Origin of the sequence: Streptomyces hokutonensis (assembly GCF_042751305.1) — a bacterium.
GTDB lineage: Bacteria > Actinomycetota > Actinomycetes > Streptomycetales > Streptomycetaceae > Streptomyces > Streptomyces hokutonensis_A.
Genome location: NZ_JBHYWD010000018.1, coordinates 1 through 54,188 on the forward strand (window position 1 = coordinate 1; position 54,188 = coordinate 54,188).

Consider the following 54,188-nt stretch of genomic DNA (forward strand, 5'->3'; position numbering starts at 1 on the left):
CGCAACCCGCTCCAGACCGTGCCGTTGACGGAGAAGATCCAGAGCGAGCGTTTCGACGCCGTGTTCGGTGGCGGTCGCAGGGACGAGGAGAAGGCGCGGGCGAAGGAGCGGGTGTTCTCGCTGCGTGACGAGTTCTCGCAGTGGGACCCGCGCAGGCAGCGGCCCGAGCTGTGGAACCTCTACAACGGACGGCACGCACCCGGCGAGCATGTCCGGGTATTTCCTTTGAGCAACTGGACCGAGCTGGACGTCTGGCAGTACATCGCCCGCGAGGGCATCGAGTTGCCCGACATCTACTTCGCGCACTACCGCGAGGTCTTCAACCGGGGCGGCATGTGGCTGACCGCCGGTGAGTGGGGCGGGCCGAAGGCGGACGAGACCGTGGAGAAGCGGCAGGTCCGGTACCGGACCGTCGGCGACATGTCGTGCACGGGTGCCGTCGACTCCGAAGCCGCCACGCTCGACGAGGTGATCGCCGAGATCGCGGCGTCCCGGCTGACCGAGCGGGGCGCCACGCGTGCCGACGACAAGATGTCCGAGGCCGCGATGGAAGACCGCAAGCGCGAGGGGTATTTCTAACCATGAGCACGACCACCATCGACACGCTGCGGTTCGCGACGGCCGGTTCGGTCGACGACGGCAAGTCCACGCTCGTAGGACGGCTGTTGCACGACTCCAAGTCGGTCCTCACCGACCAACTGGAGGCCGTACAGCGGGTGTCGGCCGACCGTGGGCAGGACGCGCCCGATCTCGCGCTGCTCACCGACGGTCTGCGCGCCGAGCGCGAACAGGGCATCACCATCGACGTGGCGTACCGCTACTTCGCCACCCCCCGGCGCCGTTTCATCCTCGCCGACACGCCAGGTCATGTGCAGTACACCCGCAACATGGTGACGGGTGCCTCCACGGCCGAGTTGGCGATCGTCCTGATCGACGCGCGCAACGGAGTCTTGGAACAGACGCTGCGGCACGCCGCCGTGGCCGCGCTGTTGCGGGTGCCCCATGTGGTGCTGGCCGTCAACAAGATGGATCTCGTCGGATACGAGCAGGCGGTGTTCGAGCGGATCGTCGAGGAATTCGCGGGCCACGCGGCCGAGTTGGGGCTGCCGTCCTTCACGCCGATCCCGGTCTCGGCGCTGGTCGGCGACAACGTGGTGGACCGTTCGGCGCACATGGACTGGTACGAGGGCCCGGCGCTGCTGGAGTTCCTGGAGAACGTCCCGGTGGGCGCCGATCCGTCCGACGCGCCGGCCCGCTTCCCCGTGCAGTATGTGATCCGGGACGGTGAAGTCCGTTGGTACGCGGGGCAGTTGGTGTCCGGTTCGCTGCGGGTCGGGGACCGGGTGACGGTGCATCCCTCCGGTGAGCCCTCCGAGATCGCCGGGATCTCCGTGCTCGGTACCGAGGCGGACGCGGCGTACGCGCCCCAGTCGGTGAGTCTGCGTCTCGCCGACCAGCGGGACGTGTCGCGCGGCGACATGATCACCGCCGGGGCCGACGCGCCCGTGCTCACCCAGGACGTCCGGGCCGCCGTTTGCCATCTGGCCGACCGGCCGCTGCGGGTCGGCGACCGGGTGCTGCTGCGGCACACGACGCGGACGGTGAAGGCCGTCGTACGCGATCTCGGCGGTGCCGCCGAGCTGACCGCGAACGACCTGGGCCGGATCACCCTGCGTACCGCCGAGCCGCTCGCCCTCGACGACTACGCGGTGTCCCGCCGCACGGGCGCGTTCCTGGTGATCGACCCGGCGGACGGCGCGACGCTCACCGCGGGGATGGCCGATCCGGGCTGATCCCGCCTCGCTCAGAACGCCCTCGGGCCCCGTTTCGGACGGGGCCCGAGGGCGTTCTTGTCACGAGATGTCAATAGCGCGGTAACAAGGGGACCTGTCGTGCGAGAGAGGGCGTTGAACCGGGTATGCCGCTCGGTACCGGGACGAAGGTCCCGTACGGTGCCCGCCGAGAGACCCTGACAAAGGGCGCCGTACCATTCATATAGTTGAAAGCAGGACAGCCTGCTCCATGAACGGACCCGCCTTGCAAGAACGCCCCTCCGCCTCCGCCTCCTGGCGCATCGCACTGCCGCACACCGCCGCGGCCGTGCCGGTGGCCCGCGCACTGGTCCGTACGGCTCTCTCCGAGGTGAAGCACACGGCCGACAGTGACACCGCGGAGCTGCTGACGGCGGAGCTGGTCGCGAACGCGGTGGAGCACACCGCCGGTGACGCCCCCATAGAGCTCGTGGTCGAGCTGCTGCCCTCCGGCTGCCGGGTCGAGGTGCACGACCCCGACCCGGAGCCGCCCGTGAGTCTGACCAAGCCCGCCGACGAGGAGCCCGACCCCTGGCAGGAGCACGGGCGCGGCCTGCTGCTGATCCGCGCGCTCAGCTCGTCGTGCGGCCACCGCCCCACCGAGTCCGGCAAGGCGGTGTGGTTCCGGCTCCCCGTCGTACCGGCGCAGTGGCGTCCGGCGGGATAGCCGACGGGCGTTTCAGGACCTGATCAGGCCAGGGTCGCGACCAGCACGGCCTTGATCGTGTGCAGCCGGTTCTCCGCCTGGTCGAAGACGACCGAGTGGGCCGACTCGAAGACCTCGTCGGTGACCTCCAGCGAGTCGAGGCCGTGGGTCTCGTATATCTCGCGGCCGACCTTGGTGCCGAGGTCGTGGAAGGCCGGCAGGCAGTGCAGGAACCTGACGTCCGGGTTGCCGGTGGCCCGCAGGACGTCCATGGTCACGGCGTACGGCGCGAGGGCCGCGATCCGCTCGTCCCAGACCTGCTTGGGCTCCCCCATGGAGACCCAGACGTCGGTGACGACGAAATCCGCGCCCGCGACCCCGTCCTCGATCCCCTCGGTGAGCGTGATCCGCGCGCCGCTCCGCTCGGCGAGCGCGCGGGCGGCGGTGACGATCTCCTCGGCGGGCCAGTACGACTTCGGGGCGACGATCCGTACGTCCATGCCGAGCAGCGCGCCGGTGACCAGGTAGGAGTTGCCCATGTTGAAGCGCGCGTCGCCGAGGTAGGCGAAGGCGATCTCCCTGAGTGGCCTGTCGCTGTGCTCGGTCATGGTGAGGACGTCGGCGAGCATCTGGGTGGGGTGCCAGTCGTCGGTGAGCCCGTTGTAGACCGGGACGCCCGCGTACGCCCCCAGCTCTTCCACGGCGGCCTGGCTGTCCCCGCGGTACTCGATACCGTCGAACATACGGCCGAGCACCCGCGCGGTGTCCTTCACGGACTCCTTGTGCCCGATCTGCGAGCCCGACGGGTCGAGGTAGGTCGTCGAGGCGCCCTGGTCGGCCGCGGCGACCTCGAACGCGCAGCGGGTGCGCGTCGAGGTCTTCTCGAAGATCAGCGCGATGTTCTTGCCCGACAGGTACCGCGTCTCGCCCCCGGCCTTCTTGGCGGCCTTCAGCTCGGCGGCCAGCTCGATCAGGCCGCGGAACTCCTCCTCGGAGAAGTCCAGCTCCTTGAGGAAGTGGCGGCCGGCGAGGGCGGTCGGGACTGTCGCCATGGGGGCGCTCCAGAGATGCAGGTACAGGTACGGGGAACAGGTGCTCAGGTTTGGAATTCTATACGATACATAGAATTTCTATACGGCGTCCCGCTCGACCGGGCAGCTCATGCAGCGCGGCCCGCCCCGGCCCCGGCCCAGTTCGCTGCCCGGGATCTCGATCACCTCGATGCCCTGCTTGCGCAGAAACGTGTTGGTGGTGGCGTTGCGCTCATAGGCGACGACGACACCCGGCTCGACGGCGAGGACGTTGCAGCCGTCGTCCCACTGCTCGCGCGCGGCGGCGTGCACGTCCTGGGTGGCGGTCAGGACCCGGATCCCGTCCAGCCCGAGGGCGGCGGCGATCGCGCGGTGCATGTGCTCCGGCGGATGGTCGGTGACCTTCAACTCCTTGTCGCCGACGCCCGGTTCGATGGTGTACGACCGCAGCATGCCGAGCCCCGCGTACTGGGTGAAGGTGTCGCCGTCGACCATCGTCATCACCGTGTCGAGATGCATGAAGGCGCGCTGCTTGGGGATGTCGAGCGCCACGATCGTGCGCGCGGAGCCCTCAGCGAACAGCTTGTGCGCGAGCATCTCGACGGCCTGCGGGGTGGTCCGCTCGCTCATGCCGATGAGCACCGCGCCGTTGCCGATGACGAGGACGTCCCCGCCCTCGATGGTGGACGGGTAGTCGGCCTGCCCCTCGGACCAGACGTGGAACTTCTCGGTGCGGAAGAGCGGGTGGTGCCGGTAGATCGCCTCGAAGTGGACGGTCTCGCGCTGCCGGGCCGGCCAGCGCATGGCGTTGACGGAGACGCCGTCGTAGATCCAGGCGGAGGTGTCGCGGGTGAAGAGGTGGTTGGGGAGGGGGGCGAGGAGGAAGTCGTCGAGGTCCATGACGTGGAAGCGGACGGAGGTCGGCTCCGCGTGGGCTTCCAGGAACTCGCGCTTGGTCATGCCGCCGACCAGCGCCTCGGCCAGTTCGGGCGCGGGCAGCGCCTCGAAGGCGGCGCGGAGGTGGTCGGTGGCGAGCGGACCGTACTCCTTCTCGTCGAAGACCCGGTCCAGGACGAGTGAGCGGGCCGCCGGGATCGCCAGGGCCTCGGCGAGCAGGTCGCCGAACAGGTGGACCGCGACGCCGCGGTCGCGCAGCACGTCCGCGAAGCCGTCGTGCTCGGCGCGCGCCCGGCGCACCCAGAGCACGTCGTCGAAGAGGAGGGCGTCCTTGTTGCTGGGGGTGAGCCTTTTGAGCTCGAGATCCGGCCGGTGCAGGATGACGCGGCGCAGCCGCCCGGTCTCGGAGTCGACATGGAGTGCCATGTCTCCATCCTGACCATCTCGGACCGAGTTCACCCCCTACTTGTCGTACTGCCATTTGTTCTCGTCCTCTTGACGACAAGTATGCCGGGCGATTATCGTCTTACTGACGAGATCGATGCGGGATCTCACGGGATCTTCCGACCGGATCTGAGGGACTCTGATGGCCGACATCACCCGGCGCCTGGGCTGGCGCCACCTGCGCGGGGCTCCGACGGCGCACATCCGCCACCACCGCTCGGGCAGGTTGCTGCACGACGGGCCCGGACTCAGCTTCTGGTTCCGCGCGTTGACCGCCGCGCTCTCCGAAGTGCCGGTCGACGACCGGGAGCTGGCCATGACCTTCCATGCCCGGACGTCCGACTTCCAGGACGTGGCGGTCCAGGCGACCGTCACCTACCGGATCAGCGACCCGGCCCTCGCCTCCGCACGGCTCGACTTCTCCGTAGACCCGGACACGGGCGTATGGCGAGGCGCACCCCTTGAGCAACTCGGCACCCTGCTGACCGAGACGGCCCAGCAGCACGCGCTGGCCGTGTTGGCCCGTACGCCGTTGGCGTCCGCACTGGTCGACGGGGTGACGGCGGTCCGGGAGCGCATCGCGGCCGGCCTGGACACCGAACCGCGCCTTCCGGCCACCGGCATCGAGGTGGTCGCCGTCCGCGTGATGGCGCTGCGGCCCGAGCCCGAGGTGGAGCGGGCGCTGCGCACTCCGGCCCGCGAACAGATCCAGCAGGAGGCGGACAAGGCCACCTACGAACGCCGGGCGGTGGCCGTAGAGCGCGAACGGGCGATCGCCGAGAACGAACTCGACAGCCAGATCGAACTCGCCCGCCGCGAGGAGCAGTTGGTCGACCAGCGCGGTACCAACGCCCGCCGCGAGGCCGAGGAGCACGCGGCGGCCGACGGGGTCCGCGCGGAGGCGGAGGCGACCCGTACGGTACGGCTCGCCGACGCCGAGGCTGCGCGTTCCGTACGGCTGGCCCGTGCCGAGGCCGAGGGCTCGCGCGAGGTGGGCGACGCGCGGGCGCACGCCCAGGCGGCCTGGCTGCGGGTGCACGCCGATGTCGACGTCGCCACCCTGAACGCGCTCACCGGGACGCGGCTCGCGGAGAACCTGCCGAACATCGACAGCGTCACGATCTCGCCGGACGTGCTGACGGGGCTGCTCGCCAGGCTCGGTGGCGGCGAGGCCGGCGCGTGAGTCTCGCACCGCGGGTCGTCCTCGTCCACCGGACCACGGAATACGAGGAGTTGGTGGCCCGGCACGGGACGCACGGCCAGGCCGCGTACTTCCTGCGCTCGCGCGGCCGGGACATCGAGGAGGTCGCCGAACGGCACCGCCGGACGCGCCGGGCACTCGCCGAGGTGTCGTCCTCGGTACCGCTGACCTGGCGTCAAACCCAGGTCGAGCGGGCCGACTTGGACCGGTTCCTGTTCGCGCCGGAGGACGTGGTGGCCGTGGTCGGGCAGGACGGTCTGGTCGCGAACGTCGCCAAGTACCTCTCCGGACAACCGGTGTTGGGCTTCGACACGGACCCCGGGCGCAACCCGGGTGTCCTGGTGCGCCACCGGCCGTCGGACGCGGCCGTCCTGCTGCCCGCCGCCCTCGCGGCCGGCACCGGTGCGGACGAACTCACCATGGTCGAGGCCGTCGCCGACGACACGCAGCGGCTGGTCGCGCTCAACGAGATCTATCTGGGAGCCGTCGGTCATCAGACGGCCCGATACCGCCTGGGCCTGGAGGGCGACGGGGGTGTCGTCGAGGCCCAGGCGTCCTCCGGGGTGCTCGTGGGAACGGGCACCGGGGCCTCCGGCTGGCTCCGGTCGGTGTGGCAGGAGCGGGGCAGTGCCCTCACCCTGCCACACCCCTCGGAGGACAGGCTGGTGTGGTTCGTACGAGAGGCGTGGCCTTCGCCGGTCACCGGGACGTCGTTGGTGGCGGGTGAGCTGGAGGGGTCGGCGACTCTTCAACTCACCGTGGAGTCGGAGCAGTTGATCGTGTTCGGGGACGGGATGGAGGGGGATGCGGTGGAGTTGACGTGGGGGCAGGTGGTGGGGGTGGGGGTTTGTGGGGAGCGGTTGCGGTTGGTGGGCTGAAAAACCTTTCCCGCTCACCCACCCGTCTCGGACGCTTTAAAGGTTCACCTTTTAAGAGACGGCGAACGGGTGGGTGAGTGGGAAACGGCGGTCTGGGGGCGGAGCCCCCAGCGGCGCCTACAACCTCGGGTCCACCGGCTCCGACTCCAGCGCCAGCACCCCGAACACCGCCTCGTGCACCCGCCACAGCGGCTCGCCCTCCGCCAGCCGGTCAAGCGCCTCAAGGCCCAGCGCGTACTCCCGGATCGCGAGGGACCGCTTGTGGTTCAGGAAGCGGCCGCGGAGGCGGGTGAGGTTGTCGGGGCGGGTGTACTCCGGGCCGTAGATGATGCGCAGGTATTCGCGGCCACGGCACTTGATGCCGGGCTGGACCAGTCGGCCCGACTCGCCGCGCACCACCGCGCCCACCGGCTTGACGACCATTCCCTCGCCGCCCCGGCCGGTCATCTCCAGCCACCAGTCGACGCCAGCCTGGATCGACTCGGGGTCACCCGTGTCGACGTAGAGGCGGCGGGTGGTCTGCAGCAGACCTGTGCTGTCGTGTTCCACGAGCCGGTCCAGCAGGGCGAGTTGTTCGTCGTGCGGGAGTGCGGCGAGGCTGCGGCCCTGGACCGCGAGGAGCTGGAACGGGGCCAGGCGGACTCCGTCGAGGCCGTCCGTGGTCCAGCAGTAGCGGCGGTACGCGTCGGTGAACGCCGAGGCGTCGGCTGCCCGTTCGCGCTGCCGGGAGAGGAGGTCCGTCACGTCCACGCCCCGTCCGGCAGCGCCTTCCAGCGCGGCCAGCGCACCCGGGAACACCGACCCGGCCGCCGCGCCGACCGCCGCGTACTGACCGCGCAGCAGCCCGGACGCCTTCAGCGACCACGGCATCAACTCCGCGTCCAGCAGCAGCCAGTCGGTGTCGAGAGCAGCCCAAAGGTCTGCCGCGTCCAGTGCCGCCCGCAGTCGGCCGAGGATCTCCTCCGTTACCGTCGGGTCGTCGAAGAAGGGGCGGCCCGTGCGTGTGTACAGCGAGCCCGTCGGGCCGTCGACCCCGAACCGCTTCCGTGCCGTCTCAGCGTCCCGGCACACCAGCACCACCGCCCGCGAGCCCATGTGCTTCTCCTCGCACACGACCCGCGCGACCCCGTCCTCGGCGTACTGCGCGAACGCCTCCGCCGGGTGCTCCAGGTAGCCGTCGACGCGCGAGGTCGCCGTCGGGGCCATCGTCGGCGGGAGGTACGGCAGCAGGCGCGGGTCGACCGCGAAGCGGCTCATGACCTCCAGGGCCGCCGCCGCGTTCTCCTCACGGACCGACACCCGGCCCGCGTGCCGGGTCTCCACCACCCGGCGGCCGTGCACGTCCGCCAGGTCGAGCGGGCGACCGTCGTGGCCGCCGGGTGCCTCCGAGCGCAGCGGGCGGGTCGGCTCGTACCAGACCTGCTCGGCCGGTACGTCGACCAGTTCCCGCTCCGGCCAGCGCAGCGCGGTGAGTTTGCCGCCGAAGACGGCGCCCGTGTCGAGGCAGATGGTGTTGTTGAGCCAGGTGGCCTCGGGGACCGGGGTGTGGCCGTAGACGACGGCCGCGCGACCCCGGTAGTCCTCGGCCCACGGGTAGCGCACCGGCAGGCCGAACTCGTCGGTCTCGCCGGTCGTGTCGCCGTACAGCGCGTGCGAGCGGACCCGGCCGGAGGTGCGGCCGTGGTACTTCTCGGGCAGGCCGGCGTGGCAGACGACCAGTCGGCCGCCGTCGAGGACGTAGTGGCTGACGAGTCCGTCGATGAACTCCCTTACCTGGGAACGGAATTCGTCGGTCTCCTCCTCCATCTGCTCGATCGTCTCGGCCAGGCCGTGGGTGTGCTGGACCTTGCGGCCCTTGAGGTAACGGCCGTACTTGTTCTCGTGGTTGCCCGGTACGCACAGCGCGTTGCCCGACCCGACCATGGACATCACGCGGCGCAGTACGCCCGGCGAGTCGGGGCCGCGGTCGACGAGGTCGCCGACGAAGACGGCCGTGCGGCCCGCCGGGTGGACACCGTCGTCGTAGCCCAACTTGCCGAGCAGGGTCTCCAGTTCGGCGGCGCAGCCGTGGATGTCGCCGATGATGTCGAAGGGGCCGGTGAGGTGGGTCAGGTCGTTGAAGCGCTTCTCGGTGACGACCGTCGCGTTCTCGATGTCCTCGACTCCGCGCAGGATGTGCACCTTGCGGAAGCCCTCGCGCTCCAAGCCCCGCAGGGAGCGGCGGAGTTCGCGGGTGTGTCGGGTGATCACACGGCGCGGCATGTCTGCGCGGTCGGAGCGCGAGGCGTTGCGCTCGACGCACACCTCTTCCGGTACGTCGAGCACGATGGCGATGGGCAGGACGTCGTACTGCCGTGCCAGGTCGATGAGTTGGCGTCGGCTGTCCTGCTGCACGCTGGTCGCGTCGACGACCGTGCGGCGGCCGGCGGCGAGGCGCTTGCCCGCGATGTAGTGCAGGACGTCGAAGGCGTCCCGGGTGGCGCTCTGGTCGTTCTCGTCGTCGGAGACCAGGCCGCGGCAGAAGTCGGAGGAGATGACCTCGGTCGGCTTGAAGTGGCGGTGTGCGAAGGTGGACTTGCCGGAGCCGGAGGCGCCGATCAGAACCACGAGGGAGAGGTCGGTCACGGGCAGGGTGCGGACCTTCGCGGGGGTCTCGTTCGTCATGCGGCCTTCTCCTCCTTCACGGTGCTTACGCTGAACACAGCCATCTGCGTGGGCGGGCCCACCTCGGGGTCGTCGGGTCCGACCGGTACGAACTCGACCTCGTAGCCGTGTCGTTGGGCTACGTTCGCCGCCCACTCCCCGAACTCCGCGCGCGTCCACTCGAAGCGGTGGTCGCCGTGCCGGACGTGTCCGGCCGGGAGGGTCTCCCAGCGGACGTTGTACTCGACGTTCGGGGTGGTGACGACGACCGTCCTGGGGTGGGCGGCGCCGAACACCGCGTACTCCAGCGCCGGCAGCCGGGGCAGGTCGAGGTGCTCGATGACCTCGCTGAGCACGGCGGCGTCGTATCCCTTTAGGCGGTTGTCGGTGTAGGCGAGCGAGCTCTGGAAGAGCCGGACGCGCGAGGACTGCCGCTCCCCCATGCGGTCGAGCTTGAGGCGGCGGGCGGCGATGTTGAGCGCGCGCATCGACACGTCGGTGCCGACGATCTCCGTGAACCGGGTGTCCTTGAGCAGCGCCTGCACCAACTGCCCCTGCCCGCACCCGAGATCGAGCACGCGGCCGGCGCCGGACGCCTTGAGCGCCTCGACGATCGCGTCCCGGCGCTGCACGGCGAGCGGTGTCGGCTTCTCCTCGGTCTCGGTCTCCGGTGCGACGGCGTTGTCGATCTCCTCGACCTCGCTGTCGTCGGCCTCGGCGAGCCGTACCAGTTCCAGTCGCTCCATGGCCTCCCGGGTGAGGGACCAACGGCGGGACAGATAACGGCTGGTGATGAGTCTCTGCTCCGGGTGCGCGGGCAGCCAGCCCTCACCTGCGCGCAGCAGTTTGTCGACCTCGTCGGGGGCCACCCAGTAGTGCTTGGCGTCGTCGAGGACCGGAAGCAGGACGTACAGGTGGCGCAGCGCCTCGGCGAGGGTCAGCGTCTCCGACTCCAGTACGAGGCTCACGTACCGCGAGTCGCCCCACTCGGGGAACTCGGCGTCCAGCGCGACCGGTTGGGCGGTGACCGTCCAGCCGAGGGGCGCGAAGAGCTTCCGTACGAGGTCGGTTCCGCCCCTGGCGGGCAGTGCGGGCACCTCGATCCGCAGCGGCAGCGGCTGGGCCGCGCGCTCCGGGCGGGCGTTGCACACGCCGCGCATGGCGCTGGAGAAGACCGCGCTGAGTGCGACGGCGAGGAGCGAAGAGGCCGCGTACGGACGGTCGTTGACGTACTGCGCGAGCGCCGCGTCGGGCGCGCCGCCGCGTCCCTTGCCCTTGCCGCGCCGGACCAGTGCCACCGCGTCGACCTCCAGCAACAGCGCCGCCGTGCAGCGCCCGGCATCCGCCTCGGGGTAGAGGACGTACGCCTGGCCGTAGGACGTGGAGAACGCCTGCGCCTTCTCGGGATGCTTGTGCAGCAGGAAACCGAGGTCGGTGGCGGGGAGTTCGGGGGTGCCGGTGGTACTGATCGTCAGGAACATGCGGAGGACCTCTCCGACGGGTGGATGAGTGTGCGCTGCCGTGCGTGCGAGAGCCCCCGGGGTCGGTGACACCGGGGGCTCGGCAGGACGACCGTCCCACCTTCGCACAGGGCGGGCGAGCTGCGCCTTCGGTTATCGCGAGGGCTCCGCGGCCAGCCGCTCCACCGTCGTGACCGTCTGCTCCAGGATCGTGTCGAAGAGGCGGGCGTGGGCGGCGGGGAGGTCGGCGAGGAGGGGGCGGAGGAGGTCCGTCCTGGGGTCGGGGGCGGGGGTGTCGTCGAGGAGGGCGGTCATCTCGTCGTCGGGTCTGCGGTAGCCCTCGTAGACGGCGTTGCCGAGCAGCGTCGAGGAGATGAGGGTGACGGCGAGGGCCAGGTCCTCGGCGGAGAGGCCGGCCGGGAGGAGGATCTCGCGCAGCCGGGTCAGGCCGGGGGTCCAGGCGGGGTGCCGGGTCGTCGTCATGTACGGCATGAGCTGGGGGTAGGGGCGGAGGTTGGCCTGCCCGGCGCGCATCCAGGCGCGGAGCCGGTCGGGCCAGGGACCCTCGGGGATGGGGTCGCGGCGCATGGCCTCCAGGACGTGGTCGGCGGCGGCCTGGAGGAGGGCGTCGCGGTCCGGGAAGTAGCGGTAGAGGGCCATGGGGGCGGCGCCGACGACGTCGGCGACCCGCTTGATGGTGAGGGAGACGGCCGGTTCGGCGAGCAGGACCTCGACCGCGCCCTCGACGATCCGCTCCCGTGACAGCCGGGGCGGGCGTCCCCTGCCCCGGCGGCCGGAACCCGTCGCCACCTGCGTCATCCGTTGCGCCTCTCCGTCCGTGACAGCCGTGCCCGGACAGGGGAAGGCTACCGCTCCGGCACTTCGCGGGCCCGGCTCCCCTTATTTTGCGTATGACGTACGAAAAACATGCCAGACTCGTTCCGTTCGGCCCCCTGTCGCACGCATGAGCCGGAGGCTTCGCCATGTCCGCGTCCGCCATCCCCACCCCGACCGCCGAGGGGGCCGGGCGCTCCGGCGCCGTCGTCCGGGTCCTGGCCCTCGGCGGGATCACCGTCTCGCTGATGCAGACGCTGATCATCCCGATCGTGCCCGAGCTGCCCAAGCTGCTGAACTCCTCGCCGTCCGACGCCACTTGGGCGATCACCGCGACCCTGCTGGCCGGGGCCGTCGCCAACCCGGTGGTGGGACGGCTCGGGGACATGTACGGCAAGCGGCGGATGCTGCTGCTCAACCTCGTGCTGCTGATAGCGGGTTCGGTGGTCGGCGCGCTCAGCGACTCGCTCGCGCCGATGATCGTCGGACGGGCGCTCCAGGGCTTCTCGACGGCGGTCATCCCGCTCGGCATCAGCATCATGCGCGACGAACTCCCGCCGGAGCGGCTGGGATCGGCGACCGCGCTGATGAGCGCTTCGCTCGGGGTGGGCGGTGCGCTGGGGCTGCCGACGGCCGCGTTCATCGCCGAAAAGGCCGACTGGCATGCGCTGTTCTGGACGGCGGCGGCGCTCGGTGCCGTGGTGACCGCGCTCGTCGTGGTGTTCGTACCGGAGTCGGCGGTGCGCAGCGGAGGCCGGTTCGACGTGGTGGGCGGCGTCGGGATGTCGATCGGTCTGGTGTGTCTGCTGCTCGCCGTCTCCAAGGGGGCGGACTGGGGTTGGGGCAGCGGGACGACGACCGGGCTGTTCGTGGTGGCCGTCGCCGTGCTGCTGGTGTGGGGCTGGTGGGAGTTGCGCACCGAGCGGCCGCTGGTGGATCTGCGTACCAGCGCGCGGCGCCAGGTGCTGCTGACGAACCTCGCGTCCGTGGTGTTCGGCTTCGCCATGTTCGCCATGTCGCTGGCCGTGCCGCAGTTGCTCCAACTGCCCACGCTCACCGGCTACGGCCTCGGCCAGTCCGTGCTCGCGGCGGGCCTCACGCTCGGCCCCTCCGGCCTGGTGATGATGGCCACGGCGCCGCTGTCCGCCCGGATCTCGGCGGCGGCCGGGCCCCGGGTCACCCTTATGCTGGGCGCGCTCGTCGTGGCCGCCGGTTACGGCCTCGGCGTCGTGATGCTGGCCGCTGTCTGGCAGGTCGTCGTGGTGTGCTGTGTGATCTCGGCCGGGGTCGGTTTCGCCTACGGCGCGATGCCCGCGCTCATCATGGGGGCCGTGCCGCTGTCCGAGACGGCCGCCGCGAACAGCCTCAACAGCCTGATGCGCTCCATCGGTACGTCCGCCTCCAGCGCCGTCGCCGGAGTCGTACTGGCGCACATGACGACGACGTTCGGCTCGCTGACGGTCCCCTCCCACAACGGTTTCCGCGTGATCATGGGCATCGGTTCGGCGGCGGCCCTGGCGGCCCTGGCCCTGGCCGCGTTCCTCCCGGGCCGACGGCCGGCCGTCGGCGCGGAGGTGCCGGCGGCGGCCTCCGCCGGGGCGGGGGCCAGGTAGGGGTTCCAAAAAAGTGTGTCACTTCGCCCTGAAAGTGACACACTTTTTTGGAGGGGGTCCCCCACCCCGCCCTCGCGGTGCTACGACAGCTGCGACTGCACCTGGGACGAGATCAGCTCCAGGTGGTCCAGGTCGTCGAGGTCGAGGACCTGGAGGTAGATCCGCCGGGAGCCGGTCTCGGCGTAGCGGCCGATCTTGTCGACGACCTCGGACGGGGAGCCCGCGAGACCGTTGGCCTTGAGTTCGTCTACCTCGCGGCCGATCACGGCGGCGCGGCGGGCGACCTCCTGGTCGTCCTTGCCGACGCAGACGACGAGGGCGTTGGAGTAGATCAGGTCGTCCGCCTTGCGGCCGGCGGCCTCGGCGGCGGCGCGGACCCGGCCGAACTGCCGCTCGCTGTCCTCGATCGAGGCGAACGGCATGTTGAACTCGTCGGCGTACTGCGCGGCCAGCTTCGGGGTACGGCTCGCGCCGTGGCCGCCGATCAGCACGGGGATCCTGGACTGCGCGGGCTTGGGCAGCGCGGGCGAGTCGGTCAGGTCGTAGTACGTGCCGTGGAAGTCGAAGGTGTCGCCGGGCTTGGTCTCCCACAGGCCGGTGACGATGGCGAGCTGCTCCTCCAGGCGGGCGAACTTCTCCTTGGGGAAGGGGATGCCGTACGCCTTGTGCTCCTGCTCGAACCAGCCCGCGCCCAGGCCGAGTTCGACCCGGCCGCCCGACATCTGGTCGACCTGCGCGACCTGGATGGCGAGGACGCCGGGGAGGCGGAAGGTGCCGGCCGTCATCAGGGTGCCCAGGCGGATGCGCTTGGTCTCGCGGGCGAGGCCGGCGAGGGTGAGCCAGGCGTCGGTGGGGCCGGGGAGGCCGTCGCCGGAGCCCATGCTCAGGAAGTGGTCGGAACGGAAGAAGGCGTCGAAGCCGAGATCCTCGGTCGCCTTGGCCACGGCGAGCAAGGTGTCGTAGGTGGCCCCCTGCTGGGGCTCGGTGAAGATGCGAAGATCCATGCCTCCATCCTGCACGCCGGGGTGCCGGTCAACCCCACCGGTCCCTCCGGCCCCACTCCTGCCCGGTCGGGTGAAATTGCGTCAACCGTGCGCACGGGGACTGCCCGTGCCAGTGACCCGCCCCGGTGATGATCGTTGGCTCGGGCGGAACCGGACCGCCCGGATTCCCGCACCGGCAAGGCGACGTCGGGGCGTCACCCGCATCGGCCTCCGCTCTCGGAGGCCACGGGCCGAGGAGGCCGTCATGTCCGAAGAAGCCGTGCCGCAGCAGGGCGGGCCTGCGCAACCGAAGGGGTTGTTGCAGCAGATGGAGGAGCTGATGGCGTCACTGAACGCGGACCTGTCCGCCCTCGACGCCGACCTCCAGTCGGCCGGAAGCACGGGGTCGGTGTCCGCCGAGGGGGGCGGCGCGACCGCCTGACGCCGCTGCGGCGCCGGAGGCGGACGTCTCTCTCACCCCGCCTCCCGCTCCGGTATCTCCGCCCGCTCCCGGTCCGCCAGTCTTCGCAGCATCTCAAGGACCCGGTCCCGCGACTCGTCGGCCGCGTCGATCGCCTCCATGCACTGCCAGTACGTGCCCTCGTCGTCCGCCGCGCAGGCGATGCCGACCAGGGCGATACCGACCTCGCCGAGCAGGCCGCCCAGGCAGAGGAGAGCGAGCCGGGCGTCGCCCAGCTCCGTGAGCTGCGCCGCCCGTAAGTCCTCCATCGCCAGCACCGGGGTGTCCAGGACGCCGCAGCCCCGGCCCGCCAGCTCGGTCAACCCCAGTGCCTCACCGCGCAGTTCGGGCGGACCGAAGACCGCGAGGCGGCTGCCGATCGCCTGCGCGAGGGCCTGCGCCTGCCACACCTCGGTCATGGTCCCCGGCACGTCCCCGCTTCCGGCCAGGGCACGCCTGCTCGTCACGATGAGCCGCATCGCGTCCATGCACTGCCCCCGTCATATCCCGCCGTGCTGTTCGCACGTCCGCCCGAACTCACTTGTCCACTACCCAGAGTGAGAGTCCCTGAGACGAAAAGCCAGAGGAAGGCGGAAATCTGTGGACAACAAATCGGTTGCGGACAGATGAATGACTCCGGAGAGTGAAAATGGACGCGCCGACTCCCCCAACTTGTCCACTACGGCCGTCACGGCCGGGGGAACCGGTCCTCGTTCCGGTCGATCTTCGCCTCCAGCGCGGCGAGCGGGTCGATGCCGAGCACCTCGCACAGCTGCAGCAAGTAGGCGAGCACATCGGCGACTTCGTCCCGCACCCGGTGCGCGCTGTCCGGGTCGTCCATGACCCGCGCGGACTCCTCGGGGGTCAACCACTGGAAGATCTCGACCAGTTCGGAGGCCTCCACACTGAGCGCGGCGACGAGGTTCTTGGGGGTGTGGTAGGGCTGCCAGTTCCGTGCAGCGGCGAACTCGGCCAGTCTGCGCTGCAGTTTCGCCACGTCGAGATGTTCTGTCACGGCACCAGGTGTACCACCGTGACCCCCTCGACCCCGTCGGCCCAGGACGCGTCGCTCACCGCGCCGACCAGCCGGATGTGCCCGCGCTCGCACATCCGGGCGGCGAGCCGCAGCAGTTCGGCCCGTTGCCGTACGTCCAGTGCGCGGTCGAGGCCGTCGGCGAGGACGGTGAGGGTCTGCATCGCGGCCGGGACCTCGCCGGGCGGGTCCACCTCCAGGACGCCGGGGCCGGTGAGGAGCACCAACGCGAGTGCCGCATAACGGAGTTCACCGTCACCGAGCCGTCCGAAGCCGGTGCGCCCGCGGTCGCCCCGGTCGAGCACGGCCCCGACCAGACCGTCGCGCAGCGGTTCCGCGAGCACGTCCGCGACGGCTCCGGCGCATCCGGCGCGGACGGCCGCGACGAGTTGGCCGTGGCGCCGCCCGCACTCGCTCCGAGTGCGCCACAGCACGTCGGCGAGGTTTGCGCAGTCCCGCAGCAGCCGCCCGTCGCCGATCGGCACGGGTGCGCGCATCCGCTCGGGCACCGGGTCACAGGCGAAGACGGAACGCAGGGCGACCACCATCTGCTCGGCGGCGGCGAGGACTTGGCGCTGTCCGTCCGTCTTCCCCGCGACCCGCAGCGGCAGCAGGGCGGTGCCGAGCCGGTCGTCGGGCAGCGGGGCGCGGGTGACCGGTGACGAACCCGCCGTGTGCCAGGCGGCCTGTACCGAGCGGCGGGTGGGGTCGCGCAGGGCGGTCTCCAGGAGGACCAGCCCGCCGGACGTCAACCGCTCGCCCACGATGCGGAGTTCGGGCTCGGCCTGGACGGCGACGTCGAGCCGTACCGGGCCCTCGGGTCCGTCCGCCGTACAGCCGATGCGGAAGCCGCGCCTGCGCTGGGCGTCGGGCCGGGCCCGGTCGGGGACGCAGGCGACCGGGTCCGGGAACACCTCCCTCACCTCGCCTCCGCCGCCGAGCCGCGCGAGTGCCTCGTACGCCCGCAGCGCGCTCGTCTTGCCGCCGCCGCTGGGCCCGGCGAAGAGGGTGAGCGGCCCGAGCGGGAACCCGGCGCCCCGGTGCGTGGCGAACGCCGACAGCCTCAGCTCGGTGAGGTGTGGCCGGTCGGGGGAGGACTCGGGGCCCACCGGTGACGGCCGGGGTGCGGCGGCCTGCGGTGGTACGCGGGGCTCGCACGGCGGAGCGGACTGCGGGGACTGCGGGGACACGGCCATATCCGGACCGTAGGCCTCCGCTGTCAGGCGAACCGTTCCGTCCCGGCGACCTTCCTACGATCGGGGGACCGCCCGCCACCGCTCTCCGGTCGGACTCACACGCCCGGAACCCCCGCCCCCTCCATCAGCCCCCGCACTTCAGTCCCCGGCGGCGTGAGCAGGAACACATTCCGGTCGACCCGGGTCATCCCGCTCGACAGGCCGAAGACGACGCCGGTGCTGAAGTCGAGCACCCGCTTGGCGACCTCGGCCTCCGCGCCGGTCAGGTCCAGGAGCACCGGTATGCCCGCCATCAGGGTCTCCGCGACCTCGCGGGCGTCCCCGAACACGTTCACCCGCAGGACGACGAAGCGGCGGCGCGGCTCGGTCTCGGCCTCGGGTATGGATCGGTGGCTCACGGCGGACGGCCAGGCGTCCCGGCCTCGCAGCGGCACTACCTGCGCGAGCCCCTCCCACTGTTCGTCGGTGACATCGTGGCTGTTCACCGGCATGCTCCGTCCTGGGTCGCGCTGGCAGTCTGCATCCGGCAATTGTTGCGCACTGTCACCCGTTCGGCCCAACAGCGACACACTCCGCGACAAGATCCGGCACATCTCACACCGGCCCCGAGCCGGTTGTGCAGCGGGCGTAACCCCTCATGATCGAGCCGCGTGACATCGGCGTAACGGGCAATTCGTAGCGTCTACGGCATGACGACGAGCCTCCGGACCCAGCAGGTGCGAACGGTCTGCTCGTACTGCGGTGTGGGCTGCGGCATGCTGCTCGACGTCGGGGCGGGTCCCGACGGCAGGCGTACGGTCCTCAGGGCGTCCGGCGACAAGGCGCACCCGGCGAACGCGGGGCGGCTCTGCACCAAGGGCGCGACCACGGCCGAGATGCTCGCCGCGCCGGGCCGGCTGACGAGCGCGCTGGTCCGGGACGACCGGGGCGCGGAGCCGGCGCCGACGCCCGTCGCGGATGCCGTCGCCGAGACCGCGCGCCGGCTGCGGAGAATCGTCGACGAGCACGGGCCGGACGCGGTCGCCTTCTATGTCTCCGGTCAAATGAGCCTGGAGGCCCAGTACTTGGCGAACAAGCTGGCCAAGGGGTTCGTCCGGACGAACCAGATCGAGTCCAACTCCCGGCTGTGCATGGCGAGTGCGGGTGCCGGCTACAAGTCGTCGCTGGGCGCGGACGGGCCGCCGGGCTCGTACGAGGACTTCGAGCGGGCGGACGTGTTCCTGGTCATCGGCTCGAACATGGCCGACTGCCATCCGATCCTCTTCCTGCGGATGATGGAACGGGTCAAGGCGGGCGCCAAGCTGATCGTCGTCGATCCGCGCCGGACCGCCACGGCGGCGAAGGCGGACCTGTTCCTGCAGATCGCGCCGGGCACCGATCTCGCCCTGCTCAACGGCCTGTTGCACCTGCTGCACGAGAACGGGCACACCGACCCGGAGTTCATCGCCGCGCACACCGAGGGCTGGGAGGCGCTGCCCGAGTTCCTCGCGGACTACGCGCCGGACGCCGTCGCCGCGATCACCGGACTCGCCGAGGACGACATCCGTACGGCGGCCCGGCTGATCGGCGGGGCGGGCGAGTGGATGAGCTGCTGGACGATGGGGCTCAACCAGTCCACGCACGGCACCTGGAACACCAACGCCCTCGTCAACCTGCATCTCGCGACCGGCGCCATCTGCCGCCCCGGCAGCGGCCCCTTCTCCCTCACCGGCCAGCCGAACGCGATGGGCGGCCGTGAAATGGGCTACATGGGACCGGGGTTGCCGGGCCAGCGGTCCGTACTGGTCGACGCGGAACGGGAGTTCACCGAGGAGGTGTGGGGCCTGCCGCCGGAGACCATCCGCGCGGACGGGGTCGGCCGGGGCACCGTCGAGATGTTCCAGAAGATGGCCGACGGCGACATCAAGGCCTGCTGGATCATCTGCACCAACCCGGTGGCCTCCGTCGCCAACCGACGCACCGTCATCGAGGGCCTGGAGAACGCCGAGTTCGTCGTCACCCAGGACGTCTTCACCGACACCGAGACCAACGCGTACGCCGACATCGTCCTCCCCGGCGCGCTGTGGACCGAGTCCGAGGGCGTCCTCGTCAACAGCGAGCGCACCCTCACCCTCGCCCGCCCCGTCGTCGACCCGCCCGGCGAGGCCACGTCCGACTGGCGGCTCATCGCGGCCGTGGCGTGCGCGATGGGCTACGAGAAGGGCTTCACCTACGACAGTGCCGAGCAGGTCTTCGAGGAGATACGGCAGTTCTGGAACCCGGTGACCGGGTGGGATCTGCGCGGGGTGACCTACGAGCGGCTGCGGTCCACACCGGTGCAGTGGCCGGCGGCGGAGGAGGACGGGCCGGACCGCAATCCCATCCGGTACGTGGGCGGCGGTGAGCTGCGGTTCCCGACCGCCAGCGGGCGGGCGGTGTTCCACGCTCGTCCGCACATGCCGGCCGCCGAACTGCCCGACGACGACTACCCGTTCGTGCTCAACACCGGGCGCCTTCAGCACCAGTGGCACACGCTCACGAAGACGGGCAAGGTCGCCAAGCTCAACAAGCTGAACCCCGGGCCCTTCGTCGAACTGCATCCGCAGGACGCGCGGGAGTTGGGGATCGCGGAGGGCGACTCGGTGGAGGTGGCGTCGCGCCGGGGGCGGGCGGTGCTGCCGGCCGTGGTGACCGACCGGGTGCGGCCCGGAGGCTGTTTCGCGCCGTTCCACTGGAACGATCTCTTCGGCGAGTATCTGAGCGTCAACGCGGTGACCAGCGACGCGGTGGATCCGGTGTCGTTCCAGCCGGAGTTCAAGGTGTGCGCGGTGTCGCTGGCGAAGGTGGCGAGCGCGCCACCGGCACAGCCGGAGGTCGTCGTGCCGACCTCCGTGACCCCGGGCGCCAATCCCTTCGGTCTCGACCCCGCCCCGCCGCCCGTCCTCACCGCGCAGGAACGCCTCTATCTGACCGGCTTCCTCGCGGGTATCGAGTCCGGCGCCCCGGGTGTGCCGACGCTTCCGCCGGACGCGCCCTTCAGCACCGAACACGCCTTGTGGGTCAACGGTGTTCTCGCCGGGATGTATTCGAGGTCGACGGTCGCGCCCGTACAACAGCCGCAAGAAGGGCGGCAGATCGTCGTCCTGTGGGCCTCGCAGACAGGCAACGCCGAGGAGTTGGCGACGGCCACCGCCGAGCGGCTCGGCTCGGCCGGACACCGGGCGAGTCTGCTCGGCATGGACCAGGCCGACGTCGGCACACTTCCGGCCGACGCCGATCTCCTCTTCATCACCAGCACGTTCGGCGACGGTGATGCCCCCGACAACGGCTCCGGCTTCTGGGACGCGCTCGCCGGCGAGCAGGCGCCCCGGCTGGACGGAGTGCGGTTCGCGGTGCTGGCCCTGGGCGACTCGTCGTACGACGACTTCTGCGGGCACGGGCGCCGACTGGACGCGCGGCTCGACGAGTTGGGCGGGGTGCGGCTGACCCCGCGCGCGGACTGTGAGCCGGACTTCGAGCCGTCGGCGGACGCGTGGCTGGGCCAGGTGATGACGGCGCTGGGCGCCGAGCCCGGAGTCCCGGAAGCACCGCGCCGCGCCCCCAAACCCGCCCCCGTGCTCGCCCGGCTCGTCGGCAACCGGCTGCTCAGCCGGCCCGGCGCGGGAAAGGAGGTGCGGCGGTTCACCTTCGACACCAGCGGGATCGACCTCACGTACGAGGCCGGCGACGCGCTCGGCGTGCGGCCGGTCAACTCGCCGGACCTGGTGGCGGAGTGGCTGACCGTCACCGGTGCCGATGCCTCGACGGTCGTAGAGGTGGCGGGTGTTGGCGAGTTCCCTTTCGCCGAGGCACTTCACCGTCAGCTGGACATCACCCGCATCACCCCGGACCTGCTCCGCTTCGTGGCCGAACGGGCCCGGGACGACCGGGAGTTGCGCAGGCTGCTGCGGCCCGACAACAAGGACCGGCTCGCGCAGTGGAGTTGGGGGCGGCAGGCGGTGGACGTGCTCGCCGAGTATCCGGTGAAGGCGGGTGCGGAGGAGTGGGCCGGGGTGCTCAAGAAGCTTCAACCGCGCCTGTACTCGATCTCCTCCAGCCCCCTCGTCGACCCGCACAGTGTCTCTCTGACGGTGTCGGTGGTGCGCTACGAGAATCTCAACGGCCGTCCGCGCGGCGGGGTTTGCTCCCCGTTCCTCGCCGATGCCGATGCCGGGGCGGGCACGGAGGTGCCCGTGTTCGTGCAGCGGTCGCCGCACTTCCGGCCCCCCGCCGACGCGGGGACTCCGATGGTGATGGTCGGGCCGGGTACCGGGGTCGCGCCGTTCGTCGGGTTCCTCCAGGAGCGGCGCGCGCTCGGGCACGCGGCGCCGAACTGGCTGTTCTTCGGCGAGCAGCACCGCGCGACGGACTTCTACTACGAGGAGGAACTCAGGGAGTTGCTCGACGAGGGCGCGCTCGCCCGGCTCGACACGGCCTTCTCCCGGGACCAGCGGGCCAAGGTGTATGTACAGGACCGGATGCGTGAGCACGGGCCGGAGTTGTGGCACTGGCTGCAGGAGGGCGCGCACTTCTATGTGTGCGGTGACGCCTCGCGGATGGCGAAGGACGTGGACCGGGCGCTGCGGGACATCGCGGTCGCGCACGGCGGTCTCGACGAGGCGGAGGCGGCCTCGTACGTGAAGCAACTGGCAGCGGCGAAACGGTATGTGCGCGATGTTTACTGAATGAACTGATGGCTTCGGTCAGTTGAACAATGACGTTCGCTTTTGCTGCTTTCCCGCCACAAAACCGGACTTCTTACCACCCTCACACCCGACTCTTCACGATGCGCGACACCTCGCTCACCGGGGCCGAATAGCCTCCTATGTCGTGCACTTGGCAGAAACACCACAGGTGACACCCGGTCGGCGGACACAGTCGGCGGTGTCCGCCCCGGAACCTCCCGCGCAGTGGCATCGCATCCTCACCCTGCTCGCCGACATCAGTCTGTTCATCGGTGTCCGCCCGGTGTGGACGCAGGCCGCCAGCCACCGGCTCGTCGTGGCGGCGGCCGTGTCCCTGTGCTACGTCTCGATCCTGGTGTGCGGGGTGCTGGCCCTGGTGGTGCGCAGGGCACGGTCGTTGGCCCGGATCGACCTCGCCGTCCTGGTGACGGCGGTCCTGCTGACGCTGGCCGCGTGGTCCGTGTTCCACAACGGCGGCGACGAGGCGGTCCTCACCACCCAGGCCGCCAAGGAACTGGCCGCCGGGCACCCGGTCTACGGACAGCCCTGGCCCTGGCTCTTCCACTCCGGTGGCGTCGCGCTGACCCCGACCGTGAGCGGCGGCTACGACTACACCTACGGATATCCGCCGCTGGAAGTGCTGTTGACGGCGCCCCTGCTGTGGATCGGGCACGGCGGCGCCCCCGCGACGGCCGTCGCCACCGGTGCGCTGATCGCGGGCGCGGTCCTCATGTGGCGGCTGCTGCCCACCCAGTGGCGTTCGGCGGCGACCATCGCGTGCCTGGGCCTCGGCCTGCTGCCGACCTACGGCAGGCAGGGCTATCCCGCCGTCCTGGCCATGGCGTTGCTGGTGCCGGTGGTGGTCCGCTGGCCCCGGATCGGCAGGGGCGGCCGGCTCGGTCCCGCCGGGATCGCCCAGGCCGCGTGCCTCGGGGCGGCCTGCGCGGCGCAGCAACTCCCCTGGTTCCTCACGCCGTTCCTGCTCGCCGGGATCTACGCCGTGCGGCGCGGCGAACTCGGCGCCAGGCAGGCGGCGTTGGTGCTGCTGCGGATCATCGGGGTCGCGCTCACCGTATGGCTGCTGATCAACACGTACTTCATCGTGCACGAGCCGGGCACCTGGATCGCGGGCATCGCGCTGCCGCTGACCCAGGGCGCGGTGGTGCACGGCCAGGGCCTGGTGGACATCTCGCTGTACTTCACGAACGGCAGCGACCGGCTCGACTGGTACTCCCACGCGAGCATGCTGCTGGCGGCGGGGCTGCTCGCCGTGTTCGTGCTGTTCGTACGGCGGTTGGGACCCGCGGCGACCGTGCTGCCCTGGTGCGCCTTCTATCTGGCGACGCGTTCGCAGGACGGCTACTACCTGATGATGACGCCGCTGTGGCTGGCGGCGGCGGTCACCACACCGCTCTCGGAGTTCCGCGACGCGTGGCAGCCGCGCCCCCGCGCACTGTCCGGCCCGAACCGGCGCCGGGCCAGGGTGGCGGCGGCCGTACTGCTGCTCACGCCCGCGCTGGCGAGTGCCGCCGTGGCGGCGACGGGCGCGCCGCCGATGAGCATGAAGCTCGCCGGGGTGCGGCGCGCGGCGCCCACGGTCGTGACCCGGCTGACCGTCGAGGTCACCAACTCGTCCGGCAGCGCCCTCTCGCCCCACTACATGCTCACCACGGGTCAGGGCATGAGCAGGTTCTGGTCCCAGGTGGGCGGTCCGACGACGCTGCCCGCGCACAGCACCGAGCGCATCGAACTCCAGCCGGCCGGGGGGAAGTTCGTCCTCCCCCACAAGACGGTCCGGATCCGGGTGCGCGCGTTCACCGCGAGCCCGCAGACGCTGTCCAGCTCGGACGTCCAGCTGCAGCCCGCGGGTTGACGGTTCGTCAGGCCGCGGCGCGCTGGAAACGCAGCGTGGTCGTCACGGTGGTCAGGCCGCGCAGCATGCCCAGCTGGTTCCAGCCCAGGCCGAACTGGTCGCGGTCCACGGTGAATTCGGCGTCCAGGGTGAGCGCCTCGGCGGTCGCGTCCTTGAGCCGGGCGGTGAAGTTCTGCGGGCGGCTGATGCCGTGGACGGTCAGCTGACCGACGACGTGCACGGTGTCGCCGGTCAGCTCGGCGCTGCGGACCGCGAAGGTGATCTCCGGGAACTTCTCGACGTCGAAGAGGTCGGCGGAGCGCAGATGCTTGTCGCGCTTGGCGTTCTTGGTGTCCAGGGAGGCGGCGGCCAGGGTCAGCGTGCCGACCGCGGACCCGTCGGGGCGGACCTCGCCCTGGCCGGTGACGGTGCCGAAGGTGCCCTTCACGTTGACCAGGCCCCACATCGTCCTGTGGCTGATGCCCACTGTGGAGGCGGCCTGGTCGAGCTGCCACACCCCGGTTTCGACGGCGACGGTCATGATCTCTCCCGCTGGTTCCAGTAGTCCAAATTTGAATGAGCCTCACGCTAGCTCATTATCCAAATCTGGACAACCATCTCCTCCAAATTTGAACAACGGGTAGACTCGATGTCATGGCCGACCCCGTTGAGCGCCCCGCCGACCAGCCCGAATGTCCCTCCCTGCAGGGCGCCGCGCTGCTCCCGCCCGAGCTGCGCGCCTGGATGCTGCTGCTGGCGGCGACGGGTGCGGTGGAGCAGGAGCTGCGTTCGGTAGTGAAGGGAAACCTCGACGTCTCGCACGACGAGTTCCTGGTGCTGTGCCTGCTGGCCGAGGAGCCCGCGGGGCTGCGCATGACCCGGATCGCCGAGCTGCTCGGCCGCCCGAAGACCCGGCTGACGTATCAGATCGCCTGTCTCCAGCACGCGGGCCTGGTCACCCGCAAGTCGGTCTGCGGGGACAAGCGCGGGGTCGAGGTCGCCCTCACGGAGAAGGCCCGACGCCTGCTGACGGAGGCGTCGGAGACCCTCTCCGAGACGGTCAAGCGCGCCCTCACCCAGTTCGTCGGCCCGGCCCAACGCGAGGCGATGTGCGCGCTGTTGCCGGATCTGGTCGCCGATACGCAGGGGTCGTCGGCGACGGCGTGAGGCGCCCTCGCCGGTCAGCGGCACCGAACTCGGCGCGACACGGAGATGGCGGGTGTCGCACAGCGGCCCTACTCCTCGATCACCAGGCCCTTCGCCGCAAGTACCGGGGCGAGGCCGCACATCTCGACGACCGTCTTGCCAGCCCGGTACGCGGCGATGAATCCCGCCTCGGCGTCGACGCGCTCCTGTGAGGCGGCGGCCGCCTCGGCCGCGTCCTCGCGGCGGACGACGACCACCCCGTCCGCGTCGGCGCGCATGATGTCGCCGGGGCGGACGAGTACGCCGCCGACGGTGATCGGTTCGCACATGGGGCCGACGGTCTCCTTGACCGTGCCCTTGATGGAGACGCTGCGGGAGAAGACCGGGAAGCCCAGGGCGCGCAGGTCCTCGGTGTCGCGGACGCCCGTGTCGGTGATCAGACCGGCGAGGCCCTTGGACTGGCAGGCGTTGGCGAGGACGTCGCCGAAGGAGCCCGCCTCCTCGTAGTCGCCGGCGGACACGACCACGACGTCGCCGGGGCGGGCGTAGGCGATGGCGGTCTGGAGCATGAGGTTGTCGCGCGGGGCGCACTGGACCGTGAAGGCCGGGCCGCACAGGGACATCGTGCGGTCGACCGGCTTGATGGCCGAGTCCAGCGCCCCGAGGCGGCCCTGTGCCTCGTGGACGGTGGCCGAGGAGAAGGCGCTCAACTGCTTGACGAGGGCGGGCTCCGGCCGGTCGAACTTCGTGCTGACGCGGATCATGACGACCTTTCAGGCGGAGGGGGCGGTGGACGTCAGTTCGGCGCACGCCGCCGCTATGCGTTCGCAGGCCTCGGTGAGGACGTCCGTCGACGTGGCGAAGGAGATGCGGAAGTAGCCGGGGGCGCCGTACGCGGCTCCGTGGATCACCGCCACCTGCCGGCTGTCGAGGAGGTGCAGGGCGAAGTCCTCGTCGTTCTCGATCCGGGTGCCGGCGGGCGTGAACTGCCCTATCGCCGCCTGGCAGTTGACCAGGAGGTAGAAGCCGCCGTCCGGGATCGTGCAGCTGAGCTGGGGCACGTCGTTGACGAGCTTCACGGTCTCGTCGCGGCGGGCGCGGTAGACCCGCACCGTCTCCTGGACGAAGTCCTGCGGTCCCGTGAGCGCGGCGGCAGCGGCGGCCTGGCTCACCGAGGAGGGGCACGAAGAGGTCTGGGACTGGAGGGTGTTGATCGCCGTCACCAGGTCCGCCGAGCCGACCCCGTAGCCGATACGCCAACCCGTCATCGCGTAGGTCTTGGAGACGCCGTTGGTGAGGAACACCCGGTCGGCCAGGCGGGGTTCGACGGCCGCGAGCGACGGGGCCTCCTGGTCGCCGTACCAGATCTCGTCGTAGATCTCGTCGGTGAGGACGCCGACGTGCGGGTGGGCCAGCAAGACTCCGGCGAGGGCGCGGAGTTCGGCGGCCGTGTAGGCGGATCCGGTGGGGTTTCCAGGGGTGTTGAGGACGACCCAGCGGGTGCGTTCGGTGAGGGCCGCTGCGAGGCGCTCCGGCGTCAGCTTGAAGCCTTCCGCCTCCGGGCAGTCGACGATGACCGGGGTGCCGTCGTTGGCACGGACCATGTCGGGGTACGACACCCAGTACGGCGCGGGGACGATCACCTCGTCGCCCTCGTCCAGTGTGGCCATCAGGGCGAGGAAGATGACCTGCTTGGCGCCGCCGCCGACGGTGATCCGGGAGTCAATGACGTCGAGTCCGTGACGTTCGCGGAGTTTGCCGGCGATGGCCGCCCGGAGGGCCGAAGTGCCGTTCACGGGCGTGTACTTGGTCTCGCCCGCCTCGATGGCCTTGATCGCGGCGGCCTTGACGTGGTCGGGGGTGTCGAAGTCCGGCTCGCCCACGGTGAGATCGAGGATGGTGAGGCCCTGGCTCTTCAGCTCGCGTACGCGCTGGGCCGCCGCCGTGCTCGGCGAGGGCTTGATGCGGTGCAGCCGTTCTGCCGTCTTCATGTGATCAGCCCTCCCTGCGCTCGAAGTTGAGGCCGCCGGGCACCTGGAAGGTGGGCAGGATCTCGATGTGGCCGATGTTGACGTGCCGGGGCGCGTCGACGGCGAACTCGATGGCGTCGGCGATGTCCTCGGGCTTCAGGGACTCGTAGCCGTCGTAGTACTCGCGCTGGGCGGCCTCCATGTCGCCGAGGAGGCGGCCGAAGATCTCCGTCTCCACCCGGCCGGGGCAGATCTCGCTGACGCGGACGCGGCGGCCGTAGCCGTCGACGCGGAGCTGGCGGGAGAGGGTGTGCACGGCGGCCTTGGTGGCGTGGTAGATCGTGTTGCCGCCGAAGTTGTAGACGCCGGCGATCGAGCTGATGTTGACGATGTGGCCGAGGTCGCGCTCGACCATGCCGGGCATCAGCAGGCGGACCAGGTGGAGGACGGCCTGGATGTTGACGGCGATCTGCTCGTCGACGGCGAACTCGTCGGCGGTGAGGATGTTGCCGGTGCGGGAGACGCCCGCGTTGTTGACGAGGACGTCGATCTCCAGGCCGTCGAGGACGGCGGTGAGCGCCTCGGTGTCGGTGATGTCGACGGCGTGGGGGACGCAACCGGTCTCGTCGGCAAGGGTGTTGAGCCGGTCGGCGTTGCGGGCCACGGCGTGGACCTCCAGGCCGCGCTTGGCGAGCCGTTCGACGACCACGGCTCCGATGCCGGTCGACGCTCCGGTGACGAGGGCCGTCCTGTAGTCGGAGATGGGCATGCTGAGGTGCTCCTTGCTGTGCGGGGTGGGGGGTGCAACAGGCGTGCGGGTGCCGGGAGTTCGGGTGGAACTGTCAGGCGTCGCGCAGGGGCAGGTGGGCGCGGTCCTTCACCTTGGACACGGCGAGGAGCGTGCCCAGGGCCGTGATCACGGCGTAGAAGGCCGGCATGTCGACGTTGCCCGTCTGCGCGATGAGGTAGGTCATCAGCAGGGGGGCCGTACCGCCGAAGAGGGCGGAGGAGACGTTGTAGCCGAGGCCGTAGGCGGAGTAGCGCACCCGGGTCGGGAAGAGTTCGACGAGGAGGATGTGGATGACGCCTGTGTGGCCGGCGAACACGACCGCCATGATGCAGGCGCCGAGGACGGCGAGCGCCACGTTGCCGGTGCCGATCAGCAGGTAACAGGGGATGCCGACGATGGCCATGGCTATGGCCGCTCCGGCGAGGACCTTCTTGCGGCCGACGCGGTCGGAGAGGCGGCCCATGTACGGGATGGCGATACAGATCGCGACCAGGCTGGAGGCGGTGACGAGAAGACCCTGCACCTTGCTGAAGTTCAGCTCGCTGCTCATGAAGGTGGGCATGTAGCTGAACAGGACGTAGTAACCGGAGCCGTTCATCAGGGGGATGAACAGGGCCAGCAGCATCGCGCGCCGGTGCTCGGCGGACGCGAAGGCCTCCTTGAGCGGGTTCTTCGAGAGGCCGTCCTCTTCCTTCAGGCGCGTGAAGTTGGGGGTGTCGCTGATGCGCTTGCGGATGTAGATGCCGGCGATGCCGAGCGGGACGGCGAGCAGGAACGGGATGCGCCAGCCCCACGACTCCATGCGCGCGGAACCGAGTCCGCTGGTCATGGCGGCGGCGACCAGGGTGCCGGTGAGCAGGGCGAGGAACGAGGCGATCTGCGCGTAGCTGGTGTAGAGCCCGCGCTTGCCCTCCGGGGCGTGCTCGGCGAGGAAGCTCATCGCGCCGGAGGCCTCGCCGCCGACGGAGAAGCCCTGCGCCACGCGGAGCAGGATCAGCAGAGCGGGTGCGGCGACGCCGATGCTGGCGTAGGTGGGCAGTACGCCGATGGCCGCGGTAGCGGCGCTGATGAGGAGGATGACGAAGACGAGCATCCGCCGGCGGCCGATGCGGTCGCCGAGGTGGCCGCAGATGACGGCGCCGAGGGGGCGGAAGAAGAAGGAGACGGCGTAGCCGAGGAAGACGAACTGGACGGCGGTCGCGTTGTCCGTGTTCGGGAAGAAGACTGCGGCGAGCGAACCGGCCATGAAGCCGAAGATGCCGTTGTCGTAGAGCTCGGCGAAGATTCCGACGCAGCCGGCGAGGGTGACCTTGCGGGCGGTTCTGGGATCGACCGTGTTGGGGACGGATTGAGCGGCCACGGTACTCATGGCGTCTCCTGTCTTGGCAGCAGGCGGAGGATGAGGGGTGTTGCGGCTCCGTGCGGGTGCTTCCAGCGGGTGGGCGGGGAGCGGGTGCGGGTGAGTTCTGTGGGCGTTCGTTGCGGTTTGTTATTTCGTGCGGGTCGGTGGGGGCTGGGCGCGCAGTTCCCCGCGCCCCTTTGAAGCCGGCCTGAGTTGAAGCGGTGCGGGTGGTCAGACCCCCGCGCCCCTTCGGAAGCGGGCGTGTGTCAAGAAGGTGCGGGCGCTCGGATGCGCAAGGCCTCGAAGGCTGTGTGGACCCTGGATCTCAGGGCGTCTATCGCCTGGCGTTGGGCGCGGTGGGCCGTGATCGCCTGGTCGAGGGTGCGGTGGCGGAAGTGGATGGTCTGGCCCGGGCGGACCTGGCCGAGGGCGGAGAGACCGGTGGCGGTGACCACGGCGAGGACGGGGTAGCCGGCCGTGACGCCGCGACCGCGGTGGAGTACGAGGAGTTCGTCCCCGGCGGGGACTTCTACGGCCCCGATGGGGACGCCTCGGGAGAGGACCTCGCCCTGGGTGACGCGGCGGGGTACTGCCCCCTGGAGGCGCAGGCCGATGTGGTTGCTTCGCGGGGTGACCGTGAAGGGCGCGTCGAACAGGCGCCGGGCTGTGTCGCCGAACTCGGCCCGGTCGGGGCCGTCGGTGACGTCGATGGTCCAGCTGGTGGGGAACGGGGGGACGGGTGCGTTGAGGCGGAACAGCGGGATGCGGGAGAAGGGGTGGTCGATGGGCGGGCAGGCCGTGCGCAGGGCGAGTTCGTCGCCGGCGCGGAGCGGCGGGCCGAAGCCCAGTATCGTGTCGGGGGCGCAGCTGCCCTGGAGGCGGTCGGCCTCGAACGAGCCGAGTACGGCCAGGTAGACGCGGAGGCCGCGGTCGATGCCGGTGACGCGGATGGTTTCGCCGGCCCTGACCGGGAGCGGTTCCCACTGGGGGCGTACGACTCCTTCGACGGTCACCTCGGCGGGGGCTCCTGTGACCGCGACGAGGATGTCGCCGGAGGGGACGCACGCGAAGTCGAGGGCGGTGATCTCCAGGAGCGGGGCGCGGTCGTCGTTGCCGCACAGGACGTTGGCGACGCGCGCCGAGTGCTGGTCGGCGGCACCGTTGGCGGGCAGCCCGTACCGGGAGCGGCCGACACGGCCGAGGTCCTGCACGGTGACGATGCCGGGGGTACGGATGGTGAGGGTGTCAGCCATGGCAGTCCGCCAGGCTCAACTCGGCGTATTCGTCCCACTGTTGGGGCTCGATGGGCCGGAAGCGGAAGGTGTCGCCCGGCCGGTACGCGGTGATCGGGTCGCTGTGCAGATCGAGGACGCGCACCGGGGTGCGGCCCAGGAGCGGCCAGCCGCCGGGCGAGGGCATCGGGCAGATGACCGCCTGCCGCCCGGCGACGGCGACCGAACCGGCGTCGACGCGGGTGCGGGGCGAGGCGAGGCGCGGTACCGGCTTCGGGAAGGGCGGGCCGTCCGTCATCGGGGCTCCGGCGGGTGCGCCGAGGCAGCGGACGGTGAGGTCGGTTCCGGAGTGCAGGTCGACGATCTCGCCCTCGGACAGGCCGAGTTGGGCGGCCACCTCCGGCAGGTCCGGCCCGTACTCGCCGCCGTAGACGACGGGGACGACGAAGCGGCGCGGGGGTGTCGTGGGCGCGGGGTGCGGGCCGAGGCGGGCCGCCTCGTGGGCCAGGACTCGGCGGACGGTGGTGTGGTCGGTGGTGGCGCAGTCGAACTCGACGAGCAGGGCGTCGTAGGTGGGCACCACGTCGTGGACACCGGTGAGCTGTACGGCGTTCAGGGCGTCGGCGAGGGCGTGGACGAGCCGCCAGGCGGCTTCGGCTTCGAGGCCGACGGCCTTGGCGACGAGGGCGGAGTCGCCGCAGTCGACGATGGTCAAGTCGTTGCTCATCAGGCGTCCTTGCCGCTCAGGACCTTGTCGAGCGAGGCGATCTCGACTCCCGCGGTGAGGAGTTGCTCGCGGATGCGGCCGGCGAGGGCGATCGCGCCGGGGCTGTCGCCGTGCAACAGGACGGTGTCGCAGGCGACTTGGACGTCCGTGCCGTCGACGCTGCGGATGACGCCCTCGGTGACCATGCGCAGGGTGCGGCGGGCGACCTCGTCCGGGTCGTGGATCACCGCGCCGGGTTCGGAGCGCGGGACGAGGGTTCCGTCGGCGCGGTAGGCGCGGTCGGCGATGCCCACGATGCCCACCCGCAGGCCCCGGGCACGGGCCGCGTCGGCCAGCTCGCCGTCCTGGGCGAGGACGATCAGCGACTCGTCCAGGGCTGCGACGGCGTCCACGACGGCGCGGGCGTAGTCGGCGCGTACGGCGACCAGGTTGCCGAGGCGGCCGTGCGGGGCGACGTGGTGCACCCGGGTGCCGTGGGCGACGGCGAAGGCCTGGAGGGCGCCGATCTGGTAGAGCACGTCGGTGCGGACCTCCTCCGGGGTGAGGTCCATCGCGCGGCGGCCGAAGCCGACCAGGTCGGGGAAGCCGGGGTGGGCGCCCACGGCGACCTGTTTCTCGACGCAGGTCCGCACGGTCGCGTCCATGATGCGGGGATCGCCGGCGTGGAATCCGCAGGCGACGTTGGCGGAGGTGAGCATCTCCAGAAGGGCCGCGTCGTCGCCCATTGTGTAGGCGCCGAAACTCTCGCCGAGATCGGCGACGAGATCAACCATGGGGGTCATGACGTCCTCCGGGAGAGAATGCGGGAATGGGGAACTCCGGGAAAGGGAATTCCGGGGAGGGAGATGCCATCACGTCTTCGTGACGCCGGAACGGAGAATGTTCCTGGCTGGATGTTCCGCACAACTTATTGCGCCCGTCGCGTGATCGCCAATATCCGTTCGGTCTGGCGTTATCGCGAACCGCTATGACTCCCCTCACACCCTCCAGTCTCCGGGGCTGTGCTTCGGGGTGATCCCTCCCTACGATGAGGCTTCGCTCCACCCGGAAGGCCCCGCGCATGGACACCAGACGTCTCTACTCGTTCATCAAGATCATCGACGCGGGGAGCATCACGCGCGCGGCCGACATCCTGCACATCGCCCAGCCGGCGCTGAGCCAGCAACTGTCGGCCCTGGAGGCGCAGTTCGGGCAGCAACTGCTGATCCGCAGCAAACGCGGGGTCGCCCCCACCGAGGCGGGCCGCGCGCTGTACCGGCACGCCCAGCTCATCCTGCGGCAGGTGGACCTCGCGCAGGCGGCCGTCGACGTCTCCGGCCGGGCCCCCGCGGGCAGCGTGTCGGTGGGCCTCGCGCCGTACAGCCTGGGCGCGGCCCTCGCGCTGCCGCTGCTCAAGAGCGTGCGCGAGCGCTACCCGGACATCCTGCTCCACATCAACGAGAACTTCGGCGGGGTGATCAGCGAGGCGATCATGACCGGCCGGATGGACATGGCGTTCATCTACGGCGCCGGGCCGCTGCGGGGTGTGCAGTTCGAGCCCGTCCGTACGGAGGACCTCTACCTGATCGAGACGCCCGGCGACGCGGCACCGCAGGGGAAGGGCGAGGTGCGCCTGGAGGAGCTGGCGAGCCTGCCGCTGCTGCTGCCCAGCCGGATCCACACGATCCGGCAGGTGGTGGACGCGGCCTTCCAGCAGGCGTCGCTGCGGCTGAACGTGGTGGGCGAGGTGGAGTCGGCACTGACCCTCGTGAACGCGGTGGACGCGGGCCTCGGGGCGACGGTCCTGCCGTGGTCGGCCGCGCGCGCCATTCTCGATGTCCGCGCCCTGTCCGTACGGCGGATCGTGGACCCGGTCATCCAGGTCAAACTGTCCGTGGTCACGTCGGACAATCAGCCGCTCTCGGAGCCTGCGCTCGCGGTGCACGATCTCTTCCTGGAACTGATCGCGGGCGACAAGAATAACGACGACGAATAGCGTCACACAAATCCGCTATTTGTTTCCGGTGACCGCCGCGGCTAGCTTTCTTCGCAACCCCTGCGAAATTATGCGCCCGGTCGGCAATACGCGGCTCGTCACTGGAGAAGCACATGAAGAAGCGTGTCCTCGCCACCCGTGAAACCCTGCCCGGCCGAGGTCTGGACCGTCTCTCCGAGAGCGCGGAACTGGTGGCCTGGCCCGGCGCCGGCAAGCCCGGACCGGCCGACCTCGCGGCCCTCGCGCCGGGCGTGAGCGGCGTACTGGCCCTTGGCAACGACCCGGTGGACGCCGCCCTGATGGACGCGGCGGGCCCCTCGCTGCGGGTCGTCGCGCTGGCCAGCATGGGCTTCGACAACGTCGACAGGGCGGCAGCCGCGGAACGCGGCATCGTCGTCACCCACACACCCCGCGTGCTCGCGGAGACCACCGCGGACCTCACCTTCGCGCTGATCCTCGCCGCCCGCCGCAGGCTCGGCGCGGCCGGGGCGAGCCTCGCGGAGGGCTCCTGGGGACTGTTCCGGATGCACGACTACCTCGGCCTGGACGTCCACGGCGCCACCCTCGGCCTGATCGGCTACGGCCAGATCGGCCGCGCGGTGGCCCGTCGCGCCCACGGTTTCGGCATGCGCGTGATCCACCACGACCCGTACGCCCCCGACGACGAGCTCTCGACCTCGGTGGGCCTGGCCGCACTGCTGGCCGACGCCGACGTGGTGTCGCTGCACGTACCGCTCACCGAGGAGACCCGCCATCTGATCTCGGCCCCTGAGCTGGCCGCGATGAAGCCCACGGCCACGCTGGTCAGCACCTCGCGCGGCGGGGTCGTGGACGAGGAGGCGCTGCTCGACGCGATCCGCGAGGGACGGCTGCACTCCGCCGGGCTCGATGTCTTCGAACGCGAGCCGATGGGACGGGAGTTGTCCCCGCTGGTCGCCGAGCCGAACGTGATCACGCTCCCCCACATCGGATCGGCCACCGAGGCGACCCGGGCCGCGATGGTCGACCTGGCGGTGGACAACATCCTCGACGTGCTGGCCGAACGGGCCGCGCGTACACCCCTCCCGAAGGCGTGAGCCAGGAGCCACAGAGAAATACACAAGTAACTTGGCAAAGTTGCTTGTGCAGTTTTACGGTGGGGTCATGAACACGAACCCCGAGCCGACCGTCGCGACCGCGCAGCGGCTCAGCGACGCGATCATCCGGGTGCGCGCACGGCTGCGGACCGAGTCGGGGCAGCACGCGACCGGTCTCACGCCCACGCAGCTCGCCGTGCTGGGGAGCGTCGTAAGGGAAGGACCCGTCACGGCGGCGCGGCTGGCCGCGCTGGACCGGGTCAGCGCGCAGTCCATCGCGCAGAGTCTGGCCGTGCTGAAGGCCGCCGGGCTGGTGCACAGCGAGCCCGACGCGCGGGACGGCCGCAAGAAGCTGATGAGCGCCGACCCGTCCGCGGCCGAGCTGATCCACAAGCTGCTGCGGGGCCGCGCCACCTTCCTGGCCAGGGCCATCGACCAGCTGGTCGCCCCGGAGGAGCGGAAGGACGTCGACAAGGCCATCGAGCTGCTGGAGCGTCTCGCCGGGGCCGAGCTGGACGACGGCCGCATATGAGGACCGACGCCGCCAAAGCCGTCGCCTCGGCGCGCGACCTCGCACGCAAGCCGTTCGCCTGGACCTTCACGACCCCGCTCTATGTGGGCGCGAGCCTGAACCCGGTCAACAGTTCCATCATCGCGACCGCGCTGGTGCCGATCGCCACCGAGCTGCACGCCTCCGTCGGCAGCACGGCCGTACTGGTCTCCTCGCTGTATCTGGCCAGCGCCATAGCGCAGCCCACCGCCGGCAAGCTGGCGGAGGTGCTCGGGGCGCGCCGGATCTTCCTGGCCGGGATCGTGCTGGTGCTGCTCGGCGGTGTCGTAGGGGGCCTCGGCCAGAACCTGGCGATGCTGACCGTCGCCCGTGTCCTGGTCGGTATCGGCACCTCGGCCGCGTTCCCCTGCGCGATGGTGCTGATCCGGCGCCGCGCCCAGGACGCCGGTCTCGACGCACCGCCGGGCGGGGTGCTCGGCGGTATCGCGATCGCGGGCATGGCCACCGCCGCCGTCGGGCCGCCGATCGGCGGGCTGCTGGTCGGCGCGGGCGGCTGGCGCTGGGCGTTCCTGATCAACATCCCGGTCACCGCGATGGCGATGGTGATGGCGGTGCGCTGGCTGCCCAAGGACCCGGCGCTCGACCGCGCGGACCGGCGGTTCCGCAGGGTCGCCGACCGGATCGACCTGCCCGGCATCCTCGGCTTCGCCGTCACGATGAGCGCGCTGGTCATCTTCCTGATGGACCTCCCCCGGCTCGACTGGATCGCCCTCACCGTCTTCGCCCTGGCCGCCGTCCCCACCGTCCGGTGGGAGCTGCGCAGGCCCGCTCCGTTCTTCGACTTCCGCGGCCTCGCCGCCAACGGCGCCCTCACCCGCACCTATCTGCGCCAGGGGCTCACCCTGCTCGGCACCTACTCGGTGATGTACGGCATGACGCAGTGGATGGAGGCCGCGCACGGGTACTCCACCGTCACGGCGGGCCTTCTCCTGCTGCCGATGGGCGCCGTCTCCGCGCTGCTCTCCCGGCCGCTGGCCCGCCGCAATCTGGTGCGCGGCCCGCTGATCGTCTCGGCGGTGACCATGCTGATCGGCTCGGCCGGGATCATGCTGCTCACCTCGGACAGCCCGGCCGTCGCCCTCGTGCTGGTCTCGCTGATCTTCGGCGTCACCTCGGCCGCCACGACCGTGGGCAACCAGACCGCCCTTTACCTCGCCGCGCCGCCCGACCAGATAGGCACCGCCTCCGGCCTGTTCCGCACCTTCGGCTACCTCGGCACCATCACGTCCGCCGTGATCGGCGGGATCGTCTTCCGCGACGGCGCGAGCGACCACGGCCTGCACATCCTCGGCCTCGTCCTGGTCGGGGCGGGCGTCGTGGTCCTCCTGCTGACCGTCCTGGACCGCCGGCTGATGGGCCGCGACACGACCACCTGACCCCCAATGAAGTACCCACTCAAGGAGAACCCCTCGTGAGCACCACCCCCCTCCCCACGATCGACCCCGCGCGCACCGCCCTGCTGGTCATGGACTTCCAGAACGGGATCGTCCCCGCCATACCCGACTCCGACGCCCTCGTCGAGCGCGTCAAGGACTCCATCGCCGAGGTCCGCGCGGCCGGCGGCACCATCGGCTACGTCCGCGTCGCCTTCACCGAGGACGACTGGGCGGCCGTCCCCGAGCACAACCCGACCTTCAGCGGGGTCGCCGGGGCGAAGATGCTGCACCACGAGGACGCCTCGACCCAGATCGACGAGCGCCTCACCCCCGAGGACGGCGACGTCGTCGTCCGCAAGATCCGCTACGGCTCCGGCTCCACCACCGATCTCCACCAGCAGCTGGACGAGCGGGGCATCGACACCCTGGTGCTCGCCGGGATCAGCACCAGCGGGGTCGTCCTGTCCACCGTCATGGACGCCGCCGACCGCGACTACCGCGTCCTGGTCCTCTCCGACGGCGTCGCCGACCCCGACGCCGACACCCACCGGGTGCTGGTCGAGAAGGTGTTCCCGTCCCGGTCCCAGGTCATCGACACGGCGGCGCTACGAGGGCTGCTGCGCTCCGCCTGACGGAGTCCCCGGGAAAGACCACCCGGAGCTTCCGCACCCGCCCGTCCTTCCGGAACATCAGCCAGGCGAGGCTGGGCGGGCAGGGGTTGGAGATGCCGGCGGGGTTTATGGCCTCCATCTCCCAGATGGCGATGTCGCGGCTGGCCACGACATGGCGCAGCTGCTGGATCACGCCCACGCCACGAACCACATCAGCGACCTGGGCGTCCCGAGTGCGGCACGCACTACCAGGGCCGCACCATCTGCTCGCCCGATCACGTGCTGATGAACACGTCGTTCATCGTCCAGGCCGTCCTGTTCGCGACCGGCGCGATCCTGCCGGCGCTCACCCTGCTCACCGGCCGCGCCCGCCGGGTCGTCATCGCCCACGCCGCAGCGCACGCTGTTGGCTTCCTGCCGATCGGCCTGTTCCACGGTTCGCCGGACGGCCCGGGCGAGCGCCGGCTGCGGACGGCCGGATGCGCCGCGGTGGAACGCGTTCCGGTCGCCGGGGTGAGTGCGAACGCCCTCGTCGTGGGGACAGTCGCCCAGCCGTGACCGCCTTCCAACGAGTCGTACCGACCCCGGAGGCCACGAGCCCGAATCGGGCCCTGCGAAGGAAGGCAAGGGGGCGACGCTCACGGAACAGAACGTTGAGGTTCAGCCGACGAGGCGGGAGCGGTCCCTTGCCGCGTGGGGCGCGTCGAGATGTTCCAGCAGGAGTCCTTCCCTGGTGGACCAGGGGCAGATCTCGACGCGCTTGGCTCCGCAGGCTTCCATGAGGGTCTGAGCGATCAGGGCTCCGGCCAGGGACTGTTCGGCGCGGTGTCGGGAGATGCCCGGCAGTTTGCCACGGCTGGACGGCTTCGCCCCGGCCAACAGGGCGACCGCGGCGCGCAGTTGGGGCAGGGTCAGCTGTCGTGCGGCTCGCGGTGCCTTGCCCCGGGCTGCGGCGAGCCGGGCGAGCTGTTCGAAGGTCTTGGAGCAGGCCAGTACTCGCACGCCGGGGTCGGCCCGCGGCAGGTCGGGAACGGCTTCGAGGGATCGCTGCAGGTACTTGCGGATCTCGGCCAGGCGGCGTGGGGACGGTGTGGTGTTGCCGGGCAGCCAGTCCCGGGTGATCCTGCGCGCGCCCAGCGGCAGCGAGTACACCGTGTCGGGCTGGTCTCCGGTGCCGGAGGCGATCTCCAGGGTGCCGCCGCCGATGTCCAGGACGAGCAGGGGGGCGACCGTCGAAGCCGTCCACCGGCGGGCGGCCACGTAGGCCAGCCGTGCCTCCTCCTCGCCGGTCAGCACGCGCAGGCGGGTGCCCGTGGTGCGTGCCACGCGCGCGATGATCGCGTCGCGGTTGGGGGCGTCCCGGATGACGGAGGTGGCGAAGGCGAACACCTCCGGTCCGCGCCGGCGTGGATCGGCGGCGACGGCCTCGGCCACCGCCCGCTCGACGCTGTGTACGCCGGCCCGGTCCAGCCGTCCTTTGTGGTCGAGGGTCTCGTGCAGTCTCAGCCGCACCTTGCGGGAGAACACCGGCTCCAGCACCGCACCCTGGTGCCGCCGTACGACCGTCAGCAGAGCACTGTGGCATCCGACATCGAGCACACCTGCCTGCCGCACCCCATCGCCTCCTATGACCCCGCGCTCGGCAGGACCGGCTTCATCTCCCGTCCTCCGACGGTCCGGACGACGGCGTGACGGGAGCTCCGGCCCACCGTATGAGCATATCGTCACCAGCCGCGCACCCTCCGACCCGTTCCGAACAGCAGCCCTGGTCGCGGGCGGGAGCAGGCAGGCGAGCTCCTCTCCCGACCGTCGGGACGTCCACTTGGCCGGTGTAGAAGGCGATGTCCGCGACGGCGTCGTACGGCTCGGGGCAGAACCACGCGGCGTCTGCCCGCATGCCGTCGGTGAGGGCGAGGCCGTAGTGGGTGCTCGCGCCACGGGATCTCCTCACGGCCGCCGCCTCTGCGCACCCGCCCCGACAGCAGCCGTCGCCTCCGTGGGCGTCCCGAGATCCTCTGTGCCGTGTTCGGACGGAAGATCTGGGGGTCAGTCGGCCGTTGGCGGTGTCTTGGGTGCTCGCAGCAGGGCGCCGACCGCGGCGGCGAGCACGACGACGCTCACCGCGATCAGGGAGGCCGACAGACCGTCCATGAACGCGGACTTGACGCCGTCGGCGAGAGCCGTGCCCCGGGTGCCGAGCCGGTCGGCGACGTAAAGGCCGGCGGCTGCCGAGTGGCGTACGGACTCGGCCGCGTCGGCGGGGAGTTGGGCGACCGAGTCGGGGAGCGAGGAGCGGTAGTGGCTGCCGTAGATCGAACCCATGAGGGCGATGCCGATCGCCGAACCGACCTCGCGGGTGGTGTCGTTCATGGCCGAGGCGACGCCCTGCTGTCCCCTGCCGAGGGAGCCGGTGATGGCCGCCGTGCCGACGGCGCCGCTCAGGCCGATGCCGAAGCCCGCCAGGACCAGGCCGCCGAGGAAGGGCAGGTAGCCGGAGTCGACGTCGAGGAACGAGATCAGGAACAGGCCGGCGGCGAGCAGGAGCAGGCCGACGGACATGACGGCCTTCATGCCGACCCGCTGCACCAGGTGCGGGGTGAGCAGGGAGACGGGCAGTACCGCCAGCGCGACCGGCACGAGGGCGACGGCGGCCTTCAACGGGCTGTAGCCCAGGATGAGTTGGAGGTACTGGAGGCCGACGAAGAAGAAGCCGAACACGGCCATGAACTGCACCAGGACCGTGATGGCACCGGCCCGGAAGCCGCGGATGCCGAACAGGGCGGGGTCGAGCAGGGGATGTTCGGCGCGCAGGCCGAGGTAGGCGTAGGCGGCGAAGGACACGGCCGTGACGACGAAGGCGCCGATCACCACCGGTTCCGTCCAGCCCCGCTCGTTGCCCTCGATGATGGCGTACACGAGGGTGCCGATGGCCAGGGCCGTGGTCACCGCGCCGGCCACATCGGGCCGGTGGGGATGGGCGTCCTTGGTGTTGGGGGCCAGCAGGACCGCGCCGAGCCCTGCGGCCAGCGCGACGGCGGCGCTGGCGACGAAGATCGACCGCCAGGAGAACTGCTCCAGCAGCGCACCTGCCGCGAGCATCCCGATGATGGCGCCCGCGGCGGCGAACCCCGACCAGGTGGCCACGCCCTTGGCGCGCTGCTCGGGCGGGAAGGCGGCGGTGATGGTGGACAGCGTGCCCGGCATGATCATCGCGGCGCCGAGGCCCATGACGGCCCGCCAGACGATGAGGGTGGTCGTGGAGTCGGCGAAGGAGGCCGCCAGGGAGGCCGCACCGAAGACGACGGTGCCGACGACGAGCACGTTGCGGCGGCCGAGGCGGTCCCCGATCGCGCCGAGCGGCAGCACGAACGCGGCCAGCGCGACGGTGTAGGCGTCGGCGATCCAGGTCAGGGCGCTGTTGGACGCCGACAGGTCGATGGCCAGGTCAGGCAGGGCGAGGTTGAGCGCCGAGACCGACGCGACGACCAGGACGAGGGAAAGGCACATCGCGAACAGGACACCGCGGGTTCCGGCGCGGCCGGTGGCGACGGACGGGGCCGTCTCCGTGTGGGGGGTGGTGGTCATGGGGGCCTCAGTGGGTGCTGGGTCGGACGGTGAGTCAGTACGGGAATCCTGATGAAAATATCAAACTTGACCATGCTTAGTTCAGGCTCAGAGCGGCACGGTCACCACTACACGAAGGCCGGGGTACATCCGGACTAACCGCGTCGCTGGGCGCGCCGTTCGGCACCGAGACGGGCGTAGTACTCGATCAGTTCGGGGTCGTCCACGGCGGCCGGATTGACGACCTGCGCGGCCGGGGCGCCCTGGAGCAGGCGTTTGACCGGGACCTCCAGCTTCTTGCCGGTGCGGGTGTGCGGGATGGCCGGCACCTCGATGATCTCGTCGGGGACGTGCCGGGGAGAGGCGCCGGTGCGGATGGCCTCGCGGATGCGGTCGCGGAGGGCGTCGTCCAGTTCGGTACCGGCCGCGAGGACCACGAACAGGGGCATCCAGTAACCGCCGTCCGGCTCCTCCGCGCCGATGACCAGCGCCTCCGTGATCTCCGGCAGCCGCTCGGTCACGTCGTGGATGTCGGCGCTGCCCAGCCGTACGCCGCTGCGGTTGAGAGTGGAGTCGGAGCGGCCGTGCACGATCACCGAGCCGTGGGAGGTGAGGGTGATCCAGTCGCCGTGCCGCCACACGCCGTCGTACGTGGAGAAGTAGGCATCGCGGTAGCGGCTGCCGTCGGGGTCGTTCCAGAAGTACAGCGGCATCGACGGCATCGGGCGGGTCACCACCAGCTCGCCGACCTGGTCCACGACCGGGTAGCCCTCCTCGTCGTACGCGGCCAGCGCCACGCCCAGGTAGGGCGCGGACAGCTCACCGGCCCGCACGGGGACGGTGGGTGCTCCGCCGGCGAATCCGGAGACGACGTCGGTGCCGCCGCTGATGGAGGCGAGCTGGACGTGTGCGCCGAGGTGCTCGCCGACCCAGGGGTAGGCGGAGGCGGGCAGCGCGGAGCCGGTGCAGCCGACCACACGGATCGACGACAGGTCGTGCACCGACGGGTCGATGCCGAACTTGGCCATGCCCAACAGGTATTGAGGGCTGGTGCCGAACAGCGTGACGCGGTGCCGGGCCGCCAGATGCCAGAGGATGTCGGGCCGGGTCAGCGGGGCCGGGCTGCCGTCGTACGTGCAGGTCGTGGCACCCGTCAGGAGCGTGGAGACGACGAGGTTCCACATCATCCAGTGGGTGGTGGTGTACCAGAGGAGGCGGTCGCCGGGGCCCAGGTCGGACTGGAGGCCGAGGGTCTTCAGGTGCTCCAGGAGGACGCCGCCGTGGCCGTGGACGATGCCCTTGGGCAGACCGGTCGTACCGGAGGAGAACACGACCCACAGGGGATGGTCGAACGGCACGGGGGTGCAGGTGAGTTGCTCGGTGCGCGTCGCCGTCTCCTCCCAAGGGAGGACCAGCGACGGGTAGTTCGACGAGAGCCCCGGCAGCCCCACGTGGTCGACCAGCACGGTGGCCTTCAACGTCGGCAGGGCGCGGGCCAGTTCGAGGGCGGCGTCGCGGCGGTCGTAGGTGGTGCCGTTGAAGAGGTATCCGTCGGCGGCGATCAGGACGGTGGGTTCGAGCTGCGCGAAGCGGTCGGCGGCCGCGTTGGGCGCGTAGTCCTGCCCGCACACCGACCAGACGGCACCGAGGCTCGCGGCGGCCAGGAACGCGACGATCGCGTGCGGGGTGTTGGGGAGATATCCGACGACGCGGTCACCCTGGCCCACTCCCAGGTCGCGCAGGGTGGCGGCGACGGAAGCGACCTGGGAGCGCAGCCGCTTCCCGGTCACCTCGTACCCGGAGCCGGTCTCGTCGAGGGCGACGATCGCCACGTCGTCGTCGGCGAGGTCGCGCAGGGCGTGGTGGGCGTAGTTGAGGGTGGCGCCGGGGAACCAGCGGGCGCCGGGCATCCTCTCCTCGGCCAGCACCCGCTCGTACGGCGTGTCCGCGTCGACGTCGAAGTACTCCCACACCGCGCCCCAGAAGCCCTCCAGGTCGGCGATCGACCAGCGGTGCAGGGTGGGGTAGTCGGTGAGGTCGGTTTCGACACCCTGGTGCCGGGCGGCCCAGCGGCCGAAGTCCGCGATCCGGCTGCGCGCGGCGGCTTCCAGGTCGGGGGTCCAGGACGGTTTCGCGTACGGCGTGGTCATCGCGCGGTGCTCCTCGGCAGCGGGGTGGACACGGGCGGTTCGACGGGCCCGCGGGTGGTGCAGAGCAGGGGCGCCCAGGCGGCGGTGTCGGTGAAGTCGCCGCCGCCCGCCGGGACGACGTCCAGGACGACGCGGTCGGGGCGCAGCAGGACGGCGTCGGCGCGGCCGGCGCGCAGCCAGGCGGCGAGGGTGCCGTCGTCGCCGGACTCGTGGACGTCGACGACCCGGGCGCCGAGTCCGTCGGTGAGCGCGCGCGGTGCGGGCGACAGCGGCACCGCGGTCAGCACCGCGAAGGAGTTCCCGAGGACGTCGTCGAAGCGGACCCGTTGTCCGTCCTCGGTCGTCACCCGGGGCTGCGGGCAGGAGGTGCCGCCGAGTCGGCTGCGGCGGGTCAGCGGACCTGCGGGCAGCGGGCGGCCGAGGTCCCGGCTCGCCCGGGCCGTCACCCCCGGTATGCGGCAGGCCGCGGCGACGGCGGTGCGGCGCAGTGCGGCGGCGCGGTCCTGGCCACCGGTCATGGCCCAGCCGGTGGCGACCGCGAGGCGGATCAGATGGCGGGCGTGCGGCTTGCGTTCCCGCTCGTAGGTGTCCAACAGTCGCTCGTCGCCGCCCTGTTGGAGGACGCGGGCGAGTTTCCAGCTCAGGTTGTGCGCGTCGCGCAGACCCGAGCACAGGCCCTGTCCGACGAACGGCGGGGTGAGGTGGGCGGCGTCGCCGAGAAGGAAGACGCGTCCCCGGCGCCAGCGGTCGGCGATCCGGGCCCGGAAGGTGTACCGCGCCTGCCGGACGACGTGGAAGTCGTCAACGCGGGAGATGTCCACCCAGGGGGCGACCAGCTCGCGCAGCCGCTCGGCGTCGAGGTCCTCCCCCTCCCGCAGCCGGAACTCCCAGCGGTAGCGGTCCTCGCCGATGCGCATGAAGGTCGCCGGGCGGTACGGGTCGCAGACCTGGTCGACGCCTTCCCAGCAGCGGACGGCGGCTTTCGTCGTCACGTCGATGACGGTCCAGTGTTCCTCGAAGCGAAGGTCCTCCCATCTGGCGCCGATGGCGTCGCGGGTGAGGCTGCCCGCGCCGTCGCAGCCGAGGACGGCGTCCGCGACGAGCAGGTGCTCGCCGTCGTCGTCGCGGTAGGCGACGCGCACCGGCCCGTCGTCGCGCTGTCCGATCGCCGTCACCTCCGCTCCGCCCCGCAGCTCGGACTCCGGCCGGCGGGCGAGTGCCTCGCGCAGCAGCCGTTCCAGTTGGGGCTGGTCGAACATGCTGGTCTGCGGGTAGCCGTGGTGGCCCTGCGGTGAGCGCCGGAATTCGGCGATCACGCGGTGGCGGGCGTCCAGCAGCCGCAGTCCGCGCGCGGGGCGGGCGACGGCGGCGAACTCGTCGGCGATTCCGGCGGCTTGGAGGATGCGGCGGACCTCGTCGTCGGTGGCGACGGCGCGGGGCAGGGGGTAGAGGTCGTGGTGGCGTTCGAGGACTACGGTCCTCACCCCGTGCCGGGCGAGCAGCAGGGCGGCGGTCACCCCCACAGGCCCGGCTCCGACGATCACGACCGGCACGTGCTCGGCGGAGTCCGGTCGTACGGCTTGGTCGGCGGTCATGTGCGGCTCACTTCGGGTCTCAGTTCGCGTCGGCCACGGGCGTGTGCTGCTCGCCCAGGTCGATCCGGCCGTCCGGGGTGGCGATGGTGGCGGTGACGACGTCGCCCTGGTGCAGGTAGTGGGGGTTCTTGGCCTGGGTCTTGAAGAACGCCCTCCACTTCACGGCGGGCGGCAGCAGCGCGCCGATCTTCTCGACCGCCTTGGGCGGGGCCTTCAGGGCCGTGCCGCCGGGGGTGCCGGTCAGCAGCAGGTCGCCGGGGTCGAGGGCCTGGAACCGGGCCAGCAGGGTGAGCGCCTGCGCCGGGCGGACGATCATGTCGGCGAGGGTGCGGTCCTGACGCAGTTCGCCGTTGACGCTCAACTTCAGCCGCAGATCGAGGAGATGAGCGAAGTCCTCCGGCTCCAGCAGCGCCAGGTGGGGGCCGGTCGGCGTGAAGGTGGGGTACGACTTGCTCTCGTAGAACTGCGTCTTGGTCAACTGCACGTCACGCGCGCTGACGTCGTTCGTGACGACGAGCCCGGCGACGTACGTCGGGAGGTCCCGCTCCTCGACGACGGTTCCCACCGGCAGCGATGCCCCCATGACCAGCCCGAGTTCGACCTCGTAGTCGAGGAACTTCACATGCGACGGCCGGACGATGGCGCCGCCGGGACCGCTGACCGAGCCGGACGCCTTGCGGAAGAAGGCGGGCGGGATGTCGCCGGTGAAGCCCGAATCACGGGCGTGGCTGCGGTAGTTGACCATCTGGGCGACCACCCGGCAGGGCGTGGTGACCGGGGAGAGGGCGACCAGGTCGGCCACGGGGGTGCCTGCCTCGCCGGAGCCGGCGGCCTCGCCGACAGCGGCCCGGTCGGCCAGCAGTTCGGCGGTGGTGACGGCCTTGGTGTCGACACGGACGGCGCGCGCGCCGCGCACCACCCACCAACCGTCGGCGGTGCGCAGGACGTTGGTGCTCATGAGTTCATCGCTTTCATCAGGCCCAGCAGACGTGCGGGATCGAGTTCGTTGTCGCCACGCAGGGCACGCAGCACCTCGCGGACCCTGGCGGGGGACGGACTGGCGCCCAGGAAGTCACGGGTGGCCGGCGGCCCCCACTGGGCCAGCCCGCTCGCCGACATCGGCGCCCAGCCGGGTTCCAGGTCGCGGGAGAACAGGTCGCCGTCGGCGAAGTGCTCCAGCATGAAGTGGTCGGGGTCGCGCCAGTAGTCGAAGAGCTGGCTGCCCTGGATGTGCCGGCCGATGCCCCAACTGCGCTTGTATCCACGCTCGTTGAGGTACTCACCACCCGCGGCGATCGAGTCCAGGTCGGTGACCTGGTAGGCGGAGTGCACATACCCCGTCCCGGGCCCCAGGTGCATGGCCAGCGTGTGGTGGTCGGCCGGCACGCTGCCCAGGTCGCAGCGGATGAACGCCATCGTCGGACCCCGCTCGCGCTGCCCGTCCAGGAACAGGAAGTCGGACACGATCATCCCGAGCGTGTCCAGGTACCAGTCCAGGGCCCGGCCGAACACCCGTGTCTCCAGCACCACATGGCCCAGTCGCTGGATCCGGGACGGCTCCCGGGGCGGACGCTGCGCGACGTTCGTACGACGGTGATCCGTACCGAAGTTGAGGAGCAGCGGCTGCTGCCCGGGCAGCGCGGGCAGGCCTTCGGCACAGTGCACGACCCGTACCGGGAATCCGGACGGGTCGAGCAGACCGACCGCCTCGCCTCCGCCGGGCACGTCCGACTCCCGCACGTCCGTCCCCGTCGCCCGGGCCAGCCGGTCCAGGTCGGCCCGCTCGGCGGCACGGAACGCCGGGCCGATGAAACGGGACGTACGACCGCGTCTGATCACCATGCAGGGCGAGCCCGCGAACGTACCCCGCAGCCACAGCTCCCGCTCCGTGCGGGCGGCGACCTCGAAGCCGAAGTCACGGGCGAAGACCTCGGCCCGGTCCAGGTCGGGCTTCTCGAACTCCAGCCAGGCCAGGTCGGCGACCTTGATCACGGGGTTCCGGGACCGGCCGGGGTGCTCGCCGCGCAGGGCACCCTGCTCACTGTGAAGGTCCTGGTGGGGCGTCGCGACGGCGGCTTTGGCCACGTGTGTTCCAGACATGGTGTCCTCCGAGCAACATTGCCGTAATGAGGAAATCATCAGCTTTGACGGAAGCATCGTCAATAGCTGGAGCAAGAGTAAGTGATGGATTCATCAGAACTGTGGCGGCCCTGGAACCGCAGCTAGACTCGGCCCATGTCCACCTCAGCCCCGCCCGGCAACCGGTTCGAACGCCGCCGCGCCGAGACCCGCAGAGCGTTCGTCCGCGCCGCCCGGCAGATACTCGCCGAGACCGGGGACACCAGCGCCAGCATCCAGGCGATCGCCGAACGCGCCGACGTCGGCTTCGGCTCCTTCTACAACCACTTCGAGTCCAAGACGGAGCTGTTCGAGGCAGCGGTGGTGGACGCCCTGGAGGAGTTCGGCCAGGCATTCGACGAGCGGCTGAGCGGGATCGACGACCCCGCGGAACTCGTCACGGCCGGCTTCCGGCTGAGCGCCCACATGGCCGACTCCCACCCGGAGCTCATGCAGGTGCTGCGTCGGCGCGGTCTCGGCCACCTCTACTCGGACAACGGCCTGGCGACCCGCGCGCTGCGCGATCTTCAGGTCGGCATCGCCTCAGGCCGCTTCACCGCCGTCGAGCCGGTCGTCGCCCTCTCCGCGCTGGGCGGGACCCTGCTGTCCTTGGTGGAGCTGCGGTTCGCCCGCCCCGAACTGGACGGCGACGAGGCCGCGGTCAGTCTCGCCGAGATGGTCCTGCGCATGCTGGGCGTACCACCGGACGACGCCCACGAGGTCGCTCGCCGACCGCTGCCCGACCTGGGCTGAGTGGTCGACACCGCCGCACGGCGGGCTCGACTCCGTCGTGGCGAACGCACAGTCCGTCCCGCGAGGAACAGCGAACGTCACCGGCCGAGTTGGAGAGTCGAAACCCTCCGAACCACAGCGTCGGATCCTCCGGCGCTGTCCTGCGAGGCGTCGTCGGCTCGGAAGGTGACCGAGTGACCCGAGAAGTGGGCGATCAGGCCGTCGGTCGTGGTGGTGACCGAGCGCAGGTGCAGGCCTTGGGGGATGTTCCGCAGCTGGATGGGCTGCTCGAAGACCTTGTCCAGCGCGGCGCTCCCGGGGGCAGGCAGCGCACCGGCCTTGACGTCGAAGTCCTTGAAGGCGATGCGATTGCCCGAGGCCGCCGTAACGGTCGTCGTCACAGTGACCTGCTTCCCGAGGGGGACGAGGACCACCGCGCTCACCTGACCCGGGCGGCTGCCCTGGGAGATCTCCAGCCCAAGGGTGTTCGACACGTCCGTGTAGGACAGGAAGGCGGTCGCCTCGGCACTGTCGGCCCGTGCCTCACTGTCGTCGTCCGACTTCGTCAACCCCTGGAGCCGGAGGGAGAGTTCGGATACCGGCAGTGGGCGGGTGGCCCCCTGGGCCGGTATGTCGTGAGCGGTGATGTCCACGTGCCGCAGGGTTCCGGAGGCCGCCTGGGTCAGGACGGGGAAGCCTCGGACGTGGACCTGCGGAGGCAGAGGCGTGTCCATGCCCTCCTGGAACGCCTTGGCCGTGCGTGACTCTATGCGTGCTGCTACGACCCGGTCGACGGCAACGGAAAGGACGGCCAGCGCGACAAGAGTGGTGGTCGCGACAGCGAGGGGGTGCCTCCGACTCCGCCGGAGCCCGGGCAATGCGTACGGTTCATACAGAGTGGCCTCGTCCTGAGAGCCGTAGCCGTAGCCGTAGCTGTCATAAGAGGGGTAGTGGGGCTCGTACTGCGAGCCGTCGTCGTGCCTGTGCTGGGACGTGGACAAGGGCGATGCCCTCCTTCATTGGCGTCGGTGGGGCGAGTGGAGCGGCCTGGTTCCGTGCGGGCGGCGGACCGCGGCGGCGGCACTGGTCGACTCCGGCGGCGATCGGGACGGCGGTGGCGACGGTGCCGTCGTCGGCCCGGATCCCGGAGTTGACCATGGTCAGGGGGCCAGCAGGTGGGCCTTGATGGCGCGCGTCGCCGACGGGCGTCCACCCGGCCGGGCGTCATCTCGGGATCGGGAGGACCGGCAGCAACTGACGCGCCGTGGTCTCCGTGCCACCACTCGTGTCTCCGCCCGGCGTCGCGCCCCCGTCCGACTGGTCGGTGCCGGCGTCCTGAGTGACGACGACCGCGGTGCTTCCCGCCTCCACCTCGCTCCCCGCGGCTGGAGTGCTCGACGTCACCACCGCGTCGGACGCCTGGGAGTATCCGGTGGCGACGGCGACCTGGAGGCCGAGCGCGTCCAGTTCGTCCTGGACCTCGGCAAGGGTCTTGCCGACGATGTCGGTGGGGATCTGCACGGTCTGCACGGCCTTGGCGATCTTCACGCCGATCGCCGTACCCGGCTCGACCTCGCCGCCGGAAGCGACGCTCTGTCCCACCACGGTCCCCGGCTCGGCGTCGCTCTCGACCTCGGTCGTACTGCCCAGTTTCAGGTCCTGTGCGGCCAGCAGCTTCCGGGCCTCGCTCACGGTCGCACCCGTGAGGTCCGGGACCGTCGCCTTCTGTACCTCCTTGGCCGCCGTGAGGGTGATTTCGGTGCCCTTCTCGGCCTTCTCACCGCCCTCCGGGTCCTGCTTGAGGACGGTTCCGGGATCCTCGCTGCCGGATGTGACGTGCCGGAGCTTCACCTTGAATCCCTTGCCCTCCAGGATCCGGGACGCGTCGTCCTCGTCCTTGTCCGTGACGTCCGGCACCTCGACCTTGGGCGCCCCGGTGGACACGGTGACCGAGACCGCCTCGCCCTTGGCGAGTTCCCCTTCCACGGGGCTCTGCTCGCAGATGTGGCCGCTCGGCTGGTCCGCGCAGGGCTCCCGCTTGTCGACGGTGACGGTGAGGTCGACGTTCTCCGCGGTACGCCGCGCCTCCTCCAGGCTCTGGCCCACAAGGTCGGGCACGTCGGTCCTGCCTTCGCCGGCCGTACCACGCCCGAACATGAACCAGCCCAACACCAACGCCAGGACGACGACGGCGACACCCGCCGTGATCAGCCCGACGGTTCCTCTGCGCCGACCGCTCCTCTCTTCCGGGTCGGCATCGTCGTACGGGAAGTCGCCCTCCCCCGGCGGGGGTTCCGCACCCGGCATGAGCAGGCCCGTACCGAGGTGCGCGTCGATGTCGGCGAGCATCTGCTCGGCGGACTGATAGCGGTATCCGGGATCCTTCTCCAGGGCGCGCAGGACGATCGTGTCCACCTGGGGGCCGACCTCGGGGTTGTAGAGGCTCGGCGGGCGCGGGACCTCCTGGATGTGCTGGTACATCACCGCCATCGGCGTCTCGCCGGTGAACGGCGTGCGGAAGGTCAGCAGTTCGTACAGCAGGCAGCCAACGGAGTACAGGTCGGACCGCGCGTCGGTCTCCCGGCCCATCGCCTGTTCCGGCGAGAGGTACTGGGCGGTCCCGATCACGACCGATGTCTGCGTCATGCCGACGTCCCGAGCGTCCCGGGCGATCCCGAAGTCCATGACCTTGACATCTCCGGCCCAGTTCAGCATGACGTTGGCCGGTTTGATGTCCCGGTGCACGATGCCGTGCTGATGGGAGTGGGCCAGGGCCCGCAGAACTCCGGCCGTCACCACAAGGGCCCGTTCGACGGTCATCGGCGGCCCTGAGTGCAGGGCGTCGCGCAGGGTGGTCCCGTCGACGTACTCCATCACGAGGTACGGCGACTGGGCCCCGCCGTAAGCCACGCCCTCCCCCGTGTCGTACACCGCGGCGATGGCGGGATGGTTGAGCGAGGCGGTGGACTGCGCCTCCCTCCGGAACCGTTCCTGAAGCGCCGGTTCGTGGGCGAGGTCGCCGCGCAGGGTCTTCACGGCCACACTGCGGTCGAGCCGGAGATCGTGCGCGAGATGCACCTCCGCCATACCGCCGGAGCCGAGCAGGTGGCGCAGTTCGTACCGGCCACCGATGAGGGCCACCGGGTGACCCTGCTGGGGAAGCGTCAGGTCGTCTGGTCCGCCGAGATTCACTGCGCTTCTCCACAGAGGGTCGGAAGTCAGGGCCGGGATCTGACGCGACAGCCGCGCCGCCCATGAAGCCAGGAGCACAAGAAAGATAATTGCACATCGGTGGGCAATTATGCTTCCCTTGGGGGGAACAGAGCATGAGACGCCCATCACGGTTCACACTCCGGCCGACCCCCTGGGCTCCGCCTGGACGACAGCCGGCAGCAGACGACTCCGCCCCGGCAGAGAGCCCGGGGCGGGAAAGAGTGCTCAAATGGCCGGCGTGACGGCGTCGACGGCTTGGTCGTCAGCCGCGGACTACGTGGCCACAGCCAACGCGACAGCCTCGACCACGACAGCCGCCCGCCCCTCCGGCACTCCGGCCGCAATGAGCGTGGCGAGGGCGACCCGGGTCCCGCCGTCGCCCTCCAGCACCCCGGCGCATCCAGCGCCACCACGAGCAAGACCGGTGGCCCGGTCCTGCAACTGTCCAACATCCACGGAGACATCGCACTGCAACTGCCGCTCGACACGGCCGTCGCACCCACGGTTCTCGACAACGACGAGATCGGCGCGCCCCGCGCGAACAAGGCCCCGACACGCTACGGCTGGTTCGGCGGCAACTGAAACGCCTACGATTTCGTCTGCGCGTTCCCGGTCAACGGAACCGGCCTCGACGACCGGTGTGACGCCTGGGGAAATCCGTTCAAGAAGTGCGACAAACGGCGCGTCATCAGGTTGTCGCGCTCTCCCGGAAGCCACTGGAAGACCATCCGCGAGGGCAGCACGTCCAACGTCACGGTGAACGGGGTCAAGTACGCGCTCCACCATGCTCAGCGACCTCGAGAAGACACTCTTCTCGGGCAAGTGGAGGAACGCCCGGGGCGGCACAGTCCTCGGAGCCCAGGAGATCGAACGCCTGGTGACACCGACCGACACCACACCCGGCTCACTTCTCCCGCAACGGACACCAGGGCACCCGCAACCCCATCCTCGACCAGGGATGGGTTTCCTACCCCTGGGCCACAGCCCAGCTACCTGACGCCCCATCAGAACGAGCGTCAAATGAGCGTCAATATCGCCCGCAACGCCCACACCGCACACATTGTGCACGCAAGAAACCGCAGCTCAGGACACCTTGGCCACCGGTTCAAGGATCGCGACGCACTGCCACACTCCACGGTGTGGGCCATCGCATCCGAGTCCGTCATCGCGCGCCCGCCGCCACCGGCACTCAACTCCTGATGGCCTCCCGCTCGCGTACCGGTGACTTAAGGCGAGCCGGTTGCCCGGAGCGACGGTATGTCCGACGCGGCGCTGTGGAGGGACATTCGTACGGCGTGGTGGATCAGCAGATGGCCCCACAGCTCCTGCTCGACCCCCTCCGGCCAGCGGGACCTCAGGACGATGCGGGGCTCGCTGGTCAGATGTGCCCGCATGTCCTGCAGGCAGCGTGCGAGCATCCCGCGCTCGTGGTACAGAGCGGCCAGTGCACGGGCCGGCGATGTCGCGTGGTCCAGCACCGTCGTCAGCAGTCGGCACGACTGCGCCCCGCCCAGGGCGGAGGCGGTGATCACTCTGGCGGTGAACCGCCCGGCCGCACGGCCCGCATCCCGGTCCGCCACCGTGATCTCGGTGAGGTAGGAGCCGTCGGTCAGCGTTCGGCATACGGGCAGCTGGGCTCGCGGATGCGCGCGCCACAGGAGGTTGCGGCCCATCGCGCAGGTCGTGGGCCATCGATCCGTGAAGCAGTCGTCGACGAGCAGCAGATCGCCACGCGTGAGATCGGTGATCAGCCCGTCCACCAGCGCCGCGTCGGTGAGCGTGCGGGAGCCGAAGACCGCTCGCGCGATCGTTCCTGACGCCCAGTCGGTGAGGGCGGCCACGCGCACCTCGGGAAAGGCGTGCTGAGCCGGGCAGTTGCCGACGGGGGCGCCGAATCGTTCCCGGTTCTCGGCGGAGTCCGGGACGCTGAAGACGGTGCTGTCGAGTCCGAGTGCCCGCCATCGAGCACGGTCGTCACGCCGCCGCGGCTGTTGGGGCACGGACACGAGCGCGGATGGTGAACCCGCGACCGCCGCGAACAACGCGGCCAGGGGTTCGGCCCCGAGCTTGGCCCGGGCCCGTGAGATGGCCGCGGTCGTCGGCACCCACAGTGGCCCCTGGGCGTGACCCGCCCACGTCATGCCATGCGCCAGCAGTTGGGCCACTTCGCAGTAACTCTCCGCGGAGAAGAGGCACATGGCGAGCACGAAGTAGACCACCAGGCGGGCGGGAAGCAGCCGGCTGCGCTGCTCGGTGCGGCCGCAGTCCGCGATCACCCGGTCCACCAGATGGGGCGGGAACGCGCGCACCAGCAGACCCACGGCGATCCGGTCGGACAGCCGGCCGACCGGTGCCACCTTCCCCTGACCGGCTCGCGGCACTCCCCACCTCCCCAGACGATTCCGCACGGAACCCTTAAGTCACCGGTATCAACTCGGCCCGAGTTGCCGCGCCTTGGGGTCGCACCAAACATGAAAGCGGGGCGAGCCCGCGGGCATTCTGCCAAATGCCACAGGGGTATGCCGCAGCCATGTCGTACGACAAAAAGCTGTTGTACGGGCCGGACATCGTCCCGCGCGGTCGATACGACCACGCAGCCCTTGGAAAGGACCGGGCGAATGACGAATCGCGCATTGCTGGTCGGCCTCGACGTATATCCGAATCCGGCCAACAACCTGAACAGTTGCGTGAAGGACACCTACGCCTTTCGCGAACTGCTCAACCAGTACGACTTCACGGACACGGACGTGAGGTTCCTGCACAACGGCGATGCGAACCTGGCCAACGTCCGGGACGGACTCGACTGGCTCTTCGACGACGCACAGCCCGGCGACCGCAGAGTCTTCTTCGAGTCGTCGCACGGTTACCGCTACCTCAAGGACGGCGTCATGACGGAGGTGCTCTGTCTCTACGACGAATTCCTTGAGGACACCGAGCTGAGCCGACGCAGCCACACCATTCCGGCAGGCGTCCTCACCGTGGTGCTGGACGCCTGCCATTCCGGAGGAATGGACAAGTTGTTCGTCTTCGAAGGAATGACCCAGATCGCCCGCACCAAGGTCTTCCACGCCGACCCGGAAATGGAGCGGCAGAAGGCTTTCGAGGTGAATTCCCGCGCCGACTCGATGGCACCGGTCAAGTTCTTCGGGCGGGCCTCCACCGCCAGCGCGGGTGTCGCGTCGAAGAACTTCGCGAAAGCCCTGTCCATCGACCCCATGGCCAAGGACGCGGGCGAACCGGAGGTGGAGCTGAACGCGGTTCTCCTCACCGCGTGCCGCGCCGACGAGACCGCCGCGGCCGGCAGTTCCGCGACCAACGGCCTGTCGGCCTTCACCTTCGCCCTCACCGAGCAGAGCGACATCGCGTCGATCACGGTGAGCGCGCTGTGCGACCAGGTCGTCGGCCGGCTCCAGGGCCTGAACATGCGCCAGACGCCTACCGTCTTCGCGCCGTCGGACCAGCAGTACCTGCTCTCCGACACCTTCATCTCGGAACAGCCGGTCACCGAACCCACCGACTGGTGGGGCGAGTTGTTCGGCACGGCCGAGGAAGGAGCAGGCGCGGGCAAGTCCGGCGCGTTCGACATGAGCGCCGGAACCACCATCACGGAAACAAAGGAGTACACCGGGATGACCACTACAGCCCCCAGCATTCACACCACCATCGAATCCGTCCTGGGTTCCATCGCCAAGAACGCCGGAGGAGCGTCGAGCAACGGCGCCGCGACCCAGGCCAAGGGTCTTGGATACCTGGACGACGTGGCCGCGTGCGCGGCGAACCTCGTGCCGGCCGTGGCCGCCGCGTCCCGGAACTCGAAGGCACCGGTCGTACGCCCCGCCCTCAACGACCCGGCCCGGCTGCAGGACAAGAGCTTCTGGGACGACGTGATCGGAGTCGCCAACACGGTCGTCCATGTCGCGGGACCGATCCTGAACGCGCTCCCCAAGGAGATGGTCACGCAGGGCTCGGGCCAGGCCGGTCAGAGCCTCGCCCAGCAGATCGCGCCCGAGCGGCTGCACAACAAGGACTTCTGGTCCAGCGCGTTCGGCGCCCTGGAGACGATCGTCCCGCATCTGATCGACGCGGCGGCCGGCAAGGAGTTCAGCAAGGACCTCACGCTGACCGTCCCGCCGGAATACGCCCAGCAGAAGGGCTGGTTCGACGACGTGATGAGTGTCGTCCAGGTGGCGGCCCCGATCGTGCTCGCGGCCCTCTGACCGAGCCCCGACGCCGGGGGCGGCACCACGCCGCCCCCCGCACCAAACCACATCGGAGCCGCGCTGAACCCCAAGATCGACGATTCCGACAACCACGA

Annotated in this window: 45 protein-coding genes and 1 pseudogene; 19 read left to right on the forward strand and 27 right to left on the reverse strand. The window is 70.6% G+C overall.

Annotation, left to right across the window (positions count from 1 at the left end):
- The 3 genes from cysD to ACFXC1_RS36155 all read left to right on the forward strand — a co-directional run.
- Positions 1-579 (forward strand): sulfate adenylyltransferase subunit CysD (gene cysD, locus ACFXC1_RS36145; protein ID WP_381251026.1); only part of this gene is annotated, 579 nt, incomplete at its 5' end.
- Between the two features lie 2 nt (positions 580-581).
- The gene (locus tag ACFXC1_RS36150; protein ID WP_381251028.1) at positions 582-1,793 is read left to right on the forward strand and encodes a sulfate adenylyltransferase subunit 1; all 1,212 of its coding nucleotides are present in this window, start codon (positions 582-584) and stop codon (positions 1,791-1,793) included.
- Positions 1,794-2,022: 229 nt separating this feature from the next.
- The gene (locus tag ACFXC1_RS36155; RefSeq protein WP_093629617.1) at positions 2,023-2,478 is read left to right on the forward strand and encodes an ATP-binding protein; all 456 of its coding nucleotides are present in this window, start codon (positions 2,023-2,025) and stop codon (positions 2,476-2,478) included.
- 23 nt (positions 2,479-2,501) lie between these two features.
- Here the strand turns inward: ACFXC1_RS36155 and argF are convergent, their stop codons facing one another.
- Both argF and ACFXC1_RS36165 read right to left on the reverse strand, forming a co-directional pair.
- The gene (gene argF, locus ACFXC1_RS36160) at positions 2,502-3,509 is read right to left on the reverse strand and encodes an ornithine carbamoyltransferase (protein ID WP_381251030.1); all 1,008 of its coding nucleotides are present in this window, start codon (positions 3,507-3,509) and stop codon (positions 2,502-2,504) included.
- A gap of 78 nt (positions 3,510-3,587) precedes the next feature.
- Entirely contained in the window at positions 3,588-4,811 is a 1,224-nt protein-coding gene (locus ACFXC1_RS36165) for an arginine deiminase (protein WP_201055709.1), read from the reverse strand.
- 160 nt (positions 4,812-4,971) lie between these two features.
- Here ACFXC1_RS36165 and ACFXC1_RS36170 point away from each other — a divergent pair, with 160 nt between their 5' ends.
- The gene (locus tag ACFXC1_RS36170) at positions 4,972-6,012 is read left to right on the forward strand and encodes an SPFH domain-containing protein (protein WP_381251032.1); all 1,041 of its coding nucleotides are present in this window, start codon (positions 4,972-4,974) and stop codon (positions 6,010-6,012) included.
- Complete coding sequence (locus ACFXC1_RS36175) at positions 6,009-6,908, forward strand: hypothetical protein (protein ID WP_381251034.1); 900 nt, start codon at positions 6,009-6,011, stop codon at positions 6,906-6,908. Before ACFXC1_RS36170 ends, ACFXC1_RS36175 begins: the two co-directional genes overlap by 4 nt.
- Positions 6,909-7,025: 117 nt before the next feature.
- On the opposite strand, the gene ACFXC1_RS36180 is transcribed toward ACFXC1_RS36175, so the two are convergent.
- The 3 genes from ACFXC1_RS36180 to ACFXC1_RS36190 all read right to left on the reverse strand — a co-directional run bounded on the left by ACFXC1_RS36180 (position 7,026) and on the right by ACFXC1_RS36190 (position 11,830).
- A complete protein-coding gene (locus tag ACFXC1_RS36180; RefSeq protein ID WP_381251036.1) occupies positions 7,026-9,572 on the reverse strand; it encodes a polynucleotide kinase-phosphatase in 2,547 nt (848 codons plus the stop codon).
- A complete protein-coding gene (locus ACFXC1_RS36185; protein WP_381251038.1) occupies positions 9,569-11,032 on the reverse strand; it encodes a 3' terminal RNA ribose 2'-O-methyltransferase Hen1 in 1,464 nt (487 codons plus the stop codon). The genes ACFXC1_RS36180 and ACFXC1_RS36185 overlap by 4 nt, the downstream gene beginning before the upstream one ends.
- Before the next feature lie 132 nt (positions 11,033-11,164).
- Positions 11,165-11,830 (reverse strand): TetR/AcrR family transcriptional regulator, encoded by a 666-nt coding sequence (locus tag ACFXC1_RS36190; RefSeq protein ID WP_381251040.1) that lies wholly within the window; start codon positions 11,828-11,830, stop codon positions 11,165-11,167.
- A 164-nt stretch (positions 11,831-11,994) separates the two neighbouring features.
- Here ACFXC1_RS36190 and ACFXC1_RS36195 point away from each other — a divergent pair, with 164 nt between their 5' ends.
- Positions 11,995-13,458, forward strand: a complete 1,464-nt coding sequence (locus ACFXC1_RS36195) for an MFS transporter (RefSeq protein ID WP_381251042.1) — start codon at positions 11,995-11,997, stop codon at positions 13,456-13,458.
- Positions 13,459-13,538: 80 nt separating this feature from the next.
- On the opposite strand, the gene ACFXC1_RS36200 is transcribed toward ACFXC1_RS36195, so the two are convergent.
- On the reverse strand, positions 13,539-14,462 hold the full coding sequence (locus tag ACFXC1_RS36200; RefSeq protein ID WP_381251044.1) for an LLM class F420-dependent oxidoreductase: 924 nt from the start codon (positions 14,460-14,462) through the stop codon (positions 13,539-13,541).
- A gap of 244 nt (positions 14,463-14,706) precedes the next feature.
- On the opposite strand from ACFXC1_RS36200, the gene ACFXC1_RS36205 reads away from it, so the two are divergent.
- On the forward strand, positions 14,707-14,883 hold the full coding sequence (locus ACFXC1_RS36205; RefSeq protein WP_381251046.1) for a hypothetical protein: 177 nt from the start codon (positions 14,707-14,709) through the stop codon (positions 14,881-14,883).
- Between the two features lie 32 nt (positions 14,884-14,915).
- Here ACFXC1_RS36205 and ACFXC1_RS36210 read toward each other — a convergent pair whose 3' ends face one another.
- The 4 genes from ACFXC1_RS36210 to ACFXC1_RS36225 form a co-directional block, all read right to left on the reverse strand.
- Positions 14,916-15,389: a DUF6099 family protein gene (locus ACFXC1_RS36210; RefSeq protein WP_381251048.1), complete on the reverse strand. Its 474-nt coding sequence runs from the start codon at positions 15,387-15,389 to the stop codon at positions 14,916-14,918.
- A gap of 200 nt (positions 15,390-15,589) precedes the next feature.
- Positions 15,590-15,916 carry a nucleotide pyrophosphohydrolase gene (locus tag ACFXC1_RS36215; RefSeq protein WP_262063276.1) on the reverse strand — a complete coding sequence of 109 codons (327 nt, stop codon included), beginning with the start codon at positions 15,914-15,916 and terminating at the stop codon, positions 15,590-15,592.
- Complete coding sequence (locus ACFXC1_RS36220; protein ID WP_381251050.1) at positions 15,913-17,130, reverse strand: AAA family ATPase; 1,218 nt, start codon at positions 17,128-17,130, stop codon at positions 15,913-15,915. Before ACFXC1_RS36220 ends, ACFXC1_RS36215 begins: the two co-directional genes overlap by 4 nt.
- A gap of 95 nt (positions 17,131-17,225) precedes the next feature.
- On the reverse strand, positions 17,226-17,621 hold the full coding sequence (locus ACFXC1_RS36225) for a cell division protein SepF (protein ID WP_381251052.1): 396 nt from the start codon (positions 17,619-17,621) through the stop codon (positions 17,226-17,228).
- Between the two features lie 198 nt (positions 17,622-17,819).
- Here ACFXC1_RS36225 and ACFXC1_RS36230 point away from each other — a divergent pair, with 198 nt between their 5' ends.
- Both ACFXC1_RS36230 and ACFXC1_RS36235 read left to right on the forward strand, forming a co-directional pair.
- A complete protein-coding gene (locus tag ACFXC1_RS36230; protein WP_381251054.1) occupies positions 17,820-21,833 on the forward strand; it encodes a molybdopterin-dependent oxidoreductase in 4,014 nt (1,337 codons plus the stop codon).
- A gap of 199 nt (positions 21,834-22,032) precedes the next feature.
- Complete coding sequence (locus ACFXC1_RS36235; protein WP_381251056.1) at positions 22,033-23,706, forward strand: hypothetical protein; 1,674 nt, start codon at positions 22,033-22,035, stop codon at positions 23,704-23,706.
- Between the two features lie 7 nt (positions 23,707-23,713).
- Here ACFXC1_RS36235 and ACFXC1_RS36240 read toward each other — a convergent pair whose 3' ends face one another.
- Positions 23,714-24,226, reverse strand: coding sequence for a YceI family protein (locus ACFXC1_RS36240; protein ID WP_381251058.1), 513 nt, complete (start codon positions 24,224-24,226; stop codon positions 23,714-23,716).
- Between the two features lie 113 nt (positions 24,227-24,339).
- Here ACFXC1_RS36240 and ACFXC1_RS36245 point away from each other — a divergent pair, with 113 nt between their 5' ends.
- Entirely contained in the window at positions 24,340-24,852 is a 513-nt protein-coding gene (locus tag ACFXC1_RS36245; RefSeq protein WP_381251060.1) for a MarR family winged helix-turn-helix transcriptional regulator, read from the forward strand.
- 68 nt (positions 24,853-24,920) lie between these two features.
- Here ACFXC1_RS36245 and ACFXC1_RS36250 read toward each other — a convergent pair whose 3' ends face one another.
- The 7 genes from ACFXC1_RS36250 to ACFXC1_RS36280 form a co-directional block, all read right to left on the reverse strand.
- A complete protein-coding gene (locus ACFXC1_RS36250) occupies positions 24,921-25,595 on the reverse strand; it encodes a 4-carboxy-4-hydroxy-2-oxoadipate aldolase/oxaloacetate decarboxylase (protein ID WP_381251062.1) in 675 nt (224 codons plus the stop codon).
- Positions 25,596-25,604: 9 nt separating this feature from the next.
- Positions 25,605-26,822: an aspartate transaminase gene (locus ACFXC1_RS36255; protein ID WP_381251063.1), complete on the reverse strand. Its 1,218-nt coding sequence runs from the start codon at positions 26,820-26,822 to the stop codon at positions 25,605-25,607.
- A 4-nt stretch (positions 26,823-26,826) separates the two neighbouring features.
- Complete coding sequence (locus ACFXC1_RS36260) at positions 26,827-27,570, reverse strand: SDR family oxidoreductase (protein WP_019074841.1); 744 nt, start codon at positions 27,568-27,570, stop codon at positions 26,827-26,829.
- Between the two features lie 73 nt (positions 27,571-27,643).
- Positions 27,644-28,960, reverse strand: coding sequence for an MFS transporter (locus ACFXC1_RS36265; RefSeq protein WP_381251065.1), 1,317 nt, complete (start codon positions 28,958-28,960; stop codon positions 27,644-27,646).
- 239 nt (positions 28,961-29,199) lie between these two features.
- Entirely contained in the window at positions 29,200-30,186 is a 987-nt protein-coding gene (locus ACFXC1_RS36270) for a 5-oxoprolinase subunit C family protein (RefSeq protein ID WP_381251067.1), read from the reverse strand.
- Positions 30,179-30,892: a 5-oxoprolinase subunit B family protein gene (locus ACFXC1_RS36275; protein WP_381251069.1), complete on the reverse strand. Its 714-nt coding sequence runs from the start codon at positions 30,890-30,892 to the stop codon at positions 30,179-30,181. Before ACFXC1_RS36275 ends, ACFXC1_RS36270 begins: the two co-directional genes overlap by 8 nt.
- Positions 30,892-31,674, reverse strand: a complete 783-nt coding sequence (locus ACFXC1_RS36280) for a LamB/YcsF family protein (protein WP_381251071.1) — start codon at positions 31,672-31,674, stop codon at positions 30,892-30,894. The genes ACFXC1_RS36275 and ACFXC1_RS36280 overlap by 1 nt, the downstream gene beginning before the upstream one ends.
- Before the next feature lie 278 nt (positions 31,675-31,952).
- On the opposite strand from ACFXC1_RS36280, the gene nac reads away from it, so the two are divergent.
- The 6 genes from nac to ACFXC1_RS36310 all read left to right on the forward strand — a co-directional run bounded on the left by nac (position 31,953) and on the right by ACFXC1_RS36310 (position 37,059).
- Complete coding sequence (nac, locus tag ACFXC1_RS36285) at positions 31,953-32,867, forward strand: nitrogen assimilation transcriptional regulator NAC (protein ID WP_381251073.1); 915 nt, start codon at positions 31,953-31,955, stop codon at positions 32,865-32,867.
- A 113-nt stretch (positions 32,868-32,980) separates the two neighbouring features.
- The gene (locus ACFXC1_RS36290) at positions 32,981-33,943 is read left to right on the forward strand and encodes a 2-hydroxyacid dehydrogenase (RefSeq protein WP_381251075.1); all 963 of its coding nucleotides are present in this window, start codon (positions 32,981-32,983) and stop codon (positions 33,941-33,943) included.
- A gap of 67 nt (positions 33,944-34,010) precedes the next feature.
- Positions 34,011-34,475, forward strand: coding sequence for a MarR family winged helix-turn-helix transcriptional regulator (locus ACFXC1_RS36295; RefSeq protein ID WP_381251077.1), 465 nt, complete (start codon positions 34,011-34,013; stop codon positions 34,473-34,475).
- A complete protein-coding gene (locus ACFXC1_RS36300; RefSeq protein ID WP_381251078.1) occupies positions 34,472-35,890 on the forward strand; it encodes an MFS transporter in 1,419 nt (472 codons plus the stop codon). The genes ACFXC1_RS36295 and ACFXC1_RS36300 overlap by 4 nt, the downstream gene beginning before the upstream one ends.
- A 35-nt stretch (positions 35,891-35,925) precedes the next feature.
- Positions 35,926-36,522, forward strand: coding sequence for a cysteine hydrolase family protein (locus ACFXC1_RS36305; protein ID WP_381251080.1), 597 nt, complete (start codon positions 35,926-35,928; stop codon positions 36,520-36,522).
- Positions 36,523-36,786: 264 nt separating this feature from the next.
- On the forward strand, positions 36,787-37,059 hold the full coding sequence (locus tag ACFXC1_RS36310) for a hypothetical protein (RefSeq protein WP_381251082.1): 273 nt from the start codon (positions 36,787-36,789) through the stop codon (positions 37,057-37,059).
- 102 nt (positions 37,060-37,161) lie between these two features.
- On the opposite strand, the gene ACFXC1_RS36315 is transcribed toward ACFXC1_RS36310, so the two are convergent.
- From ACFXC1_RS36315 to ACFXC1_RS36340, 6 genes are all read right to left on the reverse strand, one after another.
- Positions 37,162-38,115 carry a Ppx/GppA phosphatase family protein gene (locus ACFXC1_RS36315; protein WP_381251084.1) on the reverse strand — a complete coding sequence of 318 codons (954 nt, stop codon included), beginning with the start codon at positions 38,113-38,115 and terminating at the stop codon, positions 37,162-37,164.
- Positions 38,116-38,547: 432 nt separating this feature from the next.
- Positions 38,548-40,086, reverse strand: coding sequence for an MFS transporter (locus ACFXC1_RS36320; protein ID WP_381251086.1), 1,539 nt, complete (start codon positions 40,084-40,086; stop codon positions 38,548-38,550).
- Between the two features lie 134 nt (positions 40,087-40,220).
- Positions 40,221-42,215 (reverse strand): acetoacetate--CoA ligase, encoded by a 1,995-nt coding sequence (locus ACFXC1_RS36325; protein ID WP_381251088.1) that lies wholly within the window; start codon positions 42,213-42,215, stop codon positions 40,221-40,223.
- The gene (gene mhpA, locus ACFXC1_RS36330; RefSeq protein ID WP_381251090.1) at positions 42,212-43,810 is read right to left on the reverse strand and encodes a bifunctional 3-(3-hydroxy-phenyl)propionate/3-hydroxycinnamic acid hydroxylase MhpA; all 1,599 of its coding nucleotides are present in this window, start codon (positions 43,808-43,810) and stop codon (positions 42,212-42,214) included. Before mhpA ends, ACFXC1_RS36325 begins: the two co-directional genes overlap by 4 nt.
- 19 nt (positions 43,811-43,829) lie before the next feature.
- A complete protein-coding gene (locus ACFXC1_RS36335) occupies positions 43,830-44,768 on the reverse strand; it encodes a fumarylacetoacetate hydrolase family protein (protein WP_381251092.1) in 939 nt (312 codons plus the stop codon).
- Positions 44,765-45,910: a VOC family protein gene (locus tag ACFXC1_RS36340; protein ID WP_381251094.1), complete on the reverse strand. Its 1,146-nt coding sequence runs from the start codon at positions 45,908-45,910 to the stop codon at positions 44,765-44,767. Before ACFXC1_RS36340 ends, ACFXC1_RS36335 begins: the two co-directional genes overlap by 4 nt.
- Before the next feature lie 135 nt (positions 45,911-46,045).
- Between ACFXC1_RS36340 and ACFXC1_RS36345 the strand changes: the two genes are divergently transcribed.
- A complete protein-coding gene (locus ACFXC1_RS36345; protein ID WP_381251096.1) occupies positions 46,046-46,681 on the forward strand; it encodes a TetR/AcrR family transcriptional regulator in 636 nt (211 codons plus the stop codon).
- Between the two features lie 77 nt (positions 46,682-46,758).
- Here ACFXC1_RS36345 and ACFXC1_RS36350 read toward each other — a convergent pair whose 3' ends face one another.
- Positions 46,759-47,661 carry an LmeA family phospholipid-binding protein gene (locus ACFXC1_RS36350; RefSeq protein ID WP_381251098.1) on the reverse strand — a complete coding sequence of 301 codons (903 nt, stop codon included), beginning with the start codon at positions 47,659-47,661 and terminating at the stop codon, positions 46,759-46,761.
- Between the two features lie 223 nt (positions 47,662-47,884).
- Complete coding sequence (locus ACFXC1_RS36355; protein ID WP_381251100.1) at positions 47,885-49,852, reverse strand: Stk1 family PASTA domain-containing Ser/Thr kinase; 1,968 nt, start codon at positions 49,850-49,852, stop codon at positions 47,885-47,887.
- Positions 49,853-50,266: 414 nt separating this feature from the next.
- On the opposite strand from ACFXC1_RS36355, the pseudogene ACFXC1_RS36360 reads away from it, so the two are divergent.
- Positions 50,267-50,449: pseudogene (locus tag ACFXC1_RS36360) on the forward strand (hypothetical protein); the annotation flags it as partial.
- Positions 50,450-51,099: 650 nt separating this feature from the next.
- Here the strand turns inward: ACFXC1_RS36360 and ACFXC1_RS36365 are convergent.
- Positions 51,100-52,254, reverse strand: coding sequence for an IS4 family transposase (locus ACFXC1_RS36365; RefSeq protein WP_381251102.1), 1,155 nt, complete (start codon positions 52,252-52,254; stop codon positions 51,100-51,102).
- Positions 52,255-52,491: 237 nt separating this feature from the next.
- On the opposite strand from ACFXC1_RS36365, the gene ACFXC1_RS36370 reads away from it, so the two are divergent.
- A complete protein-coding gene (locus ACFXC1_RS36370) occupies positions 52,492-54,090 on the forward strand; it encodes a caspase family protein (RefSeq protein ID WP_381251104.1) in 1,599 nt (532 codons plus the stop codon).
- Positions 54,091-54,188 lie beyond the last annotated feature (98 nt).

What these genes read in the sequence shown, in the direction of transcription:
- ACFXC1_RS36150 (WP_381251028.1), top strand. Translation starts at nt 582, where the DNA reads ATGAGCACGACCACCATCGACACGCTGCGGTTCGCGACGGCCGGTTCG.
- ACFXC1_RS36155 (WP_093629617.1), top strand. Translation starts at nt 2,023, where the DNA reads ATGAACGGACCCGCCTTGCAAGAACGCCCCTCCGCCTCCGCCTCCTGG.
- argF (WP_381251030.1), bottom strand. Translation starts at nt 3,509, where the DNA reads ATGGCGACAGTCCCGACCGCCCTCGCCGGCCGCCACTTCCTCAAGGAG.
- ACFXC1_RS36165 (WP_201055709.1), bottom strand. Translation starts at nt 4,811, where the DNA reads ATGGCACTCCATGTCGACTCCGAGACCGGGCGGCTGCGCCGCGTCATC.
- ACFXC1_RS36170 (WP_381251032.1), top strand. Translation starts at nt 4,972, where the DNA reads ATGGCCGACATCACCCGGCGCCTGGGCTGGCGCCACCTGCGCGGGGCT.
- ACFXC1_RS36180 (WP_381251036.1), bottom strand. Translation starts at nt 9,572, where the DNA reads ATGACGAACGAGACCCCCGCGAAGGTCCGCACCCTGCCCGTGACCGAC.
- ACFXC1_RS36185 (WP_381251038.1), bottom strand. Translation starts at nt 11,032, where the DNA reads ATGTTCCTGACGATCAGTACCACCGGCACCCCCGAACTCCCCGCCACC.
- ACFXC1_RS36190 (WP_381251040.1), bottom strand. Translation starts at nt 11,830, where the DNA reads ATGACGCAGGTGGCGACGGGTTCCGGCCGCCGGGGCAGGGGACGCCCG.
- ACFXC1_RS36195 (WP_381251042.1), top strand. Translation starts at nt 11,995, where the DNA reads ATGTCCGCGTCCGCCATCCCCACCCCGACCGCCGAGGGGGCCGGGCGC.
- ACFXC1_RS36200 (WP_381251044.1), bottom strand. Translation starts at nt 14,462, where the DNA reads ATGGATCTTCGCATCTTCACCGAGCCCCAGCAGGGGGCCACCTACGAC.
- ACFXC1_RS36205 (WP_381251046.1), top strand. Translation starts at nt 14,707, where the DNA reads ATGTCCGAAGAAGCCGTGCCGCAGCAGGGCGGGCCTGCGCAACCGAAG.
- ACFXC1_RS36210 (WP_381251048.1), bottom strand. Translation starts at nt 15,389, where the DNA reads ATGGACGCGATGCGGCTCATCGTGACGAGCAGGCGTGCCCTGGCCGGA.
- ACFXC1_RS36220 (WP_381251050.1), bottom strand. Translation starts at nt 17,130, where the DNA reads ATGGCCGTGTCCCCGCAGTCCCCGCAGTCCGCTCCGCCGTGCGAGCCC.
- ACFXC1_RS36225 (WP_381251052.1), bottom strand. Translation starts at nt 17,621, where the DNA reads ATGCCGGTGAACAGCCACGATGTCACCGACGAACAGTGGGAGGGGCTC.
- ACFXC1_RS36230 (WP_381251054.1), top strand. Translation starts at nt 17,820, where the DNA reads ATGACGACGAGCCTCCGGACCCAGCAGGTGCGAACGGTCTGCTCGTAC.
- ACFXC1_RS36240 (WP_381251058.1), bottom strand. Translation starts at nt 24,226, where the DNA reads ATGACCGTCGCCGTCGAAACCGGGGTGTGGCAGCTCGACCAGGCCGCC.
- ACFXC1_RS36245 (WP_381251060.1), top strand. Translation starts at nt 24,340, where the DNA reads ATGGCCGACCCCGTTGAGCGCCCCGCCGACCAGCCCGAATGTCCCTCC.
- ACFXC1_RS36250 (WP_381251062.1), bottom strand. Translation starts at nt 25,595, where the DNA reads ATGATCCGCGTCAGCACGAAGTTCGACCGGCCGGAGCCCGCCCTCGTC.
- ACFXC1_RS36255 (WP_381251063.1), bottom strand. Translation starts at nt 26,822, where the DNA reads ATGAAGACGGCAGAACGGCTGCACCGCATCAAGCCCTCGCCGAGCACG.
- ACFXC1_RS36260 (WP_019074841.1), bottom strand. Translation starts at nt 27,570, where the DNA reads ATGCCCATCTCCGACTACAGGACGGCCCTCGTCACCGGAGCGTCGACC.
- ACFXC1_RS36265 (WP_381251065.1), bottom strand. Translation starts at nt 28,960, where the DNA reads ATGAGTACCGTGGCCGCTCAATCCGTCCCCAACACGGTCGATCCCAGA.
- ACFXC1_RS36270 (WP_381251067.1), bottom strand. Translation starts at nt 30,186, where the DNA reads ATGGCTGACACCCTCACCATCCGTACCCCCGGCATCGTCACCGTGCAG.
- ACFXC1_RS36275 (WP_381251069.1), bottom strand. Translation starts at nt 30,892, where the DNA reads ATGAGCAACGACTTGACCATCGTCGACTGCGGCGACTCCGCCCTCGTC.
- ACFXC1_RS36280 (WP_381251071.1), bottom strand. Translation starts at nt 31,674, where the DNA reads ATGACCCCCATGGTTGATCTCGTCGCCGATCTCGGCGAGAGTTTCGGC.
- nac (WP_381251073.1), top strand. Translation starts at nt 31,953, where the DNA reads ATGGACACCAGACGTCTCTACTCGTTCATCAAGATCATCGACGCGGGG.
- ACFXC1_RS36290 (WP_381251075.1), top strand. Translation starts at nt 32,981, where the DNA reads ATGAAGAAGCGTGTCCTCGCCACCCGTGAAACCCTGCCCGGCCGAGGT.
- ACFXC1_RS36295 (WP_381251077.1), top strand. Translation starts at nt 34,011, where the DNA reads ATGAACACGAACCCCGAGCCGACCGTCGCGACCGCGCAGCGGCTCAGC.
- ACFXC1_RS36300 (WP_381251078.1), top strand. Translation starts at nt 34,472, where the DNA reads ATGAGGACCGACGCCGCCAAAGCCGTCGCCTCGGCGCGCGACCTCGCA.
- ACFXC1_RS36310 (WP_381251082.1), top strand. Translation starts at nt 36,787, where the DNA reads ATGAACACGTCGTTCATCGTCCAGGCCGTCCTGTTCGCGACCGGCGCG.
- ACFXC1_RS36320 (WP_381251086.1), bottom strand. Translation starts at nt 40,086, where the DNA reads ATGACCACCACCCCCCACACGGAGACGGCCCCGTCCGTCGCCACCGGC.
- ACFXC1_RS36325 (WP_381251088.1), bottom strand. Translation starts at nt 42,215, where the DNA reads ATGACCACGCCGTACGCGAAACCGTCCTGGACCCCCGACCTGGAAGCC.
- mhpA (WP_381251090.1), bottom strand. Translation starts at nt 43,810, where the DNA reads ATGACCGCCGACCAAGCCGTACGACCGGACTCCGCCGAGCACGTGCCG.
- ACFXC1_RS36335 (WP_381251092.1), bottom strand. Translation starts at nt 44,768, where the DNA reads ATGAGCACCAACGTCCTGCGCACCGCCGACGGTTGGTGGGTGGTGCGC.
- ACFXC1_RS36340 (WP_381251094.1), bottom strand. Translation starts at nt 45,910, where the DNA reads ATGTCTGGAACACACGTGGCCAAAGCCGCCGTCGCGACGCCCCACCAG.
- ACFXC1_RS36345 (WP_381251096.1), top strand. Translation starts at nt 46,046, where the DNA reads ATGTCCACCTCAGCCCCGCCCGGCAACCGGTTCGAACGCCGCCGCGCC.
- ACFXC1_RS36370 (WP_381251104.1), top strand. Translation starts at nt 52,492, where the DNA reads ATGACGAATCGCGCATTGCTGGTCGGCCTCGACGTATATCCGAATCCG.